The organism is Metabacillus niabensis (assembly GCF_902829255.1).
Classification (GTDB): Bacteria; Bacillota; Bacilli; order Bacillales; family Bacillaceae; genus Metabacillus; species Metabacillus niabensis.
This window is the reverse complement of the sequence record NZ_CADEPK010000014.1, coordinates 1-47,911: the sequence shown is the minus strand read 5'-3', so window position 1 is coordinate 47,911 and position 47,911 is coordinate 1. Positions and strand designations below refer to the sequence as shown.

Here is a 47,911-nt window from a genome sequence, read left to right as displayed (position 1 = left end):
CGTATTGATTGCGAAAAAACCCAACATATTTTATGTTACTTTTTTTCGGAATCATACAAATACTACTTTTGACAAAATAAACGGCATACTGGATGCCGTTTATTATTTCAGACAGAATATAGTCTAATCTCAAGCGTTTTTTCATTGTCATTATACCATAGGTAATCCAAACTTTGGGGATGTTATCTTTAATTTGTCCCAATTATTTCAACTTCTGTATCCAATTTAATGTTATTCTTTTCTAAAATGACTTCTTTAACATGTGCAATTAAGTCAAGTACATCTTTTGCGGTTGCTCCACCAGCATTTACAATAAAATTACCATGCATTTCAGAAATTTTTGCTCCACCTATTTGATAACCCTTTAACCCAGCAGCTTCAACAAGCTGTCCTGCATAATGAGGGAGTGGATTACGAAAAATACTACCGGCACATGGGTAATTCCAAGGCTGTGTATCTCTACGATAGTCTTTATTTCTCTGCATCGCGGCAACAATATCTTCCTTTTTACCTTTTTTTAATTGGAGTATTGCACCGATACAAATCCCAGGCTTCTTTTTTTGAAGAATAGAGGTTCTATACGAAAATTCCATTTCCTCATTTGTTAACCATTCAATCGTTCCATCCTCAAATAAGACTTGTGCCTTCACTAAAATTTTGGACATATCTGAGCCATGTGCACCTGCATTCATATAAATAGCACCTCCAATAGAACCGGGTATACCACTCGAAAATTCCAAACCTGATAGCCCCTGTTTACTAATGATCGTAGCTAATTTAATGATTGAATACCCGCCACCAACAGTCAATAGTTCATCATTTAATTCGATTGTATCAATTCCAGAACCTAGCTTTATGACGACTCCTTTTATCCCATTATCAGGTACAAGTAAATTAGAACCCCGACCAATGACACGCCAATTCACACCATGTTCTTTGATAATTTTTAAAACAGTAATCAAATTGTCTATGCTATTAGGCTCAACAAATATCTCAGCTGGCCCGCCTATTTTTATCGTCGTATGTTTTTTCAATGGTTCGTTTTCAAGGACTTTACCAATATTCGCATTTACCAAATCATGATATAAAGTAGCCATAAAGACCTCCTCATCCCGTTGTTATTTGTTTGCGATTTCTAACAACTCACGATATAAACGTGTCGCAGCATCCGGTATCCCTAATTCCGCTGAAGCCTTACTCATTTCTGCTAACTTCTTATCATCTAGTAAAATTTCGTCAATATGAGTTAATAATAATTCCCCATTTAATTCCTGTTCGCGAATCATCATTGCAGCATGATTTTCACTTATTGCTTGAGCATTCTTTTCTTGATGATTTGCAGTTACATACGGACTTGGAATTAATATGCTCGGTAACCCTAAAGCAGTAATTTCTGCCAAGGAGGTAGCACCTGCTCTTGAGACAATTAAATCAACACTCGCTAAAACCTCAGGCATATTATGAATAAAAGGCTTAATCATAACATGTGATGAGTCTTCTAATAATTCTACTTCCTTCATAACCTTGTCATAATGCACTTCACCAGTCACATACACAATCTGATACGGTTTATTTTTTAATAAAGGGATCATTTGCAAAACTGCTTCATTTATTGCCTTTGCCCCTCTGCTACCACCAAAGATTAATACGGTTTTTTGATTTGCCTTTAATCCTAATGATTGTCTCCCTTTTTCAGCATCCTGTCCTAACACCTCTGATGCACGTGGATTCCCTGTCAAAACTACCTTTTGGCTAGGAAAATACTTTCTCGCTTCCTCAAAGCAAATAGCGACTTTATCCACGTATTTAGCTAAAAACTTATTCGTAATACCTGGAAGACTATTTTGCTCATGAATCATCGTTGGTATATTTAGTTTTGTTGCCGCGTAAACTACTGGACCACAAACATAGCCACCTGTACCAATTACAACATCAGGTTTAAATTCCTTCATGTATTTTTTACTTAATGAAACTCCCTTAAAAAAGCGGGCTATCGTTTTTAGGTTGTCTGTCGAGAGTTTTCGTTTAAATCCTGAAATTTCAATTGATTTAAATGGGATGCCAGCACGTTTCACGATATCCTTTTCTAAACCATTCTCAGTACCAATATATAAAAATTCAACATCAGAAGAATTTTTTTTGATCTCATTAATTAAAGCAAGTGCAGGATATATATGTCCTCCTGTACCACCACCACTAACAATAACTTTCATTTTGCTCCTCCTCTTAACACAAAGATAAGGCTGACAATTAAGGACAAATACGAGGATTACATTATCATCCTAATCTGTCACAATACGATCGTCAGCCTCAGGTTTGCTACATTCTAAATAATTTATATTCATTCTATTTAATTAATATTTTGAGTACCTACTGACATTTAACAAAACACCGATTGCCATTAACATTAACGTAAGCGATGACCCTCCATAGCTTAAAAACGGAAGGGTGATTCCTGTTACAGGCATTAAACCTGTTACAACACCTACATTAATCATTACCTGAATAGCTACCATTGTAATAATACCAATTGCTAAAAAGCTACCGTATAAATCAGGTGCTCCTAATGCAATTCTTACTCCCCTCCATAATAAAAGACCAAAGAGAAGGAGTACAAATGAGCCTCCAATAAATCCAAGTTCTTCTGCTAAAATTGCAAAGATAAAGTCAGTTTGAGGCTCTGGTAAATAAAAGAATTTTTGTCTGCTCTGCCCCAATCCTAGACCAAAAAGGCCACCCGGTCCAATCGCATAAAGTGATTGAATGATTTGAAAACCACTTCCTAGTGGATCCTCCCAAGGGTCTAAAAACGAAGTGATTCGCTTAATACGATATGGTGCTGATAATACTAAAGCAATAAAACCAGCCACTCCTATTAATCCAAGCCAAGCAAAATGACTAACTCTAGCACCAGATACAAAAATCATCACAATACAAGTACCAACCATTACAGTTCCAGTCCCTAAGTCAGGCTGTAGCATGATAATGCCGAATGCCGTAAAAACAAGCCCTAGTGAGGGAACTAAACCTTTTTTAAAGGAAGTGATCTTCTTCTGGTTTTCCGATAAAAATTTAGCTAAAAAAGCTATCATTGCAAGCTTCATAAATTCTGAAGGCTGAATCGAAAATGCCCCAACACCAATCCAACTTCTTGAACCATTACGTTCCATCCCAACGCCTGGTATTAAAACAGCAATCAAGAGAAAGAAGCAAACAATAATTAACATCTTTGCCCATGTTCTCCAAGTCCAATAATCTACATTCATTAAAAAAAACATTGCGATGACACCAACTCCAGCAAATAAAAGCTGGCGTTTTGCAAAGAAAAATGAATCATCAAATTTATACGTCGCCCACACCGCACTGGCGCTGTATACCATAATAAGACCTATTGTTAAGAGAAGTAATGTAAGAAAAACTAATATAAAGTCTGGTGTAGACCTTTTCGCTGTCAACGCTTAAACACCCCTGTACCGTATATTTAAGGGCTATTAAACGAAAGAACATGATAGAATAGTTACAATCGTGAAGAAAAGTTTGTACAAGCCCTTACTTAAGCTTATGCACGGCTTGAATAAAAATGTCTCCTCTTTCCTCGAATGTTTTATATTGATCCCAGCTAGCACATGCTGGTGACAATAAAATTACATCGCCTTGCTCGGAAATATCAAACGCCGTATACACTGCTTGTTCCACATTATCGACACGTTTAATCACTTCTATTCCTTTATCAATTGCGATTCTTTCTAATTTTACTGCTGTTTCACCAAAAAGGATCATTGCCTTTACATGTTCTAGATAAGGTAGTAATTCGTCAAATTCATTTCCTCGGTCTAGTCCACCAGCTAATAAAATCGTTGGCTCTGTAAAAGCTTGTAATGCTTTACTCGTTGCTAAAATGTTCGTTGCTTTAGAGTCGTTATAAAAACGACGGTTCTCAATCGTACCAACATATTGCAGTCGGTGCTTAACACCGGTAAAGCTTGTTAGTACCTTTATAATTGCAGCGTTTGAGACATCTCTTAATTTTACAGCTGTTATTGCTGCTAAAATATTTTCATGATTATGCTTTCCTGGTAATACAATATCTTTCAGGTTAATGATCGGCTCACCTTTAAAGCAAATAAATTCGTCCTTAATATAAGCCCCACCATCAAGCTCTTTTGATGTAGAGAAATAGATTTTATTCGCTTGTGATTTTTCCGATGTTTGACATACAAGTTGGTCATCATAGTTAATAACTGCATAATCAGATTTTGTTTGATTTTCATAAATCTTCCCTTTGGCTAATACATATTCTTCCTTTGTGCCATGGTAATCTAAATGAGCATCAAAAATATTTAAAATGATTGCAATCTTTGGCTTAAACTCAATCGTTCCTAGCAGTTGAAAGGATGATAATTCCATCACGATAACATTTTCCTTAGTTGCTTGACGTGCTACATCACATGCAACAGTTCCAATATTACCTGCAATTAACGGATTCTTAGCATCAGCTTTTAGCATTTCATATATAAGGGTAGTTGTCGTTGTCTTCCCATTTGATCCTGTTATCCCGATAATATCAGCTTCAGAGATTTTATAAGCTAATTCAACTTCAGTAATAATCGGGATCTCTTTTTCTATTGCTATTTTTATTAACGGATTTTTATAAGGAATACCAGGATTTTTTACGATTAAATCAAAATGTTTTTTACTTAATAAAGAGAGAGGATGGTCACCACAAATCACTTCCACCCCTAAACCTTTTAGCTCTTGCACAGCAACATCTTCCTCAGTTGCTTTTAAGTCATTCACTGTCACTTTTGCGCCGAGATCATAAAGTAATTTAGCAGCAGCTAAGCCACTCTTAGCTAATCCGATAACTAAAACTTCTTTATGTAAATATTCACTAATCATTTTCACTTACAACCACACCTCAATATAGATTCCGAGCACTGCAAATACAAGTCCGATCGTCCAAAATGTTACAACAACTCGCCACTCGGACCAGCCAACTAATTCATAGTGATGGTGTAAGGGACTCATCTTGAATACTCTTTTTCCTGTTGTTTTATACGAAATCACTTGAATAATTACTGATAATGTTTCAATTACAAACACACCGCCAATTAATACAAGGAGAATTTCAAGCTTCGTTAAAATTGCGACTGTTACAATTGCTCCACCTAGAGCAAGTGAACCTGTATCTCCCATAAAAACCTTTGCTGGGTGTGCATTAAATACTAAAAATCCTAGAACAGCTCCTACTACGGCAACTGAAAAGATCGCGACATCATACTGGGATTGACTCCAAGCTAGAACGGCAAATGCTCCAAAGGCAATTGCTGCTGTACCTGAAAGTAATCCGTCTAAACCATCTGTTAAATTGACGGCGTTTGAGCCACCAACTAACATAAAAATGACGAGTACAACATAACCCCAGCCAAGATCTATTGATAACTCTGTCCCTGGGATGGAAATCGTTGTTTGGAATCCGTATTGTGTGAAAACAAGATAAAAAATGACAGCGATAATAACTTGACCAAGTAATTTTTGTCTTGATGTTAAACCTAAATTACGTTTCATGACAACCTTAATAAAGTCATCTAGAAATCCTAATAGGCCATATCCTACAGTTACAAAGAGCAACAAATACATTTCTACGCCTAACTGTGAAAACTTACCTGTCATTGCAATCGTTGTGATAATAATTGAGATAATGATCATGACTCCGCCCATTGTTGGAGTACCAGATTTTTTCTGATGTGATTTAGGTCCCTCTTCTCTTATACTTTGACCAAACTTTAATCTCCTCAAAAAAGGAATAGTGATGGGAGATAGTAATACACTAATTAAAAATCCCATTACAAGTGTGATTAAAATTACCTGCTCAAGCATGTATACTCCCTCCCCCACAATTCATTTGTTTTGACATCGCTTGTTTGTAATTTACGTGAATATCATATGTACTACAAACATAAATATGATTTCCTACCAATAATTCCTTCATAATATCAACTTCTCTTTCTATCCTTTGTTACCTATTCTATGATGAAGATGGGGACAAAACGACAGTAAATTAGCATTGTCCCGCTTTATCAAACATAGATTTGTTAATTATTAATATCATTAATTTCTTTGTTGTAGCATCTATCGTGCTAACGTTTGACGAATCGCTTTTTTCGCTATTTCCTTGTCATCAAAATCAAACTTTGTGTCACCAATTTGCTGATATGTTTCATGTCCCTTACCTGCAATAAGAAGAACATCACCTTTTTGCGCCTTTTCTACCGCAAAATGAATAGCATCCTCTCGATTAATAATGGAATGGAAGTGCTCATTTGGTACACCTTCCTCCATATCACGAAGGATTTCGACTGGATCTTCACTTCTTGGATTATCAGAGGTGAAAATCGTCACATCGCTGTTAGCAGCTGCTATTTTTGCCATAATTGGTCGCTTTGACTTATCTCGATCTCCTCCACAGCCAACTATACAAAAAATCTTGCCTTCTGCAAATTGTTTTATCGTTTGCAGCACGTTTTCTAAACTATCCGGAGTATGAGCATAATCTACAATAACCGTAAAATCCTGTCCGTCATCAACAAGTTCAAATCTGCCTCTAACACCTTCCATTGTTTCGACAGCTGAAACAATCGTTTCTAAATCAATATTTGAAGCAAGACAGGCGGAAACAGCCGCTAACACATTATAAACGCTAAATTTCCCAACCATATTTATTGTCACGTTTTTCGTTCCATTTGGAGTTAAAAGCGTAAATTCAGTACCTTTAGAAGTCATTTTAATATTTTTCGCCATAACATCAGCATCATTGTCAATTCCATATGTTAAAAGCGAAGCAGATGTCATTTTCTTAAATTCTTCAGAAGCCTCTTCATCTTCATTTAGTACAGCAATTTTAGGTTGATTATAATCAAAACGATTACCTAATTGTGCAAAGAGTAAACCTTTTGCATATTTATAAGCTTCCATTGTTTTATGGTAATCTAAATGGTCTTGAGTTAGGTTTGTAAACACCGCTACATTAAAGTCACAGCCATGAATTCTTCCGAGATGAAGAGCATGTGAGGATACCTCCATGACAGCATGTGATACATCTTTATCAAGCATTTCTCGAAATGTTTTTTGTAACGTTAAGCTCTCAGGTGTTGTATTTTTTACATCGTGTAATTCTTCACCAATTTTGATGTACATCGTGCCAATTAACCCAGTCTTCTTCTTAGCAGTATTTAATATTTTCTCAATAATATGTGTTGTTGTTGTTTTTCCATTTGTTCCAGTGACACCAATTAGATGTAATTGATGTGTTGGTTGGCCGTAAAATGCGTCTGCAAGTACAGCCATTGCCCTTTTTGTATCTCGAACAATAATGACCGGAATATCAACATCAACATGCTTCTCAGCTAAAATGGCAGCTGCACCGCTTTCTTGTGCCTTTTTGGCAAATTGATGACCATCAACGGTATAACCTTCAATACATATAAACAAACTTCCCTCTTTAACCTCTCTGGAATCCATCTCAATAGAAGTAATAGATGGATTTTCTTCAGGAAAAGTTTGATTTCCGTATAAGTATGTAAGTAAATCATTTAATTTCATCGCAAATTCCTACCTTCATTTCTTTACCCAAGGATAATATACATTATTTCTTTTTTCATCGTACTTATTAAGTGGGCTTTATTTAAAAAAAAGCCCTAAGTGACAAATACCTTTCCATTTAAAGACATAAAAATGGTCACAGTTTTTCAACCTTCCTGTAAGACACTTCTGCTTTTCCTTATAATTTCAAAGAAATAAGTAAGTAAGGCTTATTCAATAAAGGTTGCGAAACAATCATTCTATTCATAAGAAAGGTTTCCGTACCTATTTTATCTTACTTAACTAAAAAGAGCCATCATTCATTGTAATTTCTTTTAAAAAAGGTTGCAATCATTAATTATGTAAAATAACTTTTAATGTTTTTCATTGTTTTTTTCTACTATTTGATTAATATTTTAGAAACAGAAAGAAAGCGTGACATCCTATAAGATGGCCATGCTTTCTTTCTATCTTTTAATTATTTGATTTATTTTTTTCCTCACCTAAATAAACTCTAACAGTGGAGCCTTCTTTCACTTTTACACCTTCGCTTGGGGACTGTTGCACAACAACATCTCCTTCACCAGACACGTCCAATTTTAGATTTACGAACTGTTCTGCAAGTTCTTTCTTCGTTAGCCCTATAATATTCGGAACCTCTACTAATTTTGTGTCTAGCCATTTGTATTCTTTTTCAATTTGCTCTTTTCTAGGACTTACACCTAATTCAGGTAATGCATCCCTCATAATATTTCCAACTATCGGCGCTGCAACCGTTCCACCAAATTGGATCGTACCTTTCGGATTATCTACAGCAACATAAACAACAATTTGCGGATCGTCTGCTGGAGCAAATCCTATAAAGGAAACAATATGGTTATTCTCCATATACTTTCCATCTTTGACTTTTTGTGCAGTTCCCGTCTTCCCGCCTACACGATATCCATCAACATATGCATTTCGACCAGTTCCTAATGCAACAACACTTTCTAAAGCATAGCGGATTTCTTTTGAAGTTTCCTCAGAAATTACTCTTCGTTTTGCTTCAGGAGTCGTTCGACTAATAACTTGGTTTGTTACGGGATCGACCCATTCTTTGGCAATGTATGGGGTATATAATATCCCGCCATTGACTGCAGCGGATACGGCGGCAACTTGTTGAATCGGTGTTACGGAAACACCTTGACCAAATGCGGTTGTCGCTAACTCAACAGGTCCAACTCTTTCCGGATTAAACAAAATCCCTTTTCCTTCACCCTGCAAATCAATACCCGTTTTTTGTCCGAAACCGAAGTCCTTTATATATTTAAATAGTTTCTCTTCTCCTAGTCTTTGACCAAGCTCTACAAATCCAGGGTTACACGAATTTTGAACAACCTCAAGAAACGTTTGATGACCATGTCCTCCTCTTTTCCAGCACCTTAACCTAGCTCCATCAACTTCCACAGCACCATCATCATCGAACGTATCTTTTTCTAAATTGACCTTTTCTTCCTCGAGAGCTGCAGCTAGTGTAATAATTTTAAAAGTTGACCCTGGTTCGTACGTACTCCAAACAGGCAGGTTTCTATTGTACACGGTAGGATCTACTTTTCGGAAATCTGCTGGGTCAAAGTCCGGACGACTCGACATTGCCAATATTTCACCGTTATTAGGGTTCATTGCGATCGCAATGATTCCATCCGGATTGTAGGTTGCTTGTACATTATCTAATTCTCGTTCAATGATTGTTTGCACACGGGAATCAATCGTTAATTTTAAGTTATTCCCATCAATCGGTGGTGTATAATCATCAGCTTCATCAGGCATCCGTTGTCCTTTTGCATCAGAGAAAAATTTCACATAACCGTCTTTTCCCTTTAATTGCTCATCATAATAAGATTCCAAACCTAGTAAACCTTGATTATCGATACCAGCAAAACCTAACACATGTGATAAATAACTACCAAAAGGGTAATAACGAATTGAATCTTCTGCAATATAAACCCCTTTTAAATTTAACTCTCTTACTTCATTCGCCTTTTCATGAGAAATCTTTCTACCTTCTGGATTAATTTGCTGAATCGAAACCTTTTTCGTGATATGTTGATATGCTTTTTCTTGCGACATATCTAAGACGTCTGCTAGTTTTTTTGCAGTCTCAGCAGGATTCTCAATCTGTCTTGGAACAACATAAATCGTTGGCGCACTCATATTTGTTGCAAGCTTTACGCCATTTCTGTCTAAAATTTCTCCTCTTTCTGGTTCAAATGGAATATTTCTGCTCCATAGGTCTTTCGCACCAGAGGTAAGAGAGGAGCCAAGAAAAAATTGAACATATCCTAGACGTATGTCGATAATTAAAAAGATGAGAAAACCAAATAGCAACGTTAACACTAGCCGTTTTCTAACAGTTACATTTGATACCCGCATATATTTCTCCCCCTTGTCTAGGCTCGTTCAAATATATGCTTGTACTTAAAAAGATAGAACATCTATATAATCGCACGATCATTAACAAAGTTTTATATACTCACAAAAAAAGAGTGATCTCTAGACGAGATCAGCCCTTAGTTCCTTCTCTATTCATTTGTCATTATGCTTCTTCATCTTTCAACGTTACAGTTAAGACATCACCTTTTTTAACAATACTATCTTTTTTAATACTCTGCTTTGCAACATATCCAGAACCCTCAGTTTTCACTGTTACCCCTAGAATATTACCTAGCTTCATGACATCTCGCTTTGACCAACCAATCATATTTGGCATTTTTACTTCTTCAGATGTCTTTAACATAATTTTTTCCTTACTTATAATCGGTGTTTCAGCTTCAGGATATTGCGAAATAACATAGTTTCCATTCCCAAGTAAAATTGGTGTTAATCCAAGATCCTTTAGGTTCTTATTTGCATTTGCCGAAGTAGCGCCTTCAAGTGATGGTAGAACTAACTCCTCTTTTTCAGCATCATTTGTAGCTTCTTTAGAATCACTCTCTTTAGAAGGAGCAATTTGCATATACTTTAAGCTATTTTCCATCACTGTATTAAAAATCATCGACACTGGCACACTTCCAGCTTTCCCCTCTAATTTCGGCTGTTGTACGGCTACATATACGATTAATTCAGGATCATCCTTTGGCGCCATGCCCAAAAATGAGAAAATATGATTGTCATTACCTGATAAATACCCATTTGAAGTTGAAATTTGCGCTGTTCCGGTCTTACCTGCTATATCATATCCTTCGATTCGAAATGGCTTTCCCGTTCCTTTTTCAGAGCTTACAACCGTTTCAAGAATTGATAATACTTCATCCGCAGTTTTTTCAGTAATTGGATGACCGACAACAGATGGCTTTGTTTCTTTAACTGTTTTACCGTTATCAATATCAACAATTTTATCAATCACATATGGCTTCATCATTTTTCCATTATTAGCGATTGCTGTTGCAGCCTGAACTTGCTGAATAGCTGTAACTGCAGATGCTTGTCCAAACGCGGTAGAAACTTGGTCACGATGCTTATCAAAATTAATTTTACTAGACGCTTCATCAGGTAAATCGATTCCTGTTTTTTTCGTAAAACCAAATTTATTTAAATATTGATAGAGTCGATCAGTACCGAGTAATTGATCTGCTATAATCGAAAATCCAACATTTGAAGATCGTTGAACACCTTCATTATATGTTATCGGACCCCAGCCACGTCCACCATTATGATCCTTTATTGGAGGTCCCTCTATATCATATGAACCTGATTGAAAATAAGCATTCCCATTATAGACACCTTCGTTTATCGCAGCAGCTAATGTAAAGATTTTCATCGTTGAGCCTGGTTCGAACGGATAGGAAATAACAGAATTTGCATAGGATGTAATATCCCTCTTATTAGGATCAAAGCTTGGTCTTTGACCCATTGCAAGAATTTTCCCTGTTTTTGGATCCGCTACTACAGCAATGATATTTTCCGGAGAATATTGATTGACAACTTGATTCATCGCGTCTTCTAAAAATGTTTGGATTTTTTGGTCAATGGTTAAATACACATCATTTCCATTTTTAGGTGCAACAATCTCATCATTACTATTAGGAAGCTTCCAATTATAATGATCCTTTTGAAATTTTACATATCCATCCTCTTCTTGAAGATACTTTTCTAATGATTTTTCAAGTCCCATCATTCCCACAGCTTTGGAACTCTCTTCTTCTTTTTGAGCATATCCTATTAAATGAGATGCAAATAACCCGTTCGGATAAAACCTTGTCGTATCACGAATAAACGTAATACCTGGGAGCTTCAATGCCTCAATTTTTTCTTTTAACGTTTGACTTATATCACGTCCTGCTGAACCAAATTCAACTTGATACATTCCCTTTTTCGAAAGAATTTTAACAACTTCACTTTCTTCCATTCCAATTAAAGGAGCCAGTTTTTGTGCTGTTTCTTGAATATCAACAACATGCTGAGGGTTATCTGGATCTGTTGTTAATTCATCATCAAGAATCGCGACTAACTTATATGATGCTTTGTCTTCAGCAATCACTTCGCCATTTGCATCATAAATAGTACCTCGCTTCGCTTCAATTGGTCGTTTACTTTCATAAAGCATTTCCGCTCGAGCGGCAAGCACTTCGCCATGGACAGTACCAGTTGCTTGAATATAAAAGAAACGTATAAATATAGATAGAAAAAGAAGGGCAAAAATCAATGATAAAAATGCTGCGCCTCTATTCATATTTGTATTTTTTTGCGTTAATTTCATACGTAACTCCTTTAAACATAATATTGGCAAACTACACTAAGAATTAGATTATCATGAATAAGCTTTCTAGCTACATACTAGTCATCAACATACCTACAAAACTTTCATATCGGGTATTATTATATCACGTAATTTATAAACGTGATGAAAAAGAGCCGGCTACATATGTCTTATGTGGCACAGCTCTCTCTATCCTTTATTTATTTACTTTTTTACTAAAATGCTCCTATTCTTGTACACTTTTTACGTTATTTTGGTCTAAAGTTAATCCTAACTCTTTTGCTTTTTCCCAAATTCGATCATATGTACTCAATTCTTCAACTTGTACATGGAGGTCACTAATTAGCTTAGTTTGCTCATCAATTTTCGCTTCAGTTTTTTGGATTTCAATATTCGCTTGATAAACGGCATAGCTTTTCGTAATAATGTTTACTGCACCGATTACGAAAAGGGCTACAAACATCAAAATTAATAGTTTTTCACCAAGGGTAATCGTTGCCCTTCTTCTTATTACTAATGGTTCTTGTACCGGTACTTGTTGTCTTTGTTGCTCTATCTTTTGCTGTTCAATTTTTGTAGCTAAATTGCTCATTGATGATACCTCCTTTTAAGTCGATTAGTAAGATAGTTGTTAACTCTTAAGTTTTCACTACATCTTTTCAGCGATTCTTAATTTAGCTGATCTTGCTCGATTATTCTCTTCAAGCTCTTTTTCTGAAGGAATAATTGGTTTTCTAGTTATAATTTTAATTTTTGGTTCATATCCTTCTGGGATATACGGCATATTTCGAGGTATTTCTGGAGGAGTTGCTGCTTCTTTAAATGCCGATTTACAAATTCGATCCTCCAAGGAATGGAACGTTATTACACTCACTCTGCCACCTTGCTTTAACAAATCAATTGATTGTTCAATCGCTTCTTCAAAAACCTTTAATTCATCATTCACCGCAATCCGAATTGCTTGAAAAATTCGCTTTGCTGGATGTCCACCTTTACGACGCGCTGGTGCAGGTATCGCCTCTTTAATAATTTCAACGAGTTGACCTGTTGTCTTTATTGCTTCCTTTTCACGATACGTTTCAATTTTCCTAGCAATTTGTTTTGAAAATTTTTCTTCACCATACTTAAAAAATATTTTGACTAAAGCCTCATAGGACCATTCATTAACGACATTGTATGCTGATATCTCTGATTGCTGATCCATTCTCATATCAAGCGGTGCATCATGGTGATAGCTAAAGCCTCTCTCCGGTGTATCTAACTGTGGAGAAGAAACTCCTAAATCAAAAATAATCCCATCCACTTTCTCTACACCTTGCTCTGTCAACTTCTCTTTTAAGTACCTGAAGTTACTTTTTATGAACGTTACTTGTCCATCGTAATTCGCTAATTTCTTTTTTGCATTTGCTAAAGCAATATCATCTTGATCAAAGGCATATAAATGTCCCTTTTCGGACAATTGTGAAAGTAAATAGCTGCTATGTCCTGCTCCACCTAATGTGCAATCAACATAAACTCCATCTGCTTTTACTTCTAAACCATCAACTGTTTCCTTTAAAAGTACTGTTGTATGTTCAAACATTGTTGTGTACCACCTTTTCAAATTTCAAATCCATTTATAGCTTGTCCACTATCATACATTGTTACCTAAGGGAGCATTATATATCAAAGTCAATCATGTTTTCAGCAATTTCTTCAAAGGAATCTTCTTGTTCTGAAACATAATTCTCCCAAATGGACTTGCTCCATAATTCAATCCGATTTGAAACTCCGATAACAACACATTCTTTTTCTAGCTTGGCATACTGCAAAAGTGGTGAAGCAATATTGATACGACCTTGTTTATCTAGTTCACATTCAATTGCTCCTGAGAAGAAAAAACGGGTAAATGCACGAGCATCCTTTTTTGTTAAAGGGAGGGCTTTTAGTTTTTCTTCTATTACTTTCCATTCACTCATTGGATAACCAAACAAGCATTGGTCTAGGCCTCTAGTTAAGACGAAAGTCTCACCTAGTCCATCTCTAAACTTTGATGGGACAATCATTCTGCCCTTTAAATCTATGGTGTGATGGTACTCTCCCATAAACATGCTCGTTGCCCCCACTTTCTACCCTCAAGTCACCACTTCCCCCCACATATCTCCACTTCCTATTCTACATTTCTTTTCACAAAAAAAAAACCCTGTAAAAACAGGATTTTAAAAAAACTTTAATTTAAATTTTGACAATTTTATGTTTTCCATTAAAAGAATATGACAAGTTTAGCAAATCTCCTACAAATTGCGGGCCATATTTATTTATATAGTAATAAATATTCCACATTCTTTCCTGAGGATGTAAATTTGGGAATAAAGATAATTCAATTTCGCGGTATTTCGAAAGCTGTACATTATGTTTCTCTTGTATTCGTTTTTCAACACTGCGATTAAAAAATTCTAGCTGCTCCTGAATAAATACACCATTTTTCATTAGCATCGGCTCTAAGCTTTGATCAATTTTCAACGCTTCTCGTATAAGATTATGATGAATAGCGGATATTTGCTCTTTTGCTTGATGAATCAATGGTTCCATTTCTACTGGGGTAGCATCTTTTAAATAAGCTGTTATTGCATCTTCGACTCCATTTTGTAGAACATCATCAAGCGACAAGCTTGCTTCAAGGATATTTCTCTCAATAGATCTTTCTAGTAAAGTGATCATTAATCTCGGTAATACAGGTGGCATTTTCATTTCCATTTCAGAAAACACTTGTTTTAATTCAGCCCAGTACGTAAACTCACCAGGTCCTGCAAAAAATGCCAGAGTAGGAAATAAGAATTCCTGCATTACAGGTCTAGTTACAACATTATTGCTAAACTTTTCAGGATACGCCTCGATTAAATCGTGTAATTCTGCTTTTGATAAGACTAGATTTATCTCTGGGATAAAAAATTCTTCCTCACTTTTTCTTTCCACAAGAAACCGTTCACCTTCATGGTGATAGAAGAAATTTGCGCTATCTTTTCCAATCTCTATTATCGGCTGATAGCCCTGTTCTCGCATAAATTGCTGTTGTTTTAATGCGGCATCGGCTATGTTGGAATTTCGCTCAACAATTGCATAAAAACAGGGTTTTTCGAGTTGACGAAGACCAGAATCTCCTGAGTTCACTAAAACTAATCCTTGATCTTGGAAAATTTCCATTACAACAAGTTCAAAAAACTCTACATATGATGACGACTTTTGAACATACTGTTTTAAATTATTGATTAATTGCTTTGAATAATCAGTTTCCCCAAATACTTCAAAGACTTCTTCTAGCCATTCAATTGTCTTTTGCTTGTTAATTGGTAATTCCGAAACTGACTGTTTTTTAAGTGGGGAGTCTTTTACTGATATTTTCTTCGGAATTTTCTCCTTTGCAGCAAAAATATGATTTATTTCTGCAAAATCATGGTCCTCACCAGCAATCCAAAAAACAGGTACAACAGGGATACCTAACTCCTCTTCCTGTTGCCTCGCAAGAACAATAATCGAAATGATTTTATTGATCGTATATAGCGGTCCTGTTAATAAACCAGCTTGCTGACCACCAATTACAACGACACTGTTCGGATCTTTTAATTTTTCAATGTTTTCAAATGTTTTATCTTGTTCTTTTGCGAAACGCCTTGCGTACTGCTTCAAATATGAAACTAGCTCTTCACGTTGAAAGGAACGATTTTTTAAATCCGCAGCTCTTTCTTTAAAAACCGCTTTTGAATGAGTATTGTAATCAAAATAGGATGAGACATCTAAGGTTTGTTTTGTGAAGTGATCCAAAAATTGATTTGAAGAGTGCAGGGAGAGTTCAAGAATCTCCATATATGTAACTTCCTTTCTAAAAATATGTATAGTTCTTATACAGTTCTTATCCTTTGTAAATCATGGATGTGATTGCTTCTATACATGGACATCCTTTACATACATTATCATTTGTAAGACAAAAAACTATAGAGAACAATTTTTTAACTTTATCTACAAACATCCAGATTTACCACCTGTAATGAAAGTGGTACCATGGATGAGTATAGCATTTTAATCATAAAAACAAAAAATACTTTGCTTAGGATTTAGTATTATTGTTAATTTTCATTTTAAAATGAAAAAAATCTCTTTTTTTATGAATATTGATGGTTCATTTTGCTTCAATTCCCTTTATGGCATTGTATAAAAATAAAGTAAGTGGAATATTCACATTCTTTTGTTTTGCTCTTTTTACTACAAAGCCTAAAATAGCATCTATTTCTGTTTTTGAGCCCATTTGAATATCCTTGTACATCGAAGACTCATTTTCAGATGTTTTTTCACAAATATGTAAAACATGCTGCAACATCTGCTCTCCATTATGAACGTCTAAAACTTGTATTATTTCATTAAATAACGACATCAACATCTCTTTATAGTAGTGATTCTCTATTAATGCACCATTTCTTACCCGTAGAAGAGCAGTTAATGGATTTATAGCTGCATTGACCATCAGCTTTTCGATTAGCATATCCTTCCAACTATCTACTGTTTCAAAAGAAAAGTCACCCTCATTTATGCTTGTTAATGTATTAAGTTTATTAATGCCCTTTTCTCTCATTTGATAAAAAGCTATTTTAGTTTTTCCAATACCAGAATGGATTACTGTATGATTATTTACCTTTAATGCACCATGTTCAGATACACCTATAATAATTTGATGTTCCTTTGATAATGTGGATAATATATCCAAATGCCCCATTCCATTTTGTAAAAACAAAATCATTTTTGGAGAGTGTTTTTTTAATGTTGCAGCAATCTTATCAAGATGATATTGCTTAACAGTAACGATAAGAAAATCCTCCTTATACTCAGAGGAAGAATCAGCATTAATACTAATATTGAATGAGATATCATTCTTTATCAAAGTTAATCCATTTCTCCGAATTTCCTCTGCCTGTTCTTCTCTATTTGTATAAAGAGTTATCTGATTTTGTAATTTTGTAAGATAAAAAGCATATAGTAACCCAAGTGACCCTGCTCCAATGATTCCAATTTTCATTTTACCACCTGCTATGCGTCTAGTTAAATATCGAATTTACATTTTACTCTGTTACTTATAAAATAAGCGATACTCCTTTCTAACTTATCTGTAAGCGTTTTATCATTTTCATATCCACTATATGTATATCATGCTATAATATTTTATAGGGTTATTTTCATTATAATCGAAATATTGTTTTAATGAACAGTTCTGTTAGTTTTTGGCGAGGGGGGATTATAGCTTGATTAAAGTTGAAAAATTATTAGTCAATTATAAAACGCTAGAAGAATTTAAAAAATTTAAAGAATATGGGATTCAGGAGCTTTCAATGCTTGAAGATCTCCAAGCGAATATTATTGAAAATGATAGCGACTCACCATTTTATGGTATTTATTACGGCGATAAGCTTGTTGCTCGAATGAGTTTATACCGAGTAGACAAAAAGTTTGATCAATACTTCGAACCTAAGCAAGATTATTTAGAATTGTGGAAACTAGAAGTTTTACCACAATATCAAGGGAAAGGTTATGGAAAAGCACTTGTCCAATTCGCAAAATCATTTCAATTACCGATTAAAACAAACCCTCGGATTAAATCAGCGGAATTTTGGACGAAAATGGATTTTAAACAAGTGAAATATGATATGGAAAGAGATAAAGGAGAAAATCCTTATGTCTGGTTTCCAGATGGCGTTAGCGAAGTAAAAACGGGCTAATAATAGCCCGTTTTTACTTTTCAACTCTCTCTAAATTACCGTTTTTGTCCATTTGAAACTTTACTTTTCGATTTCTTTCATCTTCCTGTAATATGACCATTTTTCGTGCACGATCCATAATTTCAATTAATGCGTGATAATCCTCTTCCATCACTTGTAAATTTTTTATCAATCCCTCTTTCTCTTGTTCGAGGCTATTGACTGAGGCTTCTAATTGTTGAACCTTATCTTTCAACCGCTTATTTTCTTTTTGTAACTCTTGGATTGATGGTGCTTCTTCATATTGTTGTAAAAAAGAAATGAGCTCCTTAATTGTATTTTTTGAGCTTGCACTAGGTTTTTCTTGTTCCTCTTTCGCTTCGTTTACTATTTGATTTTCAGTTTCTTGCTCCTGCGGTAATGTCCTTAATTCTTTACGTTGTTTTTTTGCAAGCTCGATGCCAGTTTTATATTGTTTTCGAACATGTGAATTCCATCTAAATCCACATGCAGCAGCTGTTCTTGATAATCTTCTACCAACTTCCTCGAATGCAGCAAGCTGTGTGGCTCCTTCACGAATATGTCTAAGTACGATTTCTGCTAATAATAAATCCTCATCCTGTGTCCAAGCATCTTGACGTGTTGTAGTCATCTTAAATCCCTCCAATAGTCACTTTTTTTCTATACATATGCAACTAGTAGAAAAGATAGACTACATTATTCTATTACCTTCATTTTAAAGCCACAAAAATATTCAAGATTTACTAAAGCTAGACATGTTAAATGAAAACAGCGAATAAAGGTAAACAAGACACTTCATTAAAAAGAGACAAAAAAGAGTGAAGGTCATTTGACCTTCACTCTTTTTTCAACAAACAAAATTATTTGCTGATTACTTCTTTTCCTTTGTATGTTCCACATGCTTTACATACACGGTGAGCTAGTTTGCTTTCACCGCAGTTTGGGCATTCTACCATACCAGGCACTTGTAATTTAAAATGAGTACGACGTAGTCTTTTTCTTGTTTTAGAAGTTCTTCTAAAAGGTACAGCCATTATTCCCACCTCCTTAAAGACTATTTCAACGATTACATCATTGGTGATACAATTCTTTTGTATTGGAAGCTAGCAAATTATTTGCTCTCGTCATTTTCAAAAAATTTTGCTAGTCCAGCTAGACGAGGATCAACCTTTTTATTAAGCTCTTCCTCTGAAATCACTTCCCAGTCCTTTCCGGATTGGGGTGCAGCATCTTTTTCATTTTTAACATCATCACAAAATACCTGCATTGGGATTTCTAGTAGAATGATTTCTTTAATAATGGGAATTAAATCAACAACATCCCCATTAACAAGATAATAATCCTCATCCGTATCATAATCTGTTGGTTTTAATAAAAATGTTTCTGTTGTATCAATTGAAAATGGATAATGTACATCCACTAATGTTCGAGAACACGGTAGAATCATCGAACCTGAAATTGATAAATGGAAAGTTACCCTCGTAGAACTTATATCTGCACGTCCTTTAACAGTAACTGGTGAAATATCACGAATGTCAGATTGACCTGTGACAAGTTCACTCATATCAATTTCATCGTCAATTTGCAATCCCTTGCTTTGTAATTGATGTAATTGACTAATTGTCCATTTCAATATATATCACCTCAAGGCAACAAAGGTAATTATAGCCTTCGCTTTTATATTTGTCAATATTTTTTCTTTACAGTGTTAGTATACATTATTATCTATTTTTTTCAAAACTATAAAAAAATTAACGACTTTCTATTATGTAATTACTAAGCACAAAACGAATTCATGAAAAAACCAGCAAATTTTATTTTAATGCTATAGGCCTCGATTTTCAAGTGTTTCCTCGAATAGTTTATCCTACATTTTAAATCGCTTATAATAGATAAAAACATGATAGGAAGTGTGGTGTGTTTAATTGAAAGCTGTAGGAGTTGTTGTTGAATATAATCCGTTCCATAACGGTCATCTATACCATTTAAGAGAATCTGTAAAAAAATCTAATGCAGATATTGTTATTGCTGTAATGAGTGGATATTTTCTTCAAAGAGGAGAGCCTGCACTAGTTTCAAAATGGGAACGAACAAAAATGGCCCTTCAAGGCGGTGTTGATCTTGTCGTAGAACTTCCCTATGCGTTTGCTACACAGAAAGCTGAGACTTTTGCGAATGGTGCTGTTTCAATTTTAGATGCATTACATTGTAGCTATTTATGCTTCGGTAGTGAGACAGGGGATATTGCGCCTTTTTTACATACGAATGAATTTCTCCAAAAAGAATCTGAACAATATGAGGAATACATTAAGCACTTCATGCAAACTGGTGTAAATTATCCGACAGCATTAAGTCTCGCTTATCAAAAAATTTCAAATAGAAAGGATACACTTGATTTATCACAGCCTAACAATATTTTAGGATTTCATTATGTTAAAGCTATTTCAAAACTAAACTCTAACATGATACCATTAACGATTAAACGATATAAAGCCGGTTATCATGATAAGGATTTTGCGTCAACATCAATTGCAAGTGCGACAAGTATTAGAAACTCTCTTTTCGATCAAAACGCAGACATAAGCAGCTATGTACCAAACGATACATATACAATTCTCGAAAAGTATAAAGAGCAATATGGGGTTTTCCATCAATGGGAAAATTATTTTAGCTTTTTAAAATACAGCCTTTTGACAATGAAAGAGGAAGAGCTTAAATCCATCTATGAAGTAGAGGAGGGCTTAGAAAACAGAGTATTAAAGTTAATTATTGATTCACATTGCTTTCAAGATTTTATGGAACAACTAAAAACAAAAAGATATACTTGGACAAGGCTTCAGCGTTTATGTATGCATATATTAACAAGAACTTCAAAACAAGAAATGAATCTTATTAATCAACACGAGACTTCTCCATATATTCGTTTATTAGGTATGAGTGAAAGAGGACAAGAATATTTACGATCAATAAAGAAGAATCTTAAGCTACCAATCATCTCAAAAGTTTCAGGCTTTCACCATCCGCTATTTGAAATAGATTTACGAGCAGCTGCAACCTATTTTATGATTTTTCCTGAACCGCTGCGCTCAAGACTACTAAAAACTGAATATACAACACCGCCTATTCGAATGTCCTACTAATAAAGAGACACTCATAAATGAAGAAAGATTTCATCATTCATGAGTGTCTTTATTTCAATTATATCTACTTTTCTTTAAGCTTCTGTAAATAGTCTAAAGCATCATCAAATGTATCAACTGGTACAATTTTCATTTTTGTTTTAATTTTTTTCCCTACCTCAATTGCTTCCTGATAGTTTGACGTATTTTTCCCTTTTTCGTTTGGGGCAAAGAAAATGTCCATTCCCGCTTTATCTGCTGCAACGATTTTTTGTGAAATTCCACCAATCGGTCCAACTTCACCTTCTGGATTAATCGTACCAGTTCCCGCAATTTTATAGCCTTTTGATATATCTTCCTTATTTAACTGATTGTATATCTCCAGTGCCATCATTAACCCTGCAGACGGACCGCCGATTTCCTCCGTATTTAACTTAATTTTCGGATCAACGATTAATTCACGATCCGTTATTAATGAAATCCCTATTCCTATCTTACTCGGCTCCTCCTCGAACGGAGCAACCGGAACCTCTACTTGTTTTTTTACTCCGTCTCTTTCGAACGATATCGTTATTTTATCGCCATTCTCTTTATTCCCAACATATTCAATAAATTCTTCTGCAGTTTGAAATAAGTATTGATCCACTTTATAAATGCGATCACCTACCTTTAATTTATTTTCAGCAGGCATTCCCTTTACAATTTCCTCAACATAAACGCCGTGGAATGAATACGAAACTGATTTATTTGCTTTTAAATATGCTGTAGTAATTGCAGACTCCTGAGATGTTTCCATTAAATGCAATTGTCGTTTAAAATAATCCTCATCAGATTCGTCTTTCCTTTTGAAATCTTCAAGTGGCATAAGATAATAATAATCGTGAAATTTTGCCCACATATATGTAATTGGATTTGCTCTTCCGAACTGAACTGTCGTAAGTGAGAAACTCCCTGATTCATTTTTATAGCCGTTTTCAACTTCAACAATCGGTTCTAATTCAGCAGCCATACCAGGCTTTGTTACGTAGTAAGGAAGCTTGATAAATGTTACTGCAATGATGATTAGTGAACATAGTAGAATAGACCGAAAAACAATATTACGTTTCATGCTTATTTGACTCCCTCCACGCCGATATCAATGTATGGATTTTTTCTATATGCTGCAATGCCTCCTGTTCACCAATTTCAATAATTTCCTTAATATTCGTAAACGCTCTTGAACTAAACTGTTCAACATGTGGTCTAATCATCACATCAGAGACAATTTCTCTATGATGTACAAGCTCATCCTGCATAATGTCAATGCTTTGTAAAATAACATCAAATATAGATGTTATATTTTCATTTTGCTTTACATGTGATACATCGACAGCTATCACGATATCAGCCCCCATCTCCTTAACAACAGATACAGGAACTCTGTCAATTACCCCACCATCTACTAACAGTCTACCATTAATTTTTTCTGGCACAAAAATTCCTGGAATCGCTATACTTGCTCTAACCGCTTCAGCTACTGGTCCCTTATTAAAGACAACCTTTTTACCATTATATAAATCAGTTGCAACAACAGATACGGGTATATTTAATTGTTCAAACGTTTTTTGATGTGTAAATAAGCGGATCAATTCCTTCAATCTGTTTCCAGCAATAAATCCCATTTTAGGAACTGTAAAATCTAAATAATACTTTCTCTTAAATGCAAGTGCAAATTGATGCATTCTCTCAATACTTAAACCTGATGCATAAAAACAACCAACTAAGGCACCCATGCTGCTTCCGGCAATTAAGTCAACTTGAATACCGGCTTCATGCAATACCTTTAGTACACCTAAATGCGCAAAACCTCTAGCTCCTCCAGATCCGAGCGCTAGTCCAATTTTAGGCTTTTCCTTCAAGGAGTAGCCCTCCTTTACCTTCATTTTCTTCTTATTACTAGGAAATCATTCATCTCAACAAAGGTGATCTTTATCAAGATTATTTCACCGTTCACATTTATGACCTATTAAAAAATAACAAAGTATACATCAATCTTATGGTCTAAAATGTTCACCTATTCTCGTATATTAAATTAATGATATTTGTCCAACTATGATTTTTTATTTCATTTGAACAGTTTATATAGGAGGCATTACATTTTGAGTCTTTCAAAATTCAAAACCATTCTTATTGCAGTATTTATAGGTGGCTTAACAATTGCAATCATCATGAATCCAAAAGAGTCCCTTGAAGCTTCCAGTAGAGGACTATCCATCTGGTGGGAGGTTGTTTTTCCTTCATTATTACCATTTTTTATAGCCTCAGAGCTCCTTATTGGATTTGGAGTTGTCAAATTTATTGGAGTTTTATTAGAGCCTCTTATGAGACCGATCTTTCGCGTACCTGGTGTTGGAGGTTTCGTGTGGGCTATGGGGATGGCTTCTGGAAATCCTGCAGGAGCAAAGCTAACGGCTAGAATAAGACAAGAAAAACAAATTTCTAAAATCGAAGCAGAAAGACTTGTATCATTTACTAGCTCCTCAAATCCGTTATTTATTTTTGGTGCAGTAGCAGTTGGATTTTTCCATGACGCTTCATTAGGCATATTGCTCGCAGCAGCACATTATTTAGGGAATTTATGTGTTGGCTTAACAATGAGATTTTACGGTGGACGAGAAGCATCATCACAAAGAGGTAAGAGAAAAATATTTCCACCATTAAAAGAAGCACTTCGTGAGTTACATAAAACTAGAATTAAAGAATCAAGGCCGATTGGTAAAATGCTTGGGGATGCAGTTATCACCTCAATTCAAACATTATTAATGATCGGTGGATTTATTATTCTGTTTTCTGTATTTAATAAAATACTATCCATTATTCATTTGACTGATTTATTCGCTCAAATCATTTCAGGTGGGTTAGCATTATTGCAAATAACCAAAGATTTAAGTATCCCACTTATTACTGGTATTTTTGAAATAACATTAGGTAATCAATTCGTTAGCGAAACATCAGCAAGCTTATTAGATAAAATGATGATTGCAAGCTTTATTTTAGCTTTCGGAGGATTATCCGTTCAAGCACAGGTTGCAAGCATACTAGCTGAAACAGATATTCGATTTCAACCATTTTTCCTAGCTAGGATTTTACATGGAATCTATTCATCTATTATTGTTTTCCTTTTATTTAAACCTTTGTATACAGATTTGCAATCGTCAAACCAAGCTGTTTTACCTGTCTTTTCCATCATACAAACGCCAGACTGGGCAGAAAAGTATTGGAATGCACTATTACATTTCGGACCGCTTATAACGTAATTTATATTTATTTATACGGAAAACGATATGTATTCACAAGAACAACTTAACGATAAACGAAATTTTATCAAGATTTATCTAAATAATGAATAGAGGGTGGCTCAATACTAAAGGTTCAGACGCCTCATACACAAGTTTACTATTTACCCGTGTTTGTAGAGGAGTCTAAACCCTTTGAGTCACCCTCTTTTTACTAATAACGTCCGTGTATTTCGAAAATATATGTACCTCATTCCACCATAAATTTATGTTTTAAAGCTCTTTCAACAGCATTTGGAACTAATTCAGAAATATCGCCCTTGTATTTTGCTATTTCCTTAACAATGCTTGAACTTAAAAATGAATATTGATTATTTGTCATCATGAAAAATGTTTCAATAGTATCATCTAATACCCGATTCATTGAGGTGATTTGCATTTCATACTCAAAATCCGAAACAGCTCTTAACCCCCTAAGAATCGCCTGTGCATTTTTCTCATTTGCATAGTCCATAAGCAGTCCTTTATAACTTTCAACAACCACATTTGGAATATGGCTCGTTACTTCCTTAATTAAATCACAACGCTCCTCTACACTAAATAAAGGTTGCTTCGACGAATTATTTAGAACACAAACATAAACTTTATCAAATACTTTTGCACCACGCTTAATAATATCTAAATGGCCATTTGTAATTGGGTCAAAACTGCCAGGGCAAACTGCTATATTTCCCATCTTACTCCCCCGTCTCCTGATTATTCAGTCCGTAAACTGTTATTGAACTTATTCCATATGTTTCGTGTTTCACTTGGATATATTCACCAATTTCATGAGGTAATACAAATTCGTTCCCATGCTCTGCCACAATATACCCGTTATCTAGTATTAAATTATGATCACTCATCGTTTTTATAAGCGCTTCCAGTTTCTGAAGCTTATACGGCGGATCTAAAAAGATTAATTTAAATTGAAGTTGTCTTTTTATAATTGCTTTTAATGCCCTATCTGCATCGTTACGATACACCTCGGCTAATTGCTCGGCACGACATGCTTCAAGGTTTTTATGTATTGTTTGTATTGCTTTTATTTCTCTGTCAACAAAAATACATTTGTCAATCCCACGGCTTAACGATTCAATTCCTAAACCGCCACTTCCCGCAAATAAGTCTAATGCTAGACCACCGTCAAAATAAGGTCCTACCATATTAAATATTGCTTCCTTGACCTTATCTGTTGTTGGTCTTGTTGTCATTCCAGGCACTGCCTTTAATTGTCTTCCTTTAAAATTACCAGAAACTACTCTCATCTTTTCACCACAGCTTTATCATTTCAATTTATGATTGGTTATCTTAAAAAAATTGATACACTCTATCCTACCATAGCAAAATATGATGATACAATATTTCGACAAACAGTTTTACTGTAAGAGAAAATTTTCTTGTTTTTCATGTATATGGTGAGAGCATTTGGTGATAATGAATAGTAACAACATCGATTCGTTGATGTTGTTGCCAACCGCGGAGAAGACTTACGTTTCCCCATAAGTTCTTCCTCCGGTTTCTCCTCTCCCTTTGCCTTCAACCTTTACGTAATAAAAGGTTATGAAGGACCCTACAGAAAATATCTGTAGGGTTTTTTTCTTTCTATTACGATATCTTATCTTCACATGCAACCATTGGACATGGTATAGTGAGTATCGAATTCACATGACATATTGTACAAATTTACAAAATAACTAAGAGAGAAAAAATTTTTTCAAGGGGGAGTTTCGATGATTCAACGATTTATCGAAATAGGTGAAGGGTATTCAGACATTTATGAATTACTTGAAACAGCCAAAGCCAATAAACATAGAGTTTCAAGACTTTTAGTACTACATACCGAGGTGAATAATAATCCAGTTTCATCTTTAGTTGTTGCAATGCAGCCAACAAATCCAGGTGATTTCCAAGCATTATATATATGTCGAGAGGGGATCCCGAATCCACATGTGAAAGAAAATAAACGATACGACCTTTTTAAAGAACTTGCAACTTATTTACAAATGGACATCATTGAACTCGATGTAAAACCTTCAACGATTTTTTCAGAAATTGATTTATACTATCAACACTTAATTGGAATTTTAAGGCTTAATCATTACATTCCTCCGTTACGATAATAAATGAAAGCGGGTGACTCAAAAGATTCAGAGTCACCCGCTTTAAAATAAGAATTTATACTTTTGTTTGGCTCTCTCATGATATGACAAAAAATTTTCCTTATTGCTGCTTCTGTAACTTTAAATTGCTCTCCTGTCTTAATGAGCTTGTAGGAGTATCTTGTTTTTATTCCAACTAACAAAGTGCTTTAAAATCTACATTAATCTTTAACATAGAGTTGTTTAAAAACATCAGTTGCTTATAAACCTAACTTATAGCATTGTGTACTATACGATGAGTATTTACTATTAATTTTCTAATAAAGTTATTAAGAAGGTGAACATATTTTGCAACGTGCACTAAAATGGTTTGCCGTGTTTACGACAATCATTATGTTATTAGTTCTACTTGGGGGAGCTCTTGTTACAAAAACGGAGTCTGGAGATGGCTGCGGAAAATCATGGCCTTTATGTCATGGTGAATTTGTACCTAGTGAAATTACCTTTGAGTTAGTCATCGAATTAAGCCATAGACTTGTAAGTGGGCTCGCAGGAATAACAGTAGTCATTCTCGCAATTTGGGCCTGGAAAAAAATCGGTCATATTAGAGAAACGAAATTTTTAGCCATTTTGTCTGTTTTGTTCCTCATTTTGCAGGCACTGATCGGTGCAGCAGCCGTAATGTGGGGTTCATCAGATGCAGTTATGGCTTTGCATTTCGGGATATCATTAATCTCCTTTGCTTCTGTTTTACTGTTAACATTGCTAATATTCGAAGTGGATAAAAAGTTTGAAGCAAGTTCTCTCGTAATTAATAATCAGATGAAGTTTCATATGATTGGGATTACTATTTATTCCTACTTAGTCGTTTATACAGGCGCTTATGTAAGACATAAAGAAGCCAGCCTAGCATGTCCAGATTGGCCTCTATGTAGCAGACGGGCTAGCGGGATGCCAACTACATTGCATGAATGGATTCAAATGGGACATCGGGCTGCTGCGGCATTAATCTTCATTTGGATAGCCTACGTAACATGGAGAGCTATAAAATATCATAAGCATCAAAAAGTTATTTATTGGGGCTGGATAATTGCCTTTATATTAATCTGCTTACAAGTAATTTCAGGTGCTTTAACAGTTGTTTCCGGATTAAATCTTTATATTGCTTTAGCTCATGCATTAATTATCTCATGTCTATTCGGCCTTCTAAGTTATTTTCTACTACTAGTTGGTCGCTCTAAGTACAATTAAATGTTTAAAAAAGCAGGAACCAAATTTAAAAGGTTCCTGCTTTTTTTTTTAAGCTTTTAAGATTATTGTTGATGGATCTGTAGGCATGAGACTCCTGCTTAGAGAATCCAATCAACAGGAGCCCCTACAGAAGCTTACTTCGAGTAGGGGCCCAGACCTCAGCGGAAAGCGAATACCTCGTTGTCAAAAACTATTTTTATCTAAACGAAGAGTTTCGTCGATGATTTCGATGATGTCTATGTTGAATTGGCTCTACGATTGTTGGCTTTTTATTTTCCTCTTTTACTTTCGGTTTTTGATATGTATCACGATAATTTGTAAACATTGACACATTTACTAATAAGCCCATCGATAAAAGTAAAAGCAATATCGAAGAACCACCGTAGCTGATAAATGGTAGTGGGACACCAGTTATAGGGATTAAGCCTGTTAGACCCCCTAAATTAATTAAAGCTTGAATTGCTATCATACTTGAAATACCTACAGCAAGAAGAGTTCCAAAAGGATCCTGGCATTTTCTCGCGATTTGGAACCCTTTTAAAATAACAAATGTGAGGAGAACTAATACAAAGATTACACCTAAAATCCCTAATTCCTCTGCAATAATCGCCATAATAAAATCAGTATGCGATTCAGGTAAATAGCCATATTTTTGGACACTCTGTCCTAACCCTAAACCTTTTAAGCCTCCAGCTCCTATTGCATAGAAAGAATTAACTAGTTGATAACCATCACCTTGCACATCTCCAAACGGATCAATAACACCGCTAAAACGGCTTAACTGTTCTTGACTAAATAGGTTAACTCCCCTAATCAGTAAGAAGCCAACCATCATTCCTCCAAAAATAAAGACAAGCGAAACGAGCTTTAGAATATTCTTCATTCCCATTCCAGAACATAAAATCATACAAACAGCAATCATACTAATAATAAAGGCTGTACCGAAATCGGGCTGAATGATAACAAACGTACAGATAATCCCTGTAAAAATAAGCGGTGGTAAAACCCCTCTGCTAAATTCATTTAAATATGATTGTTTCTTATCATAGACGGCAGCAAGGTAAATAATTACACTTAATTTTACAAATTCACCTGGTTGTATGTTCATTCCACCAAGCTTGATCCAGCTTTGCGCATTTCCTGCAGCATGTCCAATAAAAAATAATGAACCAAGTAATAAAATGGAGCCAAAAACGATTATTTTCAAAATCGTTTTATTTAAAAACGCGCGGTAGGGAAATATCATCATAACTAAGAAGACAAGGCCTCCAGCTATTAATGCAAGCTTTTGCCTTTGAAAAAAGTGATCTGGTTCATATCCCCATCGAGCAACAGCTGTAATCATACTTGAGCTATAGACCATTACAAGGCCAAACGCGCAAAGTAAAATGATCGCTAGTATTAATGAATAATCATAAGATTTTAGAATTTTCTTTACCATAATATCTCTTCCTTACTACTGTCATTATTCGTACGTTGCTTTTATTTTACTATATCTTCGCTCTAAAAAAGTTAATTTCCTTTAAAAACTGATAGAGAAATAAAAAAACTCAAACTTACTACCTAGTTAGTTTGAGTTTTGTTCATTATTTGCCTGTAAATGCATCATGTAGAGCTGAGAGCTCCCTTTCGAGTGTATCTAGCAATTCTTTTCCTTCACGTTCCTCAACTAAGCCTAATCGTACCGCGAAGTCAATTTCTCTAGATAAACCGAACATTTGTGTATCTAAAACCTCTTCATAAAGAGGACACTGAGGCATTGTTAAATTGTCCATTTGGACTTTTATTAATTTCATGATTTTTTCAGCATCTGCCCTAAGTAACGCAAGTGCTTTTTCACGATGATTAATAGCAATCTCAGACGCCAAATGAATCCCTCCGTTTCCGAGCGATTACCCTCTACTTATGATTTAATATTATAACCAAATCATTGAAAAAGCAAGGACAATCAATATAAACTTCGATTTTTCGTAAAAAATACACAGATTTTTGATGATAGTTTCTAATTAATATTATGTGACAATTTGTGATAAAAAAGGTTATACTTGCGTTATAAAGGAGTGTCGTTTATGGAATCAATCGTAATGATTAAAGGTAATGTTCAATTTCAAATTACATTAGATCCCGGTGTTTGGATCTTCGATGACAGAAAGGTTGATTTAACAACGTATTTCACAGAAGAAGCTGCAACAATAGATGAAATTGAAGAATACACGAAGGCAACTTCAAAACATTGGGAACGTGAAATTAGAGAGGGAGCCATTCATCCCCCTACACTTAAAACTGAAAAAATCTATGAAAAACAAAAAGTGCTAAATGGTACTTTCGGTATACCATTAAAGCCGTTCCTTGAAAACGCTGTTATTTTTGAAGATGCCACAACTGTCAATTTTGTGACGAAAGAAGGAAATATTTCATTATCAATTGAAGAAGCTCTTAATGTTGTTCTTGGGTTTAGTATTAATGGAAAACCTCTAAAAGAAGATGGTCCAATACATATTTATTATGGAGATGGTTCAAATTATTCAAACCCAATAAAAAATGTAAAGGAAATTGTTGTCGTTTAAGTATCTAATAAAGCCCCCTTAAATATGTCTAAGTATAGACCTTAAAAGGGGGCTTCATAAATCCCCCTTGGCTTTCTTAAAGTATGTCAGCTGCTAGTTGTGCTAACCCTGACCGTTCACCCTTAACAAGTCTTACATGTCCAGCAATTGGTTGATCCTTAAATTTCTCAACAACATATGTTAAGCCATTATTGTATTCATCAAGATATGGATGGTCAATTTGTTCTGGATCACCCATTAAGACAATTTTACTCCGTTCACCAACCCTTGTAAGAATTGTTTTCACTTCATGCTTTGTTAAGTTTTGTGCTTCATCTATAAGAATAATTTGTTCAGGGATACTACGCCCTCGAATATATGTTAAAGCTTCAACCTCAATCGACCCCATACCCGCTAAAATCGCATCTAATTCTCCCGGTTTTTTAGTATTGAATAGATATTCCAAATTATCGTAAATTGGCTGCATCCAAGGTCTTAATTTTTCTTCCTTTTCACCAGGCAAAAATCCAAGGTCCTTTCCAACCGGCACGATTGGTCTTGCGACTAACAGCTTTTTATAAGTTCCTAAATCCTCCGTCTGCATAAGACCTGCTGCAAGAGCTAATAATGTTTTTCCAGTACCAGCTTTACCAATAAGGGTTACTAATGGAACATCCGCCCTTAAAAGCAGCTCAAATGCCATTGTTTGTTGGACATTTCTCGGTCTTATTCCCCAAATATGGTCATGGTCAAAAACGAGCCTTTGAATCTTTTTACCTGATTGATCAACCTTACCAATTGCTGATGATGAACCACCTAATGCATCCTTCATAATAACGAATTGATTTGGATAAAATGGATGGTTTGTTATTTCCGAAAGAATAAGTTCGTTCTTTTCATAAAACCGATTTAAATTATCGCTACTAATATACAAATCAAGAAATCCAGTGTATATATGGTCAATTTCGACTACTCGATCACTTAGAAAATCCTCGGCTATAAGGCCAATAGCGTCTGCCTTAACCCTAACGAGCGTGTCCTTGCTTACTAAGATTACAGCTCGGCCATTTTCCTTTGTCTGCTCCTCCAAGGATAAATTTTTTGCAACAGCTAGAATTCTGTTATCATTTGTTTTTTCAACAAATATTTCTTGAAGTTGTTGAAAAGAACGGTGATTTAATTCAATTCTGAGTGAACCACCATTTGGCAACGGAATTTTTTCATGGAGCTTTCCAGATTCTCTTAATTGATCGATTAGTTTTGATACTTGTCTAGCATTCCTTCCAATTTCATCCATGTACCTTTTTTTTGAATCTACTTCCTCTAAAACAACTGCAGGAATAATTACTTCATTTTCTTCAAAGGAAAAGATTGAATTTGGGTCTTGCAATAAAACATTCGTGTCTAGTACATAAATCTTCCTCAAAACTCCGCCTCCTACTCCGTGCTATTTTTTTATGGAGTGAAACAATTAGTTCGTAAAAAAGTCAAGCTGTGAATGAAGCGTTGCTAAAATATATGAAAGGATGAATAAAGATAGAAGGTTTATTAGACAATAAAATTAAAAAGCAAGGAAAAAAACTGCAATGAATGTTCTTTAAATGGATTCAATTGCGGAATTAAGGAGTGATTTCATGAAAATAATTTATTTTGCTTTACTACTACTAACCCTTGCTCTTACTGGTTGTAATGTAAATCAAGGTGCACCCAATACTGACGACTCACTTAATAACGGGACACCAATTAAAGTAAAAAACAGTGTAGATGAAAATAATATAGACCGAAAAACTGGACAAGAAATCTCGAAGCACCTTGTTAATTTGGCTAACAGAATACCAGAGGTCAATGATGCTACTGCTGTTGTATTAGGGGATTTTGCTGTTGTTGGCATTGATGTAAATTCAAATTTGGATCGAAATAAAGTTGAATCAATAAAATATACAGTTTCGGAAAGCTTAAGGCATGACCCCTATGGTGCAAATGCTGTCGTAATCGCAGATGCAGATACAAACGCACGCCTTCGTGAAATGGGAAGAGAAATACAAGAAGGTAGACCAATTGTTGGCATATTAGATGAGCTTGCAGCAATTGTCGGGCGCGTTATACCTGAAATACCTAATGATGCACTTGATAATCAACAAAAACAACCAACTGAAACAAATGACGATCAATTAAATAACAAAAATGAGAAAAAAATAGAAGAAGAGCAGCAGGATCAATCAAATAATCAGAAGCACCGTTAAGACAAAGAGATAAGGAGGCAATCTGAAAGAAGCTAACCTCAAGCAACACTAAATTTGGGAGATAAAAAATTGTATGCTCCCATTTAGTGCCTAAAGAGGATTGAACACCTTTCAATTAAGAATGCCTCCTTAAACTGTTATTATACTAATTATCAAATTGGGCCTTTCATCCCTTCATTCACTCTCCAAATTAATCACAAGTCACATTCATTTTTTCTTAGGTTCTTCATTATTTAACCTCTAACATGATATACTTAATAAAACGTACGACTAAAAAATTGTAAAAGGTTTGAGGTGTCGAATGAAGGTAAAGTGTGTAATTTGTGATAAAGTTGAAAATATTGAAGATGAAACATTAATGGCAAAACGATTAATAAATCGTCCCATCCATACATATATGTGTAGAGAATGTAATGAACGAATTGAAGCGAAAACAAACGCTCGTATCGCAACTGGAAAATTTAGGCTTTATCAAGATAAAAAAACGGAAGACTCATGGTAACTTAAATTCATTAGACTTTCTTTAAGCTATTTGTGAAATTAGTCTTTTGCGAATTAATTTATGGATAAAATTCTTTCTCTTTTAAAGATACCCTTAAAAGAAAGCTATCAATTTGCAACAATAAAAAGCTGCCTTAACTTATGACCTACTTAAAGGACAAATGTTAAGACAGCTTTTCTTATGCCTCTTTTGCATCTTGTTTTTTTGATTGATAAAGTCTAATTTTGTAAATGATTAAGATTAATGCAGCGACAACTAACCCTTCAGCTATCGGTAAAAAGATACCTAAAAAAGTGAGCACTGTACATCCTAATGCGAGAAATATGTAAATGATAAGGGATTTTAATATCGGAAGCTTTTTGGCAAATCCCAGTTTATAAACAACCACTGATAACAGAAAAATTGTGATATATAACAGCCACATTCCTAAGTCTGGATTTTCGGTAACTTTATACAAACTAGGAAAAAATGATAATCTTTCTTCTATTTCCACCTTTCCCCCTCCTTATTCTCATCACATTTTATAAAAACGATAAAATCAACCTAAAAAAATGGCTGATTCATCTAAAATTATCTTCAAAAATTATTATTGTCTATTGGACTAGACACGTAACATTAAGATAACTTTCTATAGTTGAATCAGCCTTCTGCACAATTAATTATCAGCAGTGAATATAGTAAGCAAGATTAGTTTACTATGTGCACTCTATTCAAAGAAATCGTTAAATTCCTGCTAACTTTTTCTTTTTCGCTGCTTTTTCACGTTCATTTTTATCTAGTATTTTCTTTCTAAGTCTAATGGACTCAGGGGTTAATTCACAATATTCGTCCTCGTTTAAATACTCTAACGCTTCCTCTAACGACATTATACGAGGTTTTTTCATTGTATTTGTTTGGTCTTTTGTAGCTGAACGAATATTCGTTTGTTGTTTCATTTTACAAATGTTAACAACTAAGTCGTTTTCACGTGTATGTTCCCCAACGATCATACCTTCATAAACATCAACACCGGCTTCAACAAATATCACACCACGGTCTTCAACACCTTGAATACCATATGTTGTTGATTTTCCGTTTTCCATTGAAACAAGAACACCTTGTCTGCGTCCACCAACTTTTCCTGGCTGCATCGGCTGATAGCTATCAAATGTATGATTAATGATACCGAAGCCACGTGTTAATGACATAAATTCTGTTGAGTAACCTATTAACCCACGAGCAGGAACATTAAAAATTAAGCGAACTTGCCCGTTCCCGTTATTAATCATATCAATCATTTCACCTTTTCGAGCACCGATTGATTCCATTACACCACCAGTATGCTCCTCAGGTACATCGATTTGAACTCGTTCAACAGGTTCACAACGAACACCGTCAATTTCTTTTACAATTACTTCAGGCTTTGAAACTTGAAGCTCGTAGCCTTCGCGACGCATATTTTCAATTAAAATTGAAAGGTGAAGCTCACCACGTCCTGATACGATCCATGCATCAGGGGAATCCGTTGGCTCAACTCGTAAGCTTACGTCAGTTTGTAATTGTGATAATAATCTTTCTTCAATTTTACGAGCTGTCACGAATTTACCTTCACGACCAGCAAATGGACTATTATTTACTGCAAAGGTCATTTGTAATGTAGGCTCGTCTATACGTAAAATCGGTAAAGCTTCTTGATGCTCAACAGGACACACTGTTTCCCCAACGTTTATATCTTCCATACCTGAAACTGCAACTAAATCCCCAGCAACAGCTTCTTGAATTTCAATACGTTTAAGTCCTTGGAATCCGAATAATTTTGTCACTCGGAAGTTTTTAACAGAACCATCAATCTTCATTAATGCTACTTGCTGACCTACATGCATCGTTCCACGGAAAACACGACCGATACCAATTCGTCCTACATAATCATTATAATCAAGTAGAGCTACTTGGAATTGTAGATGTTCTTCTCTATTATCAATTGGAGCAGGAATGTGCTCAACGATTGCATCAAATAGTGATGCCATATTTTCTTCTTGATCTGCAGGATCTGGACTTGTACTAGCTGTACCATTAATAGCTGATGCAAAAACAACTGGAAATTCTAGTTGATCTTCATTTGCATCTAATTCAATAAATAAATCAAGAACTTCATCAACTACTTCTGACGGGCGGGCAAAATCACGGTCAATTTTGTTTACAACAACAATTGGAGTTAAATTTTGCTCTAGTGCTTTTTTCAACACAAAGCGTGTTTGTGGCATACAACCTTCATATGCATCAACAACTAATAGAACCCCATCAACCATTTTCATAATCCGTTCAACTTCGCCACCGAAGTCCGCATGTCCTGGAGTATCCATGATATTGATACGAGTATCTTTATAATTAATTGCTGTATTTTTTGCTAAAATCGTAATCCCGCGTTCACGTTCCAAATCATTGGAATCCATTGCACGTTCTGCTACTTGTTCATTCGAACGAAATGTACCAGATTGGTGTAAAAGCTGGTCAACCAAAGTTGTTTTCCCATGGTCTACGTGGGCAATAATAGCTATGTTGCGAATATCGTTTCGTAATTTCACTCTTTCATCTCCCAAAATGTATATTCAAATAGGATCTACTTAAAGGTTTTCCATACTTTTGACAAGTAATACGGTAAGTCTTTTCGCAGTATTCTAATTGATTTAAAAATAAATAAAAATTACCTTGGTATTATACCACAAACAATGTAGAAAAGTGATATGTTTTTATGTAAACTATATATTAAGATACGATAATTTTTTCTTCACAACTTAGGAGAGTGAAGTTTTTATGAAAATTGGCAAGTGGATTTTTCTAGTTTTAGCATGTGTTGCAGCTTTATCTATGATCGGGATTGGAATTGCAGTTGGTGAACGGAGTCTACTCGGAGTCCTTCTCTCAATCGTATTATTAAATGCAGTTATGGCATTTGGATTTATCCTAAAAAAAAAGAATGAGAGAAAAAGGAATATTAGAGTGAAAATAAGATTGTTAATCCTTAATTGAATAGTCCTTGAGAGACCTCCTTATTTAAGGATTAACAATCTTCATAAAGGCTTCACTGTAAGTATATATTGTTGAGAAGTCTGGTCATCAATTTCAAATTTATATTGCTCAAAGCCACATTTCCCAAGAAATAACAACCAAGAACTTTGATTTGAAGGACACGCAGCAAATAGCGCTTTATGGCCCCTCGCTTTTAATTCCTCCCCAATCATCGCAATTAGTTTTTTGGCAAAACCTTGCCCTCTAAATGATGGATGAATAAGAATTGTTCCAAGCCAAGGCTTTTCATTTGAAGGTGACCACTCCAATACATAGCAAATCCCAACTAAGTCTCCATCAAGCTCCCAAACCTGCCAAACTCCATTATACATACTATAATTTGAGAGATATGTTTCTAGTTGTTCAGGAACACATTCTTCTTTGCTCCATTCGGGACTTGCCTTTACTAGCTCATAAAAAAAATGTACATCCTTTTCTATTTCAAGCTTTTTCCAAGAAAAAGATTGAGAATTCATCATTTGTTTAAATATTCCTCAATAATATGCTTGTGAAGATGTTTTTCACCTACGAAGAACGAGGTTTTTGTTAAAATATCAAGCTTCTCTCCAGTCATCGTTGAAATACTTCCTCCGACTTCTTCAATTAATACTAAACCTGCCGCAAAATCCCAAGGTGCGAGTCTCATAGTCATGTAACCATCTAATCGACCAGCAGCAACGTAAGCACATTCAAGAGCAGCGGAGCCATATGAGCGAGTGCCTCTTACCTTTTTAACAATTGGTACAATTAGTTGATAATCGATTCGCGGATTTTCAGTTACCCATACAGGATTGATTCCTAAAATTGCTTTTTCTATCTCTACTTTATCAAGTTTTGGTAAAGGAATATCATTCATAAAAGCGCCTTCACCTTTAAACGCATGATACAATTCATTATGTACGACATCATAAATTAAACCTATGTAACCCACTCCGTCACCATAGATTCCAATTGATATGGCAAAGTTGCGCTGTTGATGAACAAAATTCATCGTTCCATCAATCGGATCAATAATCCAAAGAACTCCATCCATTGATGACACTTCATCACCATAACCTTCTTCACCTAAAATTCGATGTTCTGGATAGGTCTCTTGAATCCTACTTATAAAAAATTGCTCAATTTCTTTATCCATGTTCGTTACTAAATCATTTGGGTTTGATTTGTATTGAATGGAAAGAGATGAATCAAATGAATGCCGAATTTTTTCTCCAGCCTCTATTATCCATTGCTTTGCTTTTTGATCTATATCCTTCCAATTTGTCATGCAACAACCTCTTTTCTTTTTATATATCACTTTTTCATTTATAAGAATACTGTATTAAAAGAAAGGACGGAAAGCAAGCAAGACCATTTGCTAAACGCAGATAAAAACGAACCCTGATTAGGTTCGTTTGTAGCTTCATTTCAGCTCCAACAGCTAAGCTTGGAGCTTCATCCACTCTTTTCGAAGTTTTTCCAATTTTTGCTTACATTCTATTTTTTTCTTTACATCTTTATTCTGCATAGCTTCATAAAGGGTGGCTAATTCATAATCAAGTTCGAGTCTTAACACCCCAATACGATTGTTGTTGGTTTTTTGACCACTCGTTTTCACAATTTGTTTCATTTGTTTACCGCCCCTTTCTATCCAACTTTAATTTTTTTGTCACCATTCAGTTGTCTCAAGAATTCATTAATTAGGATACTATTGTTTTTTTATATAGTATGTAAAAGGAAAATCAGTTGGAACTATGAGTATGAAATTGTGTATCCACCTAACAGCCTATGTCAAAATGAATCATATTTGTTAAAAGTACATATTACTATCGAAAAGAAGCTTGTCGATATATAATAGTAGAATAGAGAAAACAAACAGGAGGAATCATTACGTGAATTTTACCGGCTTTACTGAAAAAGATTTTGAAACCTTTACAATAGATGGGTTAGAAGACCGAATGGAAGCAATAAGGGAAAGAATTCAACCAAAGTTTAAAGAAATTGGTCAAATTTTAACAGATGACTTATCAGCTTCATTACAAAAAGAAATGTTTCTTCATATTGCGAAGCATGCCCGAAGAACGATAAACCCGCCAAAAGATACTTGGCTGGCAATTGCAGATAATAAACGAGGCTATAAACAACATCCACATTTTCAAGTTGGCTTATTCGATGATCATCTTTTCGTCTGGTTAGCTTATATCTACGAATTACCAAATAAAGAGGAAATGGCTGGAAACTTTTTAGAAAACTTAAATACAATTTCTAAACTTGTTCCAGATGATTACTATGTGTCACTTGACCATACTAAAAAAGATGCTAAGCCAATTACAGAAATCGATTTAAAGGGTGCTTTAGAGCGTTTTAGAGATGTAAAAAAAGCAGAATTTTTAATAGGACGTCACATTCCAGCTAATGATGAACTGCTACGTGATGGAGAAAAATTACTTGCTTATATTAGAGAAACGTTTCATACTCTAATTCCACTATATAAGATGTCATATCATTAATTATTACTATAAACCTAAGGTATAAAATAAGTCACTCATGTATAGAAAAAAAAGTGTTCATGAGTGACTTGAAACTTAAAAGGAGTAGGCTAAAAAACTTCTCTCATATCCTATTACATTTTAATAGTCTCGCTATCATTGACGTCATCCTTCATTTTCTTTATGACTCGATAAATTGAGTAACCACTTACTTGCTCAAACTCATTTCCAATCGTTTTTTCTTCTGCTTTACTTGGAACAATCTCCTTAAATCTACGATATGCTTCCATTAAACTTTTTCTTTCAATTCCTTTTTCATATGCTTGTTCGATACATTGAAAAAATTGGATAACATCAACTGTTTCCTCTGTACTCCATTCGAAAGAAATTGGATATTGATAATCCATCTATACTCACTCCATCCTTAGCATTTCACTTTCATTATTTTATCAAAGCAAGTAAAGAGAATACAAATTTAAGCGTTTTTTACGATGAATGGGAGTTGTCAGTTTGTAAAACAATAGTACTATCAATTTATTTTTATTGACTGTCCTTATTGATAACGGTATAATTCTTTTGTTTTTTATAAAACAAATTGTGAATTATGCTATAACAGGTCAGGCAGCCATTTAGATATTTAGGCAATCATAATAAATGTATTTTTTGAACCTAAAATTCATAAGATGCCGTTAGTTTGTCCTAAAAAATAGATGAAATGATTACTAAAAAGAAGGTGGAAAAACTTTGTCACAGAATGAAACACCATTGTTCACTGGTCTTGTTGAACATGCAAAAAAAAATCCTATTCAATTCCATATACCAGGCCATAAAAAGGGAGCTGGCATTGAACCAGAGTTTCGACAATTTATCGGTGAAAATGCATTATCAATTGATTTAATCAACATCGGACCTTTGGATGACTTACATGCTCCAAAAGGGATCATTAAAAAGGCTCAGGAGCTTGCAGCTGAGGCGTTTGGTGCTGACTATACATACTTTTCAGTACAAGGGACCAGCGGAGCAATTATGACGATGGTTATGGCCGTATGTGGACCTGGTGATAAAATCATTGTTCCTAGAAATGTTCATAAATCCATTATGAGTGCTATCGTCTTTTCAGGTGCAATCCCTATATTTATCCATCCAGAAATCGATAAAGAATTAGGAATTTCACATGGAATTACGATAGATGCTGTAGCAAAAGCATTAGAACAAAATCCTGACGCAAAAGGGGTTCTAGTAATTAATCCAACTTATTTTGGAATCTCTGCAGATTTAAAAAAAATTGTTGAGATTGCCCATTCATATAATGTTCCTGTTTTAGTTGATGAAGCACATGGAGTACATATTCATTTCCATGAAGATTTACCGATGAGTGCAATGCAGGCGGGAGCAGATATTGCGGCAACTAGTGTTCATAAGTTAGGTGGCTCAATGACTCAGAGCTCCGTATTAAATGTAAAAAAGGGATTAGTTTCCCCACAACGAGTACAATCTATTTTGAGCATGTTAACAACAACATCTACATCTTATCTATTATTAGCATCACTCGATGTTGCAAGAAAACAGTTAGCAACGAAAGGTCATGAATTAATTGAGAGAACGATTCAATTAGCTAATTACACTCGAGAGAAAATTAATGAAATTGATGACATATATTGTGTTGGAAAAGAAATATTAGGTACAAAAGCAACCTTTGATTATGACCCTACAAAATTAATCATACCAGTTTATAAATTAGGGATTTCCGGTTACGATGTAGAGAATTGGTTACGGAACAATTATCAAATTGAAGTTGAATTATCAGATCTCTATAATATTCTTTGTATCATAACACCAGGTGATACAAAAGAAGATGTTGATACATTAGTCCATGCACTTAAGGAGCTTTCGACTACTGTTCATAAAAACAACAATATATCAAATGAAAAATCTCACATTTTATTACCAGATATCCCTGTTTTAGCTTTAACGCCTCGTGATGCTTTTTATTCTGAAACAGAGGTTGTTGATTTTAATGATTCTGCGGGTAGAATCATAGCCGAGTTTATTATGGTTTATCCACCAGGAATACCGATTTTTATTCCAGGTGAGATTATTTCAGAAGATAATCTAACATATATTAAGAAAAACCTTGAGGTTGGATTACCAGTTCAAGGTCCAGAAGATCCTTCTTTAAAAACAATCAGGGTAATAAAAGAACATCGGGCAATTAAATAAACAAGCTTTCAATCAGTGTATTGTAAAGCAAAAAATGTGAGGAAATTTTCCTCACATTTTTTATTTGAGGTACAGCATTTAACTATTAATTCACTGATTTCCGACTTTCATTCCTACATTCGTGATGATCACATTTTCCATATAACGTTGTGACTTTCTCCCCATCAAGATGGCCGATTGTAGAGTTACAGTTTTGACATACAATTGTACACATGCCCATACCCCTTTCAATCATATATTCACTTTCAATATAAATGAAAGCGTTTAACGAAGTGTTATACCTAATAATATGACCTTCGAAACTTACTAAGAACATATTTATATAACATATTTAAAGAGTTTTTCTCATTAATTTGAGGACAAGATAAAAATTGGTGAGAAAATATAAACTTTATAGAAATTCTCTTTCTAACTATTTAATAAATAAGTGGAGGATAATTTGTAAACAAAGCATAAATATTGATAAACTCACCAACGTTATAACAATTGCATCTCTTTTAGACTTTATTAGTGTAAATGCAATTAAATAAGCTAAATAGAAAAAAATTGTTAAGAGGATTGTTTTCGAGATAAGACTATCCTTTTTTGATAACCACGACACAAAAGAATAACTACTCCATAGAATAAGATGATAACAATAAATACTGGAACATAATTTCACATCACCTTCTCCCCTTCCTATCACTTATAAAAGTCTATTCATTTTCTTCTAAAAACATCCATTGTTTCAGTCTAGTATCAATTCAATAATAGCCTACCGGGTAATTTTTCAATTATGTAACAATTAGGTGACAATAGGAGGAAAATCCAATATTTATGATAAAATAGGTTTAATTTAACAGAGAAGAATCGTTTTTAGCTATTTAGACTTGGAATTTTACACTGAATAAGACCTAATGTGAGAATAAATAAAAGAGGTGGGCAAGGATGAAACGCTCAATACTCATTGCCTTCATTATACCAGTCATACTACTTTCTTCATGTGAAAATCAACTTTTTCCTAATACAATTCCTGAAGATAACTCAAATGAAGATATTCAATTATTATTTTTTTCTGATAATAAAGACGTGAAAAAAGAAGAAGTATATTATAATGCTTTACTAAAGATTAAAAAAGATTTTCCAGAACGATATAATATAGAATTCGCCTCTAAAAAAAGCCTTGAATGGAAATATAATATTGACGTCTATCCTTCCCTTATTGTTATCAATGAAAACGAGGAAGTGGTCGCAAAAATAGAAGGATATGTTGAAACAGAGGAAGAAATTATAAATCCAATTGTTCAGGCATTATCAAAAAATGGAAGCTAGAAGCAAAAGCTTAAACGGAGTCTAACAAAATGTTTAAGTGTTCTAAATATAATACATATATGCTAGATTCTCTTATATCATGTAATGTTAATAAAAAGCTAGTAGTTCATTTGTGGAGAACTAGCATATAAACATTATCATTATTAGAATTGGAATTAACTTCAAGGCAGCTTTGATGCAGTATCTTTTAAAAACTTTAGTTGAGTACTACGGAAGCCAAATACTTTTATATTTCTGATTTAAAGACTAGCTTAAAGAGTTTGCTGATTGTAGTTGATGATGTTATATGACTCCGGCCTTAGAGAGGCGTGCGTATAGCAAAGGGAGACCGGAGCCCATAGACTCTTGCTCTCGCACTACCCCAGCGAAACACGAAAGCCTCAAGTGGAAATCAACAAACCTATCAAACCTATTTAAAAAAGGAGATTACAGTTCAAACTGCAATCTCCTTTTTATATAGAGCTAAAAAAACTATCCCTTGAATAACAAGGAATAGTTTTATTTTATAAATTATTTTACAATATGGATAGGACTACCGATAGCAACTTCAGCAGCTTCCATTGTAATCTCACCTAATGTTGGGTGAGCATGAATCGTCATCGCAATATCCTCAGCAGTCATTCCAGCTTCGATTGCTAAGCTTAACTCTGAAATCATATCAGATGCACTTGGACCAGCAATTTGTGCACCGATCACTAATCCATCCTCTTTACGAGTAACAAGTTTCAAGAAACCATCAGTGTCATTTAAAGATAGCGCACGACCATTTGCAGCAAATGGGAACTTCGCAGCAACTACTTCAATGCCTTCTGCTTTTGCACTTGCTTCAGTATAACCAACAGTAGCCAATTCAGGCTCAGAGAATACAACCGCAGGAATTCCTAAATAATCAATTTCTGCTTTTTCTCCAGCAATTGCTTCTGCAGCGATTTTACCTTCGTAAGAAGCTTTATGAGCTAATTGAGGACCTTCAACGATATCACCAATTGCATAAATGTTAGGTACATTTGTACGACATTGCTTGTCAATTTTAATGATACCTCTCTCAGTCATTTCAACACCCACTTGTTCTAAACCAAGCTCATCAGTGTTTGGACGACGACCAACAGAAACTAAAAGGTAATCAGCCTCAACTACTTTTTCTTCACCATTGATTTCAAATGTTACTTTAACGCCAGTTTCAGACTCTTCAACACTTTTAGCAGATGCTTTTGTGAAAATTTCAGCGCCTTTTTTCTTAAGGTTACGAGTAACAATTGAAGTCATTTGCTTTTCAAAGCCAACTAAAATATCGTCAGCAGCTTCAATAAATGTAACTTCAGTACCGAAGTTAGCATATGCAGAACCTAGCTCGATACCAATTACTCCACCACCGATAACAACAAGCTTTTTCGGAATTTCCGGTAAATTTAACGCACCTGTTGAATCGATAACACGTTTAGAGAATTTAAATGTTGGGATTTCAACTGGACGTGAACCTGTTGCAATAATTACATTTTTAAATTTATATGTTTGAGAACTTTTTTCGTCCATAACTTTTACAGTTTCACTGTCAACGAAATATGCTTCTCCGTATACAACATCTACTTTATTACCTTTAAGTAAACCAGCAACTCCACCTGTAAGCTTCTTCACAACACCTTGCTTGAATTCTTGCACTTTAGAAAAGTCAACTGTTACGTTCTCAGCTTTAATTCCAAATTGCTCTGAATGTTTAGCATGCTCATAACGGTGTCCAGCAGAAATTAACGCTTTAGAAGGAATACATCCAACATTTAGACATACACCACCTAAAGTAGCCTTTTCTACAACTGTTACTTTTTGTCCTAATTGTGCAGCACGAATTGCAGCTACATATCCGCCAGGACCTGCTCCAATGACAAGAGTATCTGTTTCAATTGGGAAATCACCTACTACCATCGATTACGCCTCCATTAAAATTAGTTGTGGATCATTTAGTAAACGCTTGATGTGGTTAAGAGCATTTTGTGCTGTTGCTCCATCGATCATTCTGTGGTCGAAGCTTAATGATAAAGCTAAAACAGGAGCTACGACAATTTCTCCGTCACGAACAACTGGTTTTTCAGCAATACGACCAATACCTAAAATTGCAACCTCAGGATGATTAATAACTGGAGTAAACCATTGACCACCAGCTGAACCAATATTAGAGATTGTGCAAGAAGCACCTTTCATTTCGTTTGGAGCTAGCTTACCATCACGTGCTTTTGTCGCTAATCCGTTAATTTCATCTGAAATTTCAAATACAGATTTACGCTCAGCATTTTTAACAACTGGTACAAGAAGACCTTTTTCAGTATCTGCAGCAATACCAATGTTGTAGTAATGTTTTTGAACAACTTCATCTGTAGAATCATCTAATGATGTATTTAATACAGGATACTTTTTAAGTGCTGAAGTAAGAGCTTTAACAACATATGGTAAATAAGTTAACTTAATACCTTGCTCAGCAGCCACAGCTTTGAATTGCTTACGATGTGCAACAAGCTTTGTAACATCTACTTCATCCATTAATGTTACGTGTGGAGCAGTATGCTTAGAGTTAACCATCGCTTTTGCAATTGCACGACGGATTGGGCTCATTTTTTCACGAGTTTCTGGTAAATCACCTTCAGGAATAGCAATTGCAGCAGGTGCAGCTTGTTTTTCTTCTTTTGCAGCTGGTGCTTCAGTTGCAGCAGCTGGTGCTGTACCACCTTGTAAGAATGCATCAATATCAGCTTTCATTACACGTCCATTTTTACCAGTTCCTGAAACAAGACGAATATCAACATCTTTTTCACGAGCATATTTACGAACTGAAGGCATTGCAATAACGCGTTTGCTTGGATCAACTTCAGCTTCAGCAGTTGCACCTTGTGCCTCAGGAGCTGGTGCAGCAGCTTCTTGCTTCACTTCCTCTTTCGGCTCGTCATCACCATGGTCACCTTTAAATTTCAAATCTTCATATCCTGGTGCATCAAAAGTGATAATTGTTTGACCAACTGTAGCAACTGTACCTTCTTCAACATTTACTTCTGTTACAGTTCCTTTTACAGGTGAAGGGATTTCAACAACCGCTTTATCGTTTTGTACTTCTGCTAGTACATCATCTTCTTCAACTTTGTCACCTGGTTTAACAAACCATTTAACGATTTCACCTTCATGAATACCTTCTCCGATGTCAGGCAGTTTAAATTCGAATGCCAAATCATTCGACCTCCTTGTTGTAATAAAGTGAGATGATTGCTTAATACATTATTCGTTTAGACACATGCATGAATGAAATGAGTGTCGATAAATCTCTCATTCATGCAGTGCTATTTTTTATGCTTTTACTAAAAGTAAATTTGTATTAAGCAAAGTGATTAATAACTCTAAAATTAGAAGTTCATAACTTTCTTAGCTGTTTCAATAACATCTTTATATGTTGGTAACCAAACGTTTTCTGCTTCTGTAAATGCATAAACAGTATCAGGAGCTGCAACGCGAAGAACTGGTGCTTCTAAGCTTAAAATTGCACGTTCAGTAATTTCTGCAACTACGCTTGCACCGATACCAGCTTGTTTTTGAGCTTCTTGTACAACCATAGCGCGACCAGTCTTTTCAACAGATGCAATAATTGTATCAATATCTAAAGGACTAATTGTACGAAGGTCAACAACTTCTACAGAAATTCCTTCTTTTTCTAATTCTTCAGCAGCTTTTAATGACTCATGAACCATTGCTCCATAAGTAATGATTGATAAATCAGTTCCTTCACGTTTAACATCTGCCTTACCAATTTCAATTGTATATTCCTCTTCCGGTACTTCTTCACGGAATGAGCGGTATAATTTCATATGCTCTAAAAATACAACAGGGTCATTGTCGCGAATAGCAGAAATTAACAATCCTTTTGCATCATATGGAGTTGAAGGAATAACAACTTTCAAACCAGGTTGTTGAGCAACTAATCCTTCTAAGCTATCTGCATGCAATTCAGGTGTATGTACGAATCCACCGAATGGTGAACGAATTGTAACTGGTGCATTCCAACGACCACCTGAACGGTAGCGCATACGAGCTAATTGTCCGCTTAATGAATCCATTACTTCGTAAACAAATCCGAAGAATTGAATTTCCATTACTGGACGGAATCCAGTAATACCAAGTCCAACTGTAAGACCACCAATACCAGATTCAGCAAGTGGAGTATCGAATACACGATCTTCACCAAATTCTTTTTGAAGTCCTTCCGTTGCACGGAATACGCCACCATTTAAGCCAACGTCTTCTCCATAAACGAGGACGTTTTCATCGTTTTTTAGCTCTGTGCGAAGAGCATCTGTAATGGCCTGAATCATTGTCATTTGTGCCATGGCTTATTTCGACTCCTTTTCTTTGTAAATTTCATATTGTTCTTTTAGGTTAGCTGGCATTTCTTCGTACATAATTTCCATTAAGTCAGTAACCTTTTGTTTTGGATATTTATCAGCTTTTTGAATCGCTTCTTTAATATCTTCTTTAGCTTGTTCAATTGTTTTATTTTCTTCTTCTTCATTCCAAATACCTTTAGCTTCAAGGTACTTACGGAAACGTACTAATGGGTCTTTCGCTGCCCATTCATTTTCAGTTTCTTTTGTACGGTAACGAGTTGGATCATCACCAGCCATTGTATGTGGTCCGTAACGGAAAGTAAGTGTTTCAATTAATGTAGGACCTTCTCCGTTAATTGCACGTTCACGAGCATCGCGTACAGCTGCATATACAGCTAACGGATCCATACCATCAACTTGAACACCAACAATACCAGCTGCAACAGCTTTTTGTGCAATTGTTTGTGCTGCAGATTGTTTTTCTACAGGTGTTGAAATTGCATAACGGTTATTTTGTACAACGAAAATTGCAGGAGCTTTAAATGCACCAGCAAAGTTAATTCCTTCATAGAAGTCACCTTGAGATGCTCCACCATCACCAGTATAAGTGATTGCAACAGCTTGTTTGCCTTTTTTCTTCAATCCAAGAGCTACACCAGCTGTTTGAATATATTGAGCACCAATAATGATTTGTGGTGAAAGACAATTTACACCTTCAGGCATTTGGTTGCCGTGGAAATGTCCTCTTGAGAATAAGAATGCTTGATATAATGGAAGACCATGCCAAATGATTTGTGGAACATCACGATATCCAGGTAAAATCCAGTCTTCTTTTTCTAATGCAAATTGTGATGCTAGTTGAGAAGCTTCTTGACCAGCAGTTGGTGCATAGAAACCTAGACGACCTTGACGGTTTAAAGAAATTGAACGTTGGTCTAAAATGCGTGTGTAAACCATACGGCGCATTAATTCTTTTAATTGTTCATCAGTAAGATCAGGCATAGCTGCTTCGTTTACAACTTTACCCTCTTCATTTAAAATTTGTAACGTTTCGAACTGCTTAGAAATCGCTTCAAACTGCTTTTTACTGTCAACAACAGCATTTTTAGTTTTTGCAGCCATCTTATAACCTCTTCCTTTCCTTATTTAAGAGTGTTTGTTTCGGAGCATAATTAGAAGTAGTTTTTGTAAATGATACTACTATCCTCTTATGACCTTAACTTTTTTAGTTAGTAAGAGAATTCCTTTAAGTACAGCATTAGGTTACCCTAAAATATGTTTCATGACACATTTTTTTGAATTCATACCTACCTACTTAATTTACCACTCATGAGATGAGTTAATCTCTCTATGTATGGTTTAAGAG

General features: G+C 35.0%; 46 protein-coding genes. 12 read left to right on the top strand and 34 right to left on the bottom strand.

Translation table 11 applies throughout. From position 1 onward, the window contains the following. Positions 1-188: 188 nt before the first annotated feature. The 13 genes from murB to HU235_RS03595 form a co-directional block, all read right to left on the bottom strand. Positions 189-1,097, bottom strand: coding sequence for a UDP-N-acetylmuramate dehydrogenase (murB, locus tag HU235_RS03655; RefSeq protein WP_174879366.1), 909 nt, complete (start codon positions 1,095-1,097; stop codon positions 189-191). A 21-nt stretch (positions 1,098-1,118) separates the two neighbouring features. Beyond that, positions 1,119-2,213 (bottom strand): undecaprenyldiphospho-muramoylpentapeptide beta-N-acetylglucosaminyltransferase, encoded by a 1,095-nt coding sequence (murG, locus tag HU235_RS03650; RefSeq protein WP_174879365.1) that lies wholly within the window; start codon positions 2,211-2,213, stop codon positions 1,119-1,121. 141 nt (positions 2,214-2,354) lie between these two features. Next, positions 2,355-3,455 carry a stage V sporulation protein E gene (gene spoVE, locus HU235_RS03645; protein ID WP_145582216.1) on the bottom strand — a complete coding sequence of 367 codons (1,101 nt, stop codon included), beginning with the start codon at positions 3,453-3,455 and terminating at the stop codon, positions 2,355-2,357. A 94-nt stretch (positions 3,456-3,549) separates the two neighbouring features. After that, positions 3,550-4,905, bottom strand: a complete 1,356-nt coding sequence (gene murD, locus HU235_RS03640; RefSeq protein ID WP_370877271.1) for a UDP-N-acetylmuramoyl-L-alanine--D-glutamate ligase — start codon at positions 4,903-4,905, stop codon at positions 3,550-3,552. Beyond that, positions 4,906-5,880, bottom strand: coding sequence for a phospho-N-acetylmuramoyl-pentapeptide-transferase (gene mraY, locus HU235_RS03635; protein ID WP_095298868.1), 975 nt, complete (start codon positions 5,878-5,880; stop codon positions 4,906-4,908). It lies immediately after the preceding gene. Between the two features lie 252 nt (positions 5,881-6,132). Further along, on the bottom strand, positions 6,133-7,602 hold the full coding sequence (locus tag HU235_RS03630) for a UDP-N-acetylmuramoyl-L-alanyl-D-glutamate--2,6-diaminopimelate ligase (RefSeq protein WP_174879364.1): 1,470 nt from the start codon (positions 7,600-7,602) through the stop codon (positions 6,133-6,135). A gap of 453 nt (positions 7,603-8,055) precedes the next feature. Further along, positions 8,056-9,993 carry a stage V sporulation protein D gene (locus tag HU235_RS03625; protein WP_174879363.1) on the bottom strand — a complete coding sequence of 646 codons (1,938 nt, stop codon included), beginning with the start codon at positions 9,991-9,993 and terminating at the stop codon, positions 8,056-8,058. Positions 9,994-10,156: 163 nt separating this feature from the next. Continuing rightward, entirely contained in the window at positions 10,157-12,319 is a 2,163-nt protein-coding gene (locus tag HU235_RS03620) for a penicillin-binding protein (RefSeq protein ID WP_174879362.1), read from the bottom strand. 226 nt (positions 12,320-12,545) lie between these two features. Next, positions 12,546-12,911: a cell division protein FtsL gene (ftsL, locus tag HU235_RS03615; RefSeq protein ID WP_174879361.1), complete on the bottom strand. Its 366-nt coding sequence runs from the start codon at positions 12,909-12,911 to the stop codon at positions 12,546-12,548. A gap of 57 nt (positions 12,912-12,968) precedes the next feature. Then, a complete protein-coding gene (rsmH, locus tag HU235_RS03610; RefSeq protein ID WP_145582222.1) occupies positions 12,969-13,901 on the bottom strand; it encodes a 16S rRNA (cytosine(1402)-N(4))-methyltransferase RsmH in 933 nt (310 codons plus the stop codon). Between the two features lie 76 nt (positions 13,902-13,977). Then, positions 13,978-14,409, bottom strand: coding sequence for a division/cell wall cluster transcriptional repressor MraZ (mraZ, locus tag HU235_RS03605; protein ID WP_095298880.1), 432 nt, complete (start codon positions 14,407-14,409; stop codon positions 13,978-13,980). Between the two features lie 124 nt (positions 14,410-14,533). Beyond that, positions 14,534-16,162 carry a bacillithiol biosynthesis cysteine-adding enzyme BshC gene (gene bshC, locus HU235_RS03600; RefSeq protein WP_174879360.1) on the bottom strand — a complete coding sequence of 543 codons (1,629 nt, stop codon included), beginning with the start codon at positions 16,160-16,162 and terminating at the stop codon, positions 14,534-14,536. Between the two features lie 313 nt (positions 16,163-16,475). Further along, positions 16,476-17,366: a 2-dehydropantoate 2-reductase gene (locus HU235_RS03595; protein WP_174879359.1), complete on the bottom strand. Its 891-nt coding sequence runs from the start codon at positions 17,364-17,366 to the stop codon at positions 16,476-16,478. A 223-nt stretch (positions 17,367-17,589) separates the two neighbouring features. On the opposite strand from HU235_RS03595, the gene HU235_RS03590 reads away from it, so the two are divergent. Next, positions 17,590-18,063 carry an N-acetyltransferase gene (locus HU235_RS03590; RefSeq protein WP_145582225.1) on the top strand — a complete coding sequence of 158 codons (474 nt, stop codon included), beginning with the start codon at positions 17,590-17,592 and terminating at the stop codon, positions 18,061-18,063. Between the two features lie 13 nt (positions 18,064-18,076). Here the strand turns inward: HU235_RS03590 and HU235_RS03585 are convergent, their stop codons facing one another. From HU235_RS03585 to HU235_RS03575, 3 genes are all read right to left on the bottom strand, one after another. Beyond that, positions 18,077-18,694: an RsfA family transcriptional regulator gene (locus tag HU235_RS03585; protein WP_095298888.1), complete on the bottom strand. Its 618-nt coding sequence runs from the start codon at positions 18,692-18,694 to the stop codon at positions 18,077-18,079. Between the two features lie 229 nt (positions 18,695-18,923). Further along, a complete protein-coding gene (gene rpmF / locus HU235_RS03580) occupies positions 18,924-19,097 on the bottom strand; it encodes a 50S ribosomal protein L32 (RefSeq protein ID WP_095298890.1) in 174 nt (57 codons plus the stop codon). A 77-nt stretch (positions 19,098-19,174) separates the two neighbouring features. Beyond that, positions 19,175-19,696 (bottom strand): YceD family protein, encoded by a 522-nt coding sequence (locus HU235_RS03575; protein WP_095298892.1) that lies wholly within the window; start codon positions 19,694-19,696, stop codon positions 19,175-19,177. 292 nt (positions 19,697-19,988) lie between these two features. Between HU235_RS03575 and HU235_RS03570 the strand changes: the two genes are divergently transcribed. Continuing rightward, complete coding sequence (locus HU235_RS03570) at positions 19,989-21,203, top strand: nucleotidyltransferase (RefSeq protein WP_095298894.1); 1,215 nt, start codon at positions 19,989-19,991, stop codon at positions 21,201-21,203. 64 nt (positions 21,204-21,267) lie between these two features. On the opposite strand, the gene HU235_RS03565 is transcribed toward HU235_RS03570, so the two are convergent. Together HU235_RS03565 and HU235_RS03560 are read right to left on the bottom strand one after the other, a co-directional pair. Then, on the bottom strand, positions 21,268-22,290 hold the full coding sequence (locus tag HU235_RS03565) for a SepM family pheromone-processing serine protease (protein ID WP_174879358.1): 1,023 nt from the start codon (positions 22,288-22,290) through the stop codon (positions 21,268-21,270). Next, a complete protein-coding gene (locus HU235_RS03560; protein WP_174879357.1) occupies positions 22,280-23,104 on the bottom strand; it encodes a patatin-like phospholipase family protein in 825 nt (274 codons plus the stop codon). The genes HU235_RS03565 and HU235_RS03560 overlap by 11 nt, the downstream gene beginning before the upstream one ends. Positions 23,105-23,320: 216 nt before the next feature. On the opposite strand from HU235_RS03560, the gene ylbJ reads away from it, so the two are divergent. Next, positions 23,321-24,478 (top strand): sporulation integral membrane protein YlbJ, encoded by a 1,158-nt coding sequence (gene ylbJ / locus HU235_RS03555; protein ID WP_174879356.1) that lies wholly within the window; start codon positions 23,321-23,323, stop codon positions 24,476-24,478. A gap of 229 nt (positions 24,479-24,707) precedes the next feature. Here the strand turns inward: ylbJ and coaD are convergent, their stop codons facing one another. Together coaD and rsmD are read right to left on the bottom strand one after the other, a co-directional pair. Further along, a complete protein-coding gene (coaD, locus tag HU235_RS03550; protein ID WP_095298902.1) occupies positions 24,708-25,193 on the bottom strand; it encodes a pantetheine-phosphate adenylyltransferase in 486 nt (161 codons plus the stop codon). A gap of 1 nt (position 25,194) precedes the next feature. Next, complete coding sequence (gene rsmD / locus HU235_RS03545; protein WP_174879355.1) at positions 25,195-25,764, bottom strand: 16S rRNA (guanine(966)-N(2))-methyltransferase RsmD; 570 nt, start codon at positions 25,762-25,764, stop codon at positions 25,195-25,197. Between the two features lie 465 nt (positions 25,765-26,229). On the opposite strand from rsmD, the gene HU235_RS03540 reads away from it, so the two are divergent. Both HU235_RS03540 and HU235_RS03535 read left to right on the top strand, forming a co-directional pair. Then, complete coding sequence (locus HU235_RS03540; RefSeq protein WP_174879354.1) at positions 26,230-26,619, top strand: DUF7147 family protein; 390 nt, start codon at positions 26,230-26,232, stop codon at positions 26,617-26,619. Between the two features lie 327 nt (positions 26,620-26,946). Further along, positions 26,947-27,849, top strand: a complete 903-nt coding sequence (locus tag HU235_RS03535) for a COX15/CtaA family protein (protein ID WP_095298934.1) — start codon at positions 26,947-26,949, stop codon at positions 27,847-27,849. A gap of 196 nt (positions 27,850-28,045) precedes the next feature. Here the strand turns inward: HU235_RS03535 and HU235_RS03530 are convergent, their stop codons facing one another. Further along, positions 28,046-29,290, bottom strand: coding sequence for an FtsW/RodA/SpoVE family cell cycle protein (locus HU235_RS03530; protein ID WP_174879353.1), 1,245 nt, complete (start codon positions 29,288-29,290; stop codon positions 28,046-28,048). Positions 29,291-29,435: 145 nt separating this feature from the next. Next, positions 29,436-29,717 (bottom strand): YlaN family protein, encoded by a 282-nt coding sequence (locus HU235_RS03525; protein WP_095298938.1) that lies wholly within the window; start codon positions 29,715-29,717, stop codon positions 29,436-29,438. Between the two features lie 201 nt (positions 29,718-29,918). Between HU235_RS03525 and HU235_RS03520 the strand changes: the two genes are divergently transcribed. Continuing rightward, positions 29,919-30,416, top strand: a complete 498-nt coding sequence (locus HU235_RS03520) for a peptidyl-prolyl cis-trans isomerase (RefSeq protein ID WP_174879352.1) — start codon at positions 29,919-29,921, stop codon at positions 30,414-30,416. Between the two features lie 76 nt (positions 30,417-30,492). On the opposite strand, the gene HU235_RS03515 is transcribed toward HU235_RS03520, so the two are convergent. Further along, entirely contained in the window at positions 30,493-31,821 is a 1,329-nt protein-coding gene (locus HU235_RS03515; RefSeq protein WP_095298942.1) for a PhoH family protein, read from the bottom strand. A 208-nt stretch (positions 31,822-32,029) separates the two neighbouring features. Here HU235_RS03515 and HU235_RS03510 point away from each other — a divergent pair, with 208 nt between their 5' ends. Then, a complete protein-coding gene (locus HU235_RS03510; RefSeq protein ID WP_095298943.1) occupies positions 32,030-32,638 on the top strand; it encodes a YhcN/YlaJ family sporulation lipoprotein in 609 nt (202 codons plus the stop codon). Between the two features lie 301 nt (positions 32,639-32,939). Continuing rightward, complete coding sequence (locus HU235_RS03505) at positions 32,940-33,140, top strand: YlaI family protein (protein WP_174879351.1); 201 nt, start codon at positions 32,940-32,942, stop codon at positions 33,138-33,140. A 178-nt stretch (positions 33,141-33,318) separates the two neighbouring features. Here the strand turns inward: HU235_RS03505 and HU235_RS03500 are convergent, their stop codons facing one another. Beyond that, positions 33,319-33,633 (bottom strand): YlaH-like family protein, encoded by a 315-nt coding sequence (locus HU235_RS03500; RefSeq protein ID WP_095298947.1) that lies wholly within the window; start codon positions 33,631-33,633, stop codon positions 33,319-33,321. Positions 33,634-33,862: 229 nt separating this feature from the next. After that, the gene (gene typA / locus HU235_RS03495) at positions 33,863-35,704 is read right to left on the bottom strand and encodes a translational GTPase TypA (protein ID WP_095298948.1); all 1,842 of its coding nucleotides are present in this window, start codon (positions 35,702-35,704) and stop codon (positions 33,863-33,865) included. 229 nt (positions 35,705-35,933) lie between these two features. Here typA and HU235_RS03490 point away from each other — a divergent pair, with 229 nt between their 5' ends. Further along, the gene (locus HU235_RS03490) at positions 35,934-36,149 is read left to right on the top strand and encodes a YlaF family protein (protein WP_174879350.1); all 216 of its coding nucleotides are present in this window, start codon (positions 35,934-35,936) and stop codon (positions 36,147-36,149) included. A gap of 41 nt (positions 36,150-36,190) precedes the next feature. Here the strand turns inward: HU235_RS03490 and HU235_RS03485 are convergent, their stop codons facing one another. From HU235_RS03485 to HU235_RS03475, 3 genes are all read right to left on the bottom strand, one after another. After that, positions 36,191-36,667, bottom strand: a complete 477-nt coding sequence (locus HU235_RS03485) for a GNAT family N-acetyltransferase (protein WP_233452123.1) — start codon at positions 36,665-36,667, stop codon at positions 36,191-36,193. Beyond that, on the bottom strand, positions 36,664-37,455 hold the full coding sequence (locus HU235_RS03480; RefSeq protein WP_095298952.1) for an inositol monophosphatase family protein: 792 nt from the start codon (positions 37,453-37,455) through the stop codon (positions 36,664-36,666). The genes HU235_RS03485 and HU235_RS03480 overlap by 4 nt, the downstream gene beginning before the upstream one ends. A gap of 153 nt (positions 37,456-37,608) precedes the next feature. Next, positions 37,609-37,797 carry a hypothetical protein gene (locus HU235_RS03475; RefSeq protein WP_095298954.1) on the bottom strand — a complete coding sequence of 63 codons (189 nt, stop codon included), beginning with the start codon at positions 37,795-37,797 and terminating at the stop codon, positions 37,609-37,611. 262 nt (positions 37,798-38,059) lie between these two features. Here HU235_RS03475 and HU235_RS03470 point away from each other — a divergent pair, with 262 nt between their 5' ends. Beyond that, entirely contained in the window at positions 38,060-38,677 is a 618-nt protein-coding gene (locus HU235_RS03470; RefSeq protein ID WP_095298956.1) for a YktB family protein, read from the top strand. A gap of 113 nt (positions 38,678-38,790) precedes the next feature. On the opposite strand, the gene HU235_RS03465 is transcribed toward HU235_RS03470, so the two are convergent. Beyond that, complete coding sequence (locus HU235_RS03465; protein WP_095298958.1) at positions 38,791-39,063, bottom strand: UPF0223 family protein; 273 nt, start codon at positions 39,061-39,063, stop codon at positions 38,791-38,793. Between the two features lie 337 nt (positions 39,064-39,400). Between HU235_RS03465 and HU235_RS03460 the strand changes: the two genes are divergently transcribed. Further along, positions 39,401-40,876, top strand: a complete 1,476-nt coding sequence (locus tag HU235_RS03460; protein WP_174879349.1) for an aminotransferase class I/II-fold pyridoxal phosphate-dependent enzyme — start codon at positions 39,401-39,403, stop codon at positions 40,874-40,876. An 85-nt stretch (positions 40,877-40,961) separates the two neighbouring features. Here the strand turns inward: HU235_RS03460 and HU235_RS03455 are convergent, their stop codons facing one another. Next, positions 40,962-41,090 (bottom strand): GapA-binding peptide SR1P, encoded by a 129-nt coding sequence (locus HU235_RS03455; protein ID WP_095298962.1) that lies wholly within the window; start codon positions 41,088-41,090, stop codon positions 40,962-40,964. 713 nt (positions 41,091-41,803) lie between these two features. Here HU235_RS03455 and HU235_RS03450 point away from each other — a divergent pair. Beyond that, positions 41,804-42,187: a hypothetical protein gene (locus tag HU235_RS03450; protein ID WP_174879348.1), complete on the top strand. Its 384-nt coding sequence runs from the start codon at positions 41,804-41,806 to the stop codon at positions 42,185-42,187. Positions 42,188-42,697: 510 nt separating this feature from the next. Here the strand turns inward: HU235_RS03450 and lpdA are convergent. The 4 genes from lpdA to pdhA form a co-directional block, all read right to left on the bottom strand. After that, complete coding sequence (lpdA, locus tag HU235_RS03445) at positions 42,698-44,107, bottom strand: dihydrolipoyl dehydrogenase (RefSeq protein WP_095298965.1); 1,410 nt, start codon at positions 44,105-44,107, stop codon at positions 42,698-42,700. Between the two features lie 3 nt (positions 44,108-44,110). Next, positions 44,111-45,397, bottom strand: a complete 1,287-nt coding sequence (locus HU235_RS03440) for a dihydrolipoamide acetyltransferase family protein (protein WP_095298967.1) — start codon at positions 45,395-45,397, stop codon at positions 44,111-44,113. A gap of 173 nt (positions 45,398-45,570) precedes the next feature. Further along, the gene (locus HU235_RS03435) at positions 45,571-46,548 is read right to left on the bottom strand and encodes an alpha-ketoacid dehydrogenase subunit beta (RefSeq protein ID WP_095298969.1); all 978 of its coding nucleotides are present in this window, start codon (positions 46,546-46,548) and stop codon (positions 45,571-45,573) included. Positions 46,549-46,551: 3 nt separating this feature from the next. After that, positions 46,552-47,667 (bottom strand): pyruvate dehydrogenase (acetyl-transferring) E1 component subunit alpha, encoded by a 1,116-nt coding sequence (pdhA, locus tag HU235_RS03430; protein WP_095298971.1) that lies wholly within the window; start codon positions 47,665-47,667, stop codon positions 46,552-46,554. Positions 47,668-47,911: the final 244 nt, after the last annotated feature.

Coding starts and splice junctions, on each gene's coding strand:
- murB (WP_174879366.1), bottom strand. CDS start 1,097: ATGGCTACTTTATATCATGATTTGGTAAATGCGAATATTGGTAAAGTC.
- murG (WP_174879365.1), bottom strand. CDS start 2,213: ATGAAAGTTATTGTTAGTGGTGGTGGTACAGGAGGACATATATATCCT.
- mraY (WP_095298868.1), bottom strand. CDS start 5,880: ATGCTTGAGCAGGTAATTTTAATCACACTTGTAATGGGATTTTTAATT.
- HU235_RS03630 (WP_174879364.1), bottom strand. CDS start 7,602: ATGAAATTAAATGATTTACTTACATACTTATACGGAAATCAAACTTTT.
- HU235_RS03625 (WP_174879363.1), bottom strand. CDS start 9,993: ATGCGGGTATCAAATGTAACTGTTAGAAAACGGCTAGTGTTAACGTTG.
- HU235_RS03620 (WP_174879362.1), bottom strand. CDS start 12,319: ATGAAATTAACGCAAAAAAATACAAATATGAATAGAGGCGCAGCATTT.
- ftsL (WP_174879361.1), bottom strand. CDS start 12,911: ATGAGCAATTTAGCTACAAAAATTGAACAGCAAAAGATAGAGCAACAA.
- rsmH (WP_145582222.1), bottom strand. CDS start 13,901: ATGTTTGAACATACAACAGTACTTTTAAAGGAAACAGTTGATGGTTTA.
- mraZ (WP_095298880.1), bottom strand. CDS start 14,409: ATGTTTATGGGAGAGTACCATCACACCATAGATTTAAAGGGCAGAATG.
- bshC (WP_174879360.1), bottom strand. CDS start 16,162: ATGGAGATTCTTGAACTCTCCCTGCACTCTTCAAATCAATTTTTGGAT.
- HU235_RS03595 (WP_174879359.1), bottom strand. CDS start 17,366: ATGAAAATTGGAATCATTGGAGCAGGGTCACTTGGGTTACTATATGCT.
- HU235_RS03585 (WP_095298888.1), bottom strand. CDS start 18,694: ATGACTACAACACGTCAAGATGCTTGGACACAGGATGAGGATTTATTA.
- rpmF (WP_095298890.1), bottom strand. CDS start 19,097: ATGGCTGTACCTTTTAGAAGAACTTCTAAAACAAGAAAAAGACTACGT.
- HU235_RS03565 (WP_174879358.1), bottom strand. CDS start 22,290: ATGAAACGTAATATTGTTTTTCGGTCTATTCTACTATGTTCACTAATC.
- HU235_RS03560 (WP_174879357.1), bottom strand. CDS start 23,104: ATGAAGGTAAAGGAGGGCTACTCCTTGAAGGAAAAGCCTAAAATTGGA.
- coaD (WP_095298902.1), bottom strand. CDS start 25,193: ATGGGAAATATAGCAGTTTGCCCTGGCAGTTTTGACCCAATTACAAAT.
- rsmD (WP_174879355.1), bottom strand. CDS start 25,764: ATGAGAGTAGTTTCTGGTAATTTTAAAGGAAGACAATTAAAGGCAGTG.
- HU235_RS03540 (WP_174879354.1), top strand. CDS start 26,230: ATGATTCAACGATTTATCGAAATAGGTGAAGGGTATTCAGACATTTAT.
- HU235_RS03530 (WP_174879353.1), bottom strand. CDS start 29,290: ATGGTAAAGAAAATTCTAAAATCTTATGATTATTCATTAATACTAGCG.
- HU235_RS03520 (WP_174879352.1), top strand. CDS start 29,919: ATGGAATCAATCGTAATGATTAAAGGTAATGTTCAATTTCAAATTACA.
- HU235_RS03510 (WP_095298943.1), top strand. CDS start 32,030: ATGAAAATAATTTATTTTGCTTTACTACTACTAACCCTTGCTCTTACT.
- HU235_RS03505 (WP_174879351.1), top strand. CDS start 32,940: ATGAAGGTAAAGTGTGTAATTTGTGATAAAGTTGAAAATATTGAAGAT.
- HU235_RS03490 (WP_174879350.1), top strand. CDS start 35,934: ATGAAAATTGGCAAGTGGATTTTTCTAGTTTTAGCATGTGTTGCAGCT.
- HU235_RS03485 (WP_233452123.1), bottom strand. CDS start 36,667: ATGATGAATTCTCAATCTTTTTCTTGGAAAAAGCTTGAAATAGAAAAG.
- HU235_RS03480 (WP_095298952.1), bottom strand. CDS start 37,455: ATGACAAATTGGAAGGATATAGATCAAAAAGCAAAGCAATGGATAATA.
- HU235_RS03475 (WP_095298954.1), bottom strand. CDS start 37,797: ATGAAACAAATTGTGAAAACGAGTGGTCAAAAAACCAACAACAATCGT.
- HU235_RS03465 (WP_095298958.1), bottom strand. CDS start 39,063: ATGGATTATCAATATCCAATTTCTTTCGAATGGAGTACAGAGGAAACA.
- HU235_RS03455 (WP_095298962.1), bottom strand. CDS start 41,090: ATGTGTACAATTGTATGTCAAAACTGTAACTCTACAATCGGCCATCTT.
- HU235_RS03450 (WP_174879348.1), top strand. CDS start 41,804: ATGAAACGCTCAATACTCATTGCCTTCATTATACCAGTCATACTACTT.
- lpdA (WP_095298965.1), bottom strand. CDS start 44,107: ATGGTAGTAGGTGATTTCCCAATTGAAACAGATACTCTTGTCATTGGA.
- HU235_RS03435 (WP_095298969.1), bottom strand. CDS start 46,548: ATGGCACAAATGACAATGATTCAGGCCATTACAGATGCTCTTCGCACA.
- pdhA (WP_095298971.1), bottom strand. CDS start 47,667: ATGGCTGCAAAAACTAAAAATGCTGTTGTTGACAGTAAAAAGCAGTTT.